The sequence below is a fragment of the Pseudomonas sp. GW822-FHT02G04 genome (assembly GCF_058802085.1).
This window is the reverse complement of sequence record NZ_JBXANU010000001.1, coordinates 454914-512584: the sequence shown is the minus strand read 5'-3', so window position 1 is coordinate 512584 and position 57671 is coordinate 454914. Positions and strand designations below refer to the sequence as shown.

At 57.7% G+C, this 57671-nt stretch carries 46 protein-coding genes and 5 pseudogenes (2 of these 51 cut by a window edge); 17 read left to right on the top strand and 34 right to left on the bottom strand.

Annotation, left to right across the window (positions count from 1 at the left end):
* Positions 1-758, bottom strand: the 5' portion of a protein-coding gene (locus tag AC1RO5_RS02345) for a LysR family transcriptional regulator (protein ID WP_493172372.1). 139 nt of this gene lie to the left of the window's left edge; 758 of the gene's 897 nt are visible here — the first part of the coding sequence; the start codon lies at positions 756-758; the stop codon falls past the left edge of the window.
* Positions 759-861: 103 nt separating this feature from the next.
* Between AC1RO5_RS02345 and AC1RO5_RS02340 the strand changes: the two genes are divergently transcribed.
* Entirely contained in the window at positions 862-2223 is a 1362-nt protein-coding gene (locus AC1RO5_RS02340) for an MFS transporter (RefSeq protein ID WP_493172370.1), read from the top strand.
* Here the strand turns inward: AC1RO5_RS02340 and AC1RO5_RS02335 are convergent.
* Positions 2186-3061 (bottom strand): LysR family transcriptional regulator, encoded by an 876-nt coding sequence (locus tag AC1RO5_RS02335; protein WP_493172368.1) that lies wholly within the window; start codon positions 3059-3061, stop codon positions 2186-2188. The genes AC1RO5_RS02340 and AC1RO5_RS02335 overlap by 38 nt on opposite strands.
* Positions 3062-3195: 134 nt before the next feature.
* Here AC1RO5_RS02335 and AC1RO5_RS02330 point away from each other — a divergent pair, with 134 nt between their 5' ends.
* Complete coding sequence (locus AC1RO5_RS02330; protein WP_008157133.1) at positions 3196-4134, top strand: LysR family transcriptional regulator; 939 nt, start codon at positions 3196-3198, stop codon at positions 4132-4134.
* Between the two features lie 70 nt (positions 4135-4204).
* Here AC1RO5_RS02330 and AC1RO5_RS02325 read toward each other — a convergent pair whose 3' ends face one another.
* The 23 genes and pseudogenes from AC1RO5_RS02325 to AC1RO5_RS02215 form a co-directional block, all read right to left on the bottom strand.
* Complete coding sequence (locus tag AC1RO5_RS02325) at positions 4205-5113, bottom strand: LysR family transcriptional regulator (protein ID WP_007970773.1); 909 nt, start codon at positions 5111-5113, stop codon at positions 4205-4207.
* A 103-nt stretch (positions 5114-5216) separates the two neighbouring features.
* On the bottom strand, positions 5217-5609 hold the full coding sequence (locus AC1RO5_RS02320) for a nuclear transport factor 2 family protein (protein ID WP_427624781.1): 393 nt from the start codon (positions 5607-5609) through the stop codon (positions 5217-5219).
* Between the two features lie 54 nt (positions 5610-5663).
* Complete coding sequence (locus tag AC1RO5_RS02315; RefSeq protein WP_008049901.1) at positions 5664-6128, bottom strand: SRPBCC family protein; 465 nt, start codon at positions 6126-6128, stop codon at positions 5664-5666.
* Positions 6129-6202: 74 nt separating this feature from the next.
* On the bottom strand, positions 6203-6967 hold the full coding sequence (locus tag AC1RO5_RS02310; protein WP_007985675.1) for an SDR family oxidoreductase: 765 nt from the start codon (positions 6965-6967) through the stop codon (positions 6203-6205).
* 98 nt (positions 6968-7065) lie between these two features.
* Positions 7066-7713: pseudogene (gene dmpG / locus AC1RO5_RS02305) on the bottom strand (4-hydroxy-2-oxovalerate aldolase); the annotation flags it as partial.
* 141 nt (positions 7714-7854) lie between these two features.
* A complete protein-coding gene (gabD, locus tag AC1RO5_RS02300; RefSeq protein WP_493172364.1) occupies positions 7855-9297 on the bottom strand; it encodes an NADP-dependent succinate-semialdehyde dehydrogenase in 1443 nt (480 codons plus the stop codon).
* A gap of 39 nt (positions 9298-9336) precedes the next feature.
* Positions 9337-10980 (bottom strand): acetolactate synthase large subunit, encoded by a 1644-nt coding sequence (locus AC1RO5_RS02295; RefSeq protein ID WP_007938271.1) that lies wholly within the window; start codon positions 10978-10980, stop codon positions 9337-9339.
* A 7-nt stretch (positions 10981-10987) separates the two neighbouring features.
* Positions 10988-11339 (bottom strand): annotated as a pseudogene (locus AC1RO5_RS02290) (LysR family transcriptional regulator); the annotation flags it as partial.
* Positions 11340-11462: 123 nt separating this feature from the next.
* Complete coding sequence (dmpG, locus tag AC1RO5_RS02285) at positions 11463-12482, bottom strand: 4-hydroxy-2-oxovalerate aldolase (protein WP_310058277.1); 1020 nt, start codon at positions 12480-12482, stop codon at positions 11463-11465.
* Between the two features lie 10 nt (positions 12483-12492).
* A complete protein-coding gene (locus AC1RO5_RS02280; protein ID WP_095966100.1) occupies positions 12493-13431 on the bottom strand; it encodes an acetaldehyde dehydrogenase (acetylating) in 939 nt (312 codons plus the stop codon).
* A gap of 35 nt (positions 13432-13466) precedes the next feature.
* Complete coding sequence (locus AC1RO5_RS02275; protein ID WP_007971593.1) at positions 13467-13667, bottom strand: 2-hydroxymuconate tautomerase family protein; 201 nt, start codon at positions 13665-13667, stop codon at positions 13467-13469.
* A gap of 16 nt (positions 13668-13683) precedes the next feature.
* Positions 13684-14487 (bottom strand): 2-oxo-3-hexenedioate decarboxylase, encoded by an 804-nt coding sequence (gene dmpH / locus AC1RO5_RS02270; RefSeq protein ID WP_493172360.1) that lies wholly within the window; start codon positions 14485-14487, stop codon positions 13684-13686.
* Positions 14488-14498: 11 nt separating this feature from the next.
* Positions 14499-15281, bottom strand: coding sequence for a 2-oxopent-4-enoate hydratase (dmpE, locus tag AC1RO5_RS02265; protein ID WP_493172358.1), 783 nt, complete (start codon positions 15279-15281; stop codon positions 14499-14501).
* A 10-nt stretch (positions 15282-15291) separates the two neighbouring features.
* On the bottom strand, positions 15292-16752 hold the full coding sequence (locus AC1RO5_RS02260; RefSeq protein ID WP_493172356.1) for a 2-hydroxymuconic semialdehyde dehydrogenase: 1461 nt from the start codon (positions 16750-16752) through the stop codon (positions 15292-15294).
* Positions 16753-16770: 18 nt separating this feature from the next.
* Positions 16771-17475: a class II aldolase/adducin family protein gene (locus AC1RO5_RS02255; protein WP_493172354.1), complete on the bottom strand. Its 705-nt coding sequence runs from the start codon at positions 17473-17475 to the stop codon at positions 16771-16773.
* Entirely contained in the window at positions 17472-18335 is an 864-nt protein-coding gene (locus AC1RO5_RS02250; RefSeq protein ID WP_192408447.1) for a VOC family protein, read from the bottom strand. Before AC1RO5_RS02250 ends, AC1RO5_RS02255 begins: the two co-directional genes overlap by 4 nt.
* Positions 18336-18515: 180 nt before the next feature.
* A complete protein-coding gene (locus AC1RO5_RS02245; RefSeq protein WP_493172352.1) occupies positions 18516-19751 on the bottom strand; it encodes an MFS transporter in 1236 nt (411 codons plus the stop codon).
* An 86-nt stretch (positions 19752-19837) separates the two neighbouring features.
* The gene (locus AC1RO5_RS02240; RefSeq protein WP_493172432.1) at positions 19838-20785 is read right to left on the bottom strand and encodes a SphA family protein; all 948 of its coding nucleotides are present in this window, start codon (positions 20783-20785) and stop codon (positions 19838-19840) included.
* A 184-nt stretch (positions 20786-20969) separates the two neighbouring features.
* A complete protein-coding gene (locus AC1RO5_RS02235; RefSeq protein WP_008157157.1) occupies positions 20970-21923 on the bottom strand; it encodes a fumarylacetoacetate hydrolase family protein in 954 nt (317 codons plus the stop codon).
* 10 nt (positions 21924-21933) lie between these two features.
* Positions 21934-22311: a YciI family protein gene (locus tag AC1RO5_RS02230; RefSeq protein WP_493172350.1), complete on the bottom strand. Its 378-nt coding sequence runs from the start codon at positions 22309-22311 to the stop codon at positions 21934-21936.
* A complete protein-coding gene (locus AC1RO5_RS02225; protein ID WP_493172348.1) occupies positions 22304-23236 on the bottom strand; it encodes a VOC family protein in 933 nt (310 codons plus the stop codon). The genes AC1RO5_RS02230 and AC1RO5_RS02225 overlap by 8 nt, the downstream gene beginning before the upstream one ends.
* A 14-nt stretch (positions 23237-23250) precedes the next feature.
* The gene (locus AC1RO5_RS02220; RefSeq protein WP_007938251.1) at positions 23251-23565 is read right to left on the bottom strand and encodes an NIPSNAP family protein; all 315 of its coding nucleotides are present in this window, start codon (positions 23563-23565) and stop codon (positions 23251-23253) included.
* Positions 23559-24482, bottom strand: a pseudogene (locus tag AC1RO5_RS02215) (NAD(P)-dependent oxidoreductase); the annotation flags it as partial. The pseudogene AC1RO5_RS02215 and the gene AC1RO5_RS02220, both read right to left, overlap by 7 nt.
* Positions 24483-25420: 938 nt before the next feature.
* Here AC1RO5_RS02215 and AC1RO5_RS02210 point away from each other — a divergent pair.
* From AC1RO5_RS02210 to AC1RO5_RS02190, 5 genes are all read left to right on the top strand, one after another.
* Positions 25421-26833 (top strand): TolC family outer membrane protein, encoded by a 1413-nt coding sequence (locus AC1RO5_RS02210; protein WP_493172346.1) that lies wholly within the window; start codon positions 25421-25423, stop codon positions 26831-26833.
* Between the two features lie 139 nt (positions 26834-26972).
* Positions 26973-29108, top strand: a complete 2136-nt coding sequence (locus AC1RO5_RS02205) for a type I secretion system permease/ATPase (RefSeq protein WP_493172344.1) — start codon at positions 26973-26975, stop codon at positions 29106-29108.
* A 23-nt stretch (positions 29109-29131) separates the two neighbouring features.
* Positions 29132-30541, top strand: a complete 1410-nt coding sequence (locus AC1RO5_RS02200) for an HlyD family type I secretion periplasmic adaptor subunit (RefSeq protein ID WP_493172342.1) — start codon at positions 29132-29134, stop codon at positions 30539-30541.
* Positions 30542-31112: 571 nt separating this feature from the next.
* The gene (locus AC1RO5_RS02195) at positions 31113-31547 is read left to right on the top strand and encodes a hypothetical protein (protein ID WP_493172340.1); all 435 of its coding nucleotides are present in this window, start codon (positions 31113-31115) and stop codon (positions 31545-31547) included.
* 55 nt (positions 31548-31602) lie between these two features.
* A complete protein-coding gene (locus tag AC1RO5_RS02190) occupies positions 31603-37689 on the top strand; it encodes a beta strand repeat-containing protein (RefSeq protein WP_493172338.1) in 6087 nt (2028 codons plus the stop codon).
* Between the two features lie 423 nt (positions 37690-38112).
* Here the strand turns inward: AC1RO5_RS02190 and AC1RO5_RS02185 are convergent.
* The 4 genes and pseudogenes from AC1RO5_RS02185 to AC1RO5_RS02170 form a co-directional block, all read right to left on the bottom strand.
* Positions 38113-38334: pseudogene (locus tag AC1RO5_RS02185) on the bottom strand (transposase domain-containing protein); the annotation flags it as partial.
* Positions 38335-38573: 239 nt separating this feature from the next.
* Positions 38574-38661, bottom strand: a pseudogene (locus tag AC1RO5_RS02180) (hypothetical protein); the annotation flags it as partial.
* Between the two features lie 99 nt (positions 38662-38760).
* The gene (locus AC1RO5_RS02175) at positions 38761-39729 is read right to left on the bottom strand and encodes an ABC transporter substrate-binding protein (RefSeq protein ID WP_493172336.1); all 969 of its coding nucleotides are present in this window, start codon (positions 39727-39729) and stop codon (positions 38761-38763) included.
* An 87-nt stretch (positions 39730-39816) separates the two neighbouring features.
* Positions 39817-40629 carry a phytanoyl-CoA dioxygenase family protein gene (locus AC1RO5_RS02170; protein ID WP_493172334.1) on the bottom strand — a complete coding sequence of 271 codons (813 nt, stop codon included), beginning with the start codon at positions 40627-40629 and terminating at the stop codon, positions 39817-39819.
* A gap of 109 nt (positions 40630-40738) precedes the next feature.
* Between AC1RO5_RS02170 and AC1RO5_RS02165 the strand changes: the two genes are divergently transcribed.
* Positions 40739-41653: a LysR family transcriptional regulator gene (locus tag AC1RO5_RS02165; protein WP_493172332.1), complete on the top strand. Its 915-nt coding sequence runs from the start codon at positions 40739-40741 to the stop codon at positions 41651-41653.
* A gap of 75 nt (positions 41654-41728) precedes the next feature.
* On the opposite strand, the gene AC1RO5_RS02160 is transcribed toward AC1RO5_RS02165, so the two are convergent.
* From AC1RO5_RS02160 to AC1RO5_RS02150, 3 genes are read right to left on the bottom strand one after another with little or no spacing between them, the layout of a single operon-like run.
* A complete protein-coding gene (locus AC1RO5_RS02160) occupies positions 41729-42490 on the bottom strand; it encodes a PAS domain-containing protein (RefSeq protein WP_493172330.1) in 762 nt (253 codons plus the stop codon).
* Positions 42491-43162, bottom strand: a complete 672-nt coding sequence (locus AC1RO5_RS02155; RefSeq protein ID WP_493172328.1) for a response regulator — start codon at positions 43160-43162, stop codon at positions 42491-42493.
* The gene (locus AC1RO5_RS02150) at positions 43131-44276 is read right to left on the bottom strand and encodes an ATP-binding protein (protein WP_493172325.1); all 1146 of its coding nucleotides are present in this window, start codon (positions 44274-44276) and stop codon (positions 43131-43133) included. The genes AC1RO5_RS02155 and AC1RO5_RS02150 overlap by 32 nt, the downstream gene beginning before the upstream one ends.
* Positions 44277-44465: 189 nt before the next feature.
* Between AC1RO5_RS02150 and AC1RO5_RS02145 the strand changes: the two genes are divergently transcribed.
* The 9 genes from AC1RO5_RS02145 to AC1RO5_RS02105 all read left to right on the top strand — a co-directional run bounded on the left by AC1RO5_RS02145 (position 44466) and on the right by AC1RO5_RS02105 (position 55545).
* Positions 44466-44978 (top strand): dimethylamine monooxygenase subunit DmmA family protein, encoded by a 513-nt coding sequence (locus tag AC1RO5_RS02145; RefSeq protein ID WP_454247714.1) that lies wholly within the window; start codon positions 44466-44468, stop codon positions 44976-44978.
* Complete coding sequence (locus AC1RO5_RS02140; protein WP_493172323.1) at positions 44975-45904, top strand: PDR/VanB family oxidoreductase; 930 nt, start codon at positions 44975-44977, stop codon at positions 45902-45904. Before AC1RO5_RS02145 ends, AC1RO5_RS02140 begins: the two co-directional genes overlap by 4 nt.
* A gap of 9 nt (positions 45905-45913) precedes the next feature.
* On the top strand, positions 45914-46930 hold the full coding sequence (locus AC1RO5_RS02135) for a heme-dependent oxidative N-demethylase family protein (RefSeq protein WP_493172321.1): 1017 nt from the start codon (positions 45914-45916) through the stop codon (positions 46928-46930).
* A 34-nt stretch (positions 46931-46964) separates the two neighbouring features.
* Positions 46965-48095 carry an aminomethyl transferase family protein gene (locus AC1RO5_RS02130; protein ID WP_493172319.1) on the top strand — a complete coding sequence of 377 codons (1131 nt, stop codon included), beginning with the start codon at positions 46965-46967 and terminating at the stop codon, positions 48093-48095.
* Positions 48096-48126: 31 nt separating this feature from the next.
* The gene (gene purU / locus AC1RO5_RS02125; RefSeq protein WP_493172317.1) at positions 48127-48993 is read left to right on the top strand and encodes a formyltetrahydrofolate deformylase; all 867 of its coding nucleotides are present in this window, start codon (positions 48127-48129) and stop codon (positions 48991-48993) included.
* Between the two features lie 51 nt (positions 48994-49044).
* Entirely contained in the window at positions 49045-50412 is a 1368-nt protein-coding gene (locus tag AC1RO5_RS02120; protein WP_493172315.1) for a trimethylamine monooxygenase, read from the top strand.
* A 15-nt stretch (positions 50413-50427) separates the two neighbouring features.
* Positions 50428-52770, top strand: a complete 2343-nt coding sequence (locus AC1RO5_RS02115; RefSeq protein WP_493172313.1) for a trimethylamine N-oxide demethylase — start codon at positions 50428-50430, stop codon at positions 52768-52770.
* A 75-nt stretch (positions 52771-52845) separates the two neighbouring features.
* Entirely contained in the window at positions 52846-54525 is a 1680-nt protein-coding gene (locus AC1RO5_RS02110) for an APC family permease (protein WP_414883651.1), read from the top strand.
* A gap of 96 nt (positions 54526-54621) precedes the next feature.
* Positions 54622-55545 carry a bifunctional 5,10-methylenetetrahydrofolate dehydrogenase/5,10-methenyltetrahydrofolate cyclohydrolase gene (locus AC1RO5_RS02105; protein ID WP_493172310.1) on the top strand — a complete coding sequence of 308 codons (924 nt, stop codon included), beginning with the start codon at positions 54622-54624 and terminating at the stop codon, positions 55543-55545.
* 53 nt (positions 55546-55598) lie between these two features.
* Here AC1RO5_RS02105 and AC1RO5_RS02100 read toward each other — a convergent pair whose 3' ends face one another.
* A complete protein-coding gene (locus tag AC1RO5_RS02100) occupies positions 55599-56924 on the bottom strand; it encodes an ammonium transporter (protein ID WP_151213099.1) in 1326 nt (441 codons plus the stop codon).
* A 186-nt stretch (positions 56925-57110) separates the two neighbouring features.
* Positions 57111-57671, bottom strand: the final stretch of a protein-coding gene (locus AC1RO5_RS02095) for an FMN-binding glutamate synthase family protein (protein WP_493172308.1). The gene runs 780 nt beyond the window's last position; the window shows 561 of its 1341 coding nt (coding positions 781-1341); the start codon falls outside the window, past its right edge; the stop codon is at positions 57111-57113.

Genomic DNA, 57671 nt, shown 5'->3' with positions numbered 1-57671 from the left:
TGCGTGTACATGTTGGCAACGGTCCGGGGCAACACCACGATCAAATCAGAGCGTTCGATGATCGATGGCACACTCATGTAGTGAGACGTCTGCAGCACGATGTTGCGGTGGATACCTGCTTTGGTCAGGTGGGCTTCGAACATTTCCTGGCGACGACTGCCATCACGGACCTGCAGATGCTCCAGCCTGCTGAAATCCTCCAGGGACAGGCGCTCCCCTGCCAGAGGGTGATTGAGGCGGATCAGACAGACCAGGTCATGAGAGAACAACCGCTGCTGATAGATGTTGGGGGTTGTGAGGTCGGGAAAATAGCCAAGCACCGCATCGACCCGGCCTTCATGCAGGTTCTCCACAAGCTCATCAGGTGCCAGACTGACAGTTCGAATGCGCGTATTCGGCGCCGCGCTGCGCAGGCTCTGGAATAGCGCAGGTAGAAAGACCACTTCACCCACTTCGCTCAGGCAAAAGACGAACTCCTGGTCGCTGGTAGCAGGGTCGAAGGTCGGGCCGCTGAGGATGTCCCGGTCGATGATTTCGATCACTTCGCGGGTGCGCTCAATGATGCCTTGCGCCCGTGGCGTCGCCTCCATCACGTTACCCGAGCGAATGAACAGTGGGTCTCCCAGCGAGTGGCGCAAGCGGGCCAGTGCAGCACTGGTTGCGGGTTGGCTCATGCCTAACCGCTTTGCCGCCGCGGTGACATTGCCGGTTTCATAAACGGCTAGCAGGACGCGGAGCAAGTTGAGGTCGGTGCGCATAGGTATAACAAAACCAGATAGTTTGAATAATTAGAATTGGCTTCCTTTATTTAAAGCGCTTGGCGACGATCACGTCCAGATAAAAAAAATAAAAGGTAGCCGCATGAACCCTGACAACGCCCGAATTGGCGAGATCATCGACAGCGCGAAGATCTCGCCCTACCAGATCGTCATCCTTGCCTTGTGCTTCCTCATCGTCCTGGTGGATGGTTTCGATACCGCAGCCATTGGTTACATCGCCCCGTCGCTGCGCGAAGAATGGGGTCTGTTGCCTGCCCAGTTGTCACCGGTTTTCGGGACTGGATTATTCGGCCTGATGGTCGGCAGCCTGATACTGGGGCCAGTCGCCGATGCCATCGGGCGCAAAAGCGTTTTACTGATTTCAGTGCTGGTGTTTGGTCTCGCCACCCTGGCCAGCGCCTACACCCAATCGATCGAGTCGCTTACGATTCTGCGCTTCATCACCGGCATCGGCCTGGGTGGTGCGATGCCGGCGTGCATTGCCTTGAGCGCCGAATACTCCCCCGCCCGCCGGCGCATGATCATGGTGACCTTGAGTTGGAGTGGCTTCACCGCTGGCCTGGCCTTGGGCGGCATGCTCGCCGCGCACATGATTCCTGCATTCGGCTGGCGTTCTGTGCTCGTACTGGGTGGCGTCATGCCGCTGGCGCTACTGCCACTGTTGGCTTGGTTAATGCCCGAGTCGGTTCGGTTCATGGCGTCCTCGGGCAAGCACGCCGACGCCTTGCGCCGGGTGGTCGAACGCATCACCCGAAAAAGCTGGAGCGGTGTAACGATCCTCGATAACGAACGCCCGGCCCACGTCAGGTCGCCGATCTCTCATTTGTTCATCAACGGTCGGTTGGTCCGCACACTGCTGCTGTGGGTGACCTTCTTCTGCTCGCTCTTTGTGTTTTATCTGCTGACCAGTTGGCTGCCTACCCTGCTCAAAGAGGCCGGCTACGATATCGCTTACGCTTCGCGTATTGGCGCCATGGTGCCGCTGGGCGGTACCGTCGGCGCCATTCTCATGGCCCTGCTGATGGATCGCGTCGGTCCCTACCCTGTGCTGACCCTCTCGTACTCGGTGACGGCTGTGGTCATTGCTGTCACGGGCTATCTGATGGGTGATCCCTATCAGCTGGCCGCCATGGTATTTCTCATCGGATTCGGTGTAGCCGGTGCTCAAAACGGACTCAACCTGGTGTCAGCCACCTTGTACCCCACCGCCGCCCGAGTGACCGGGGTGAGTTGGGCAATGGCCGTTGGCCGCTGCGGTTCAATTGTCGGCTCGATGCTGGGCGCCTGGTTTATCTCCACGGCGGGCACATCACAGGTCTTCTTCCATTGGCTGGCGCTTCCCGTGCTGATCGGCGCAACAGCCATTGGTGGTCTTTATTGGCTGAGCACTCGACGGAACCCGACAGTCAAGCCTGCTCAAGTTGCTCACGCAGAAACTCAATGAAACGTTGAGTTTTTGCGGGCAAAAGGCGGGTTTCAGTGAGGGCATACACCGGGATCGGATTGGCGTGCCATTGGGGCAGTACCGGTTGCAGCAAGCCAGTGCGCAGATCGTCCGCGGCAATGCCTTCAGGCAGCAGCGCTATCCCCAGATCCAGTGTCGCCAATCGCCGAAGCATCCCGACGCTATTGAGTTGAAACCGTCCACCCACCTCGATTTCCACCACTTCGCCTGCATGGGAGAGCTGCCACTTGCCAGCCTTTCTCAGTCGCAGGCATTCGTGGTTTATCAGCTCAGCCGGATGGCTGGGCTCTCCATTGAGTTCCAGATAGCGAGGCGAGGCATATAAACGACGAGAGAGGGTCGCCAGCCTGCGTGCAATCAGATTCGAATCTGCCGGCTCGCCCATGCGGATAACCACATCGACGGGTTCGCTGACCAGGTCGACCTGGCGCGGCGTGAGGTCGAATTCAAAGCTGATGCCGGGGTACCGTCGGGCGAATTCAGCAATGAGCGGTGCCAGGTAAATGTTGGCGAAATCCACCGGCAGTGACGCGCGCAAAAGGCCGCTTGGATGCGCGAGCATTTCACCCAGCTGCTCGTGCGCCAGCCGCGCCTCGTCAACGATTCGCTTGCACCGGTCAAAGTACAACTGCCCCGCCTCGGTCAATTCGATCTTGCGCGTGGTGCGATTTAACAGTCTCAAGCCAATGGCCTTTTCAAGCCCGCTGATGCGTCGCGACAAGGTCGAATTCGGCATCGCCATCGCTTCTGCGGCTTTGCGAAAACTGTGGGCTTTGACGACCTCGACGAACAACGCCATGTCGTTCAGAAGTTCCATGTTGATTGCTCCATCAGTGGATCAGTCATTTCAATTGTAGCTAGTTTATCCCGCATCCAGTTTGATCAATGATGGTTACATCAGCCTTTGCCGTTAACGGTTGCTCAACGGCCCCCGCAGGAGAGCGTCACTGCATGAAAGACCTTAATGACCTTTATTACTTCGTACTGGTGGTCAAACATGGAGGTTTCTCGGCAGCGGCACGGGCAACGGGCATTGAAAAAACGTTGCTCAGTCGTCATATCGCGGATCTTGAATTGCGAATGGGGGCCAGGCTGTTACATCGCACAACGCGCCAGGTTTCGCTGACCGAAGCCGGCCATCATTTCTTTACGCTCAGCCAACCCGTTGTCGAGGGTGCGCATACCGCCTATGAAAGCGTGGAGCATCTTCGACGGGAACCCGTCGGGTTGGTACGGTTGAGCTGTCCTCAGGTGATGGCGCAGAGTTATTTAGCTCCCCTGCTGCCTGGGTACATGGAAAAGTATCCGAAGGTGCGGCTTGAGTTGAATGCTGTAGATCGAGAGGTCGACCTCTTTGAAGAGCGCTTTGACGTGGCCTTGCGATCGCGTGCCCGGATTGAAGAAACGGCCGGGTTGGTCGCAAAGGAATTAGGGGCAACCAGGCAGATTCTGGTCGCAAGCCCGCGCTTTCTCGATCGTGTCGGGCGACCTGCCACGATCCAGGCCCTGTCGGACATCGAGACGCTTTCTCGTCCTGGTGACATCCATGACGGCGTCGGCCGATGGTTCCTCAGCAGTTCGTCAGGTGAGGAGCTGCTGGTCAGCCATCAGCCACGTCTGATCTTCGATGATCTACGCATGCAACTGGAGGCCGCCGTCAATGGATTGGGCGTCGCGTTGTTGCCGGAACCCATAGCTGCAGCCTCTGTTCGCGCGAAGGCCCTGGAAGTCGTTATCCCCTCCTGGACCGGTGCAACGCATATCATCCATCTGCTCTACCCCAAACCGAAAGGGATGTTGCCATCCGTTCGCAGCTTGATCGATTACCTGAGCCTCCATTTACCCCAAAGCATCCAGGAACGAAGCATCACCATTGAGCGAGTCGCTTGATAAAGGGACAAGCGCCCCGCGCGTTCATGTTTTGAGGTCAGGGAAGATGGCTGCGGCTTGGTGAGAACGACTATTGCCAGGCTGATTGTTGGCTGCGCAGTACCTGACCGACCATTTCTCTCAACCACTTGTTCTGAGGGTCTCGGTGAAATCGGTCATGCCAGTACAGATCAATCTCGAACGAGGGTATTTGCAGGGGCAGAGGGTGTATGACGAGAGGATAAAAGCGCGCCAGGGTTTTACCCAGGGAAATGGGCAGCGTCCATATCATGTCGGTATCCAGCAGCAAGTGCGGAGCGGACAAGAACTGAGGGGTGCGCATTTTAATGCAGTCTCTGCCGCCCGCATCGACCAAAGCACGCTCCAGTGCCTGGTGACCGCCACCACCTGACTCCACCAACAAATGCTCACTGGCGACAAAGGCTTCGAGGCTCAAGCCGCGATGTGCCAAGGGGTGGTCTTTGCGCATGGCGCAGACGTAATACTGAGAAATAACAGGCGTACGGTGAATGTCAGTCTGAAGGGTCGGCAAAAAGCCGAGCGCCAGGTCGATTCTGCCAGTGGACAGGCCATTGAGCGTCTCATCCATCCCACCCACGACGGTGTGTATTCGAGCTTGAGGTGCAACCCTGGACAATTCGCTCAAGATGGGCGGCAAACAAACGACCTCGCCAATGTCGCGCATTCTAAAGACGAATGATTTTTCACAATTTTTCGGATCGAACACCGGCATTTGGCTTCCTGCCTCCCTGACCATCGCAAGGGAGGCCAACAGTCGCGGCGCGATATGGACACAAAACGGCGTCGGCTCCATTCGGCGACCGACCAGCGTAAACAACCTGTCTCCATAATCGTTTCGCAACCGCTTGAGCGAACCGCTGACGGCAGCCTGCGTAACACCCAGATTCTGCGCCGCAATGGAGGCTGAGTGGTCTCGCCACAACGCCTCAAAGGTATAGAGCAGATTCAAATCCTTCATCGAAATGCCTTGACTGAAATTCGCAAACCAAAACACTGCACTCGCCAGCAAAGCGGCGTGGGCTTCGACCGGCGAGTGCAGCTCAACTGGCACTCATGTATGGTTATGCAGACGCTTGGATAACATTACCAGCAGATACGCTGCTGAACAGGGGCGAAATATCAATGTGAATTCGATAATCATTGATCAATCGGGAAGCATTGAAGTGAACAACGACACAACAAGGAACATTGATAATCGTGCCGTCATGCTGGGTGTAATAGGTATCAAAACGCATGATTGTCGTGTTGCCCTCGCTCCACACGCCTTGAAGAATGTGTTCCAGCGAGGCTATTTGGGTAAAAAATGACTCAATCGCCGCCCTGACACCCTCTTTCCCCACTACTTCCGGGGAATTGCCAAACCGAAACACGACGTCATCGGTCAGATAACTCAAAAAACCTTCGACCGACATCCGATCGACACTTTCAAACATACCTGTCAATTCATGGTTCATTGCACGCCTCATTTCTTGTTTTTGTTTTTTCATTTCTGGTCGCTGCGGTGAATCTTATGCCGCTTTGCTGACCTTGTTACGGATGGCTTGCAGGGTGGATCGTACGGCGCTCAGGTAGGACGTCTGCATGCCGGTTGAGAACTCGACTTCCTTCTCGCTGCCCGCCGGTACGCCCGGCAGGGAGAAATCGAAGGAGAAGCGCAGGAACAGTTCGCCATCCTCTTCCTCGATGACGTTCTTGATCAGACCACGGGCATTACCGGAGAGGCGCACGAACTCGACTTGCTGCTCTTCAGTAAGAAGGACCATTTCCTGAAGGCGCTCACCGTAAAGCACCACTTCGCGGATAAAGGTATTGCCCTGGTCCTCAACGACATTACATTCGGTAATGGCATCAACGAACGGCACCGCATTGCGAGCCTTGCTCACCAACCCTTCCCATACCTGGCTGCGGTTCAGGTTCACACCGCCCGACTCCTCAGGGGCATTGACTTTCAAGCGACGACTTACATTGATCATGGGGTACTCCGGGGTTTCAGGTTCAAAAGTGACCGACTCCCTGTCGAGCGTCAGGGACAGTCTGTCAGGGGGTCTCAAACGGTGAGATAACCACCGTCTACGGCCATTGCCGTACCGGTCACAAAACTGGCGTCATCGGACAGCAGCCATAGCGCAGCCTTGGCGATTTCTTCCGGTTTTCCGAAACGACCGATAGGGTGTCGTTCGCGCAATGCAGCGAACTGTTTGGCAAAATTGGGCTCTTCGCTCGCACGCACGATCATTGGCGTTTCGATGATCCCTGGCATGATTGCGTTGACCCGGATGTTGAGGGTGCCATAGTCGACGGCCGCAGCCTTGGTCAAACCGACCACTCCATGCTTGGCAGCGATATAGTCCGAGGCAGCGGCAATCGCTACCGAGCCCAGGGATGAAGCGGTGTTCACGATGGCGCCACCGCCACTGTTCAACATGGCCCGGATCTGATGCTTCATGCAGTAGAAAACACCGGTCAGGTCGATGCGGATAATGCGATCCCACGCCGCAGACGAAATTTCATGCAGAGGCAAATTGCTTTGCTCGACCCCTGCATTGTTGAACGCGCCATGCAGACGGCCAAATCGAGTGACGACATCATCGACTGCTGCGGCCACAGCGTCTTCGTCGGTAACGTCGCAGATGATTGAATAAGCCTTGCCACCGGCAGCCGTGACAGCGCTGGCGGTTTCTTCGATGCCTAGGGCATCGCGATCAAGCAGCACAACTCTGGCGCCCGCTTTGGCAAAAGCCAGTGCGGAAGCACGGCCAATACCGCCTGAGGCGCCAGTGACAATGATGTTCCGGTCGTCAAGGTTGCTCATATCCACACTCTCGTTTTGTAATGCCACTTACTGTATTTACCGGGGCAACGATCGGGAATCCCGTAAAACCACCAAAGACTGTTGCGTTGTTGCACCAATTAGCGGCGGGTCAAATCCAGCGCCACATCGACGATCATGTCCTCTTGCCCACCGACCATTTTTCGCCGACCCAATTCGACCAGGATGTCGACGGTACGCAACCCGTAGCGCTGGGCAGCCGCTTCGGCATGGCGAAGAAAGCTGGAGTAAACGCCTGCATAACCCAGCGCCAGCGTCTCGCGATCAACACCCACTGGACGGTCCTGAAGGGGGGCGATGTCATCGGCGACATCCATCAGGGTGTAAAGATCGGTGCCATGGTTCCAGCCCATTTGCTCGGCAGCGGCGATGAACACCTCCAATGGTGTGTTGCCTGCACCGGCCCCCATTCCAGCCAGACTGGCGTCAACGCGATCACAACCCTGACCACCGCGACGATGGAGTTGGCAACGGCCAAGCTCAGGTTGTGGTGGGCATGGATACCCGTCTTCGCATGGAGGGCGAGAACATTTTTCAACGCCCGGAATCAGTCGCGCACGTCGCCCATATTCAGCCCCCCCGGAGTCGACCACATAGATGCAGTTAGCACCGTAGCTTTCCATCAGCTTGCCCTGCTGCCCCACCCCTTGGGAGGGCTACATATGGCTCATCATCAAGAAGCCAACCACATCCATGTCCAGCTTTCGTGCGTATCCGTTGGTCCTACGCCCACTTCCATTGAAAATCGGGGTGGCTTGTAGCCGCAGAGCGATAGCTTCAGTGATATGAAAGGACAGAAGAAAAAATCGGAGCCGGACTCGCCGGCCCCATTCCTTTCAGTCAATCAGACTAATAAGGTTGAAAACCTATTACACGCTCAAACACAGATACTTGATTTCCAGATAGTCTTCGATGCCGTACTTGGAGCCTTCACGGCCCAGGCCCGAGGCCTTGATGCCGCCGAACGGCGCGACTTCGTTGGAGATCAACCCCGTGTTGACGCCGACCATGCCGTATTCCAGGGCTTCCGCCACGCGGAATACACGGCCCAGGTCGCGAGCATAGAAGTACGAAGCCAGACCGAACTCGGTGTCGTTGGACATCGCGATCACCTCGGCTTCGTCTTTGAAGCGGAACAGTGGAGCCAGTGGGCCGAAGGTTTCTTCCTTGGCCACGGCAGCGTTGTTCGGCACGTTGGTCAGGATGGTCGGTTCGAAGAAGTTACCTTCCATCGACTTGCCGCCGGACAGCACGGTGGCGCCTTTGGAAACGGCGTCAGCAATGTGCTCTTGCACCTTGGCCACGGCTTTTTCGTCGATCAGCGGGCCAGTGGTGGTGCCTGCTTCCAGACCGTTACCGATCTTGAGCTTGGCCACGGCCACTTTCAGCTTCTCGGCGAACGCATCGTAGACCGAATCCTGAATGTACAGGCGGTTGGCGCAGACGCAGGTCTGACCGTTGTTGCGGTATTTGGAAATGATCGCGCCTTCGACGGCCTTATCCAGGTCCGCGTCGTCGAACACGATGAACGGCGCGTTGCCGCCCAATTCCAGCGAGACTTTCTTGATGTCCTTGGCGCACTCGGTCATCAATTGACGACCGATTTCGGTCGAACCGGTGAAGGACAGTTTGCGCACGATCGGGTTGCCGGTCAGCTCGCTGCCGATATCGCCGGCGCTGCCAGTCACCACACTGAACACACCGTTTGGAATACCGGCACGCTGGGCCAGTTCAGCCAGGGCGAACGCCGAAAACGGGGTTTGCGAAGCCGGCTTGAGCACCATGGTGCAACCAGCGGCCAGGGCCGGGCCGGCTTTACGGGTGATCATCGCGGCCGGGAAGTTCCACGGAGTAATCGCAGCTGTCACGCCGATCGGCTGCTTGATCACGATCAGGCGCTTGTCTGGCTGGTGACCCGGAATCACGTCACCGTAGACGCGCTTGGCCTCTTCGGCGAACCACTCGATAAAGGAAGCGGCATAAACGATCTCGCCCTTGGCTTCAGCCAATGGCTTGCCCTGCTCCAGGGTCATCAGGCGAGCCAGGTCGTCCTGGCTTTCGATGATCAGTTCGAACCATCGACGCAGCTTGTTCGCGCGCTCCTTGGCGGTCAGGCCACGCCAGGCCGGCAGCGCTTTGTCAGCGGCTTCGATTGCACGGCGGGTTTCGGCAGCGCCCATTTTCGGCACGGTGCCCAGAATTTCGCCCGTTGCCGGGTTGTTGACCTTGATCGTCTGACCATTGTCCGCATCGACCCACGCGCCATCGATGAAGGCTTGCTGGCGGAACAACTGGGTGTCTTTAAGCTGCATCACGCTTCCTTTTCTGAATGGGGGTTGGCGAGCGTTGGTTTAAACCAACGCGCTACGTCTTTTAAGCTCATGGTTCAGAATGAAATCGTTCTCGGAATAATCCACCGGGCAATCGATAACGTGAACACCCGGCTCACTGATGCAGCGCTGCAGTAGCGGCAAGAAGCCTTCGGCGCTTTCCACCCGGTGGCCCTTGGCACCATAGCTTCGCGCATACATGACGAAATCCGGGTTGCCGTAGTCCAGACCAAAATCAGTGAACCCCATGTTGGACTGCTTCCAACGGATCATGCCGTAGCCATCATCGCGTAGGATGATGACCGTCAGGTTCATCTTCAAACGTACGGCGGTTTCCAGCTCCTGGCTGTTCATCATGAAGCCGCCGTCACCGCACACAGCGACCACAGGACGATCCGGATAGACCAAATGTGAAGCCATCGCCGAAGGCAGGCCCGCACCCATCGTTGCCAAGGCATTGTCTAACAGTACGGTGTTGGGTTTATGTGCCTTGTAGTTGCGCGCGAACCAGATTTTGTAGATGCCGTTATCCAGAGCCACGATGCCTTCGGAGGGCATGGCACGACGCACGTCGGCGACAAAGCGCTGCGGGTAGATCGGGAAACGGTTGTCGTCCGCGCCCTCAATCACTTGGGCCTCGTTGGATTCACGGATCGTCATAAGGCGGGTGAAGTCCCAGTGTGAAGTGTCATTCAAGGATTCGCCGATCTGCCAAACAGCATTGGCGATATCGCCGATCACTTCGACCTGTGGGAAGTACACCGGATCGACCTCGGCGGAGCGGAAGTTGATGTGGATGACTTCGGTGCCGCCACGGACCATGAAAAATGGCGGTTTCTCAATCACGTCGTGGCCAATGTTTACGATCAGATCAGCCGCCTCGACAGCACGGTGCACGAAGTCGCCGGAAGACAGTGCGGCATTGCCAAGGAAGCGTGGATGACGCTCATCTACCACACCTTTGCCCATCTGAGTGGTGACAAAAGGGATGCCGGTCTTGTCGATCAGTTGCTTGAGTACCTTGGCAGTCATCTTGCGATTGGCGCCGGCACCAATCACCAGGATCGGGCTACGGGCTGTCTGCAATTTCTCGACTGCGGCCTCGATGGCCTTGTGTTCGGCCAGCGGGCGACGATGCAGGCTCGGAGGAATTGGCCGGCTTTCGGTCTGCTCCGCGGCGATGTCCTCGGGAAGTTCAAGATGAACCGCTCCGGGCTTCTCTTCCTCAGCAAGGCGGAAGGCTTCACGCACACGCGAGGGAATGTTGTCAGCGGACGCCAACTGGTGGGTGTACTTGGTCAGCGGTTGCATCATCCCAACAACATCAAGAATCTGGAAACGGCCCTGCTTGGACTTTTTGATTGGCTTCTGCCCGGTAATCATGAGCATTGGCATTCCACCCAAGTAGGCATAGGCGCCAGCAGTGACCAGGTTCGTAGCGCCAGGGCCAAGGGTCGATAAGCTGACTCCCGTTTTGCCGGTTAACCGGCCATAGGTTGCCGCCATGAAACCAGCCGATTGCTCATGTCGAGTGAGAACGAGCCGGATGTTGGAGCGCCTGAGTGATTCAAGTAAATCCAGGTTCTCTTCACCAGGAATCCCGAACACGAACTCTACGCCCTCATTCTCGAGGCACTGCACTACGACGTCTGAAGCCTTGAGCATTTCACTCTCCTCTAAAATCATGTGTCCGCGCTTGAGGTGCAACTTTGGACAATTCGCTTACGATGGCGGGGAACCTAACGACTTCGCCAACGTTTCGGATCAAACACCGGCATTTGGCTTCCAGCCTCCCTGACCATCGCAAGGGAGGCCAACAGTCGCGGCGCGATGTGGACACAAAACGGTGTGGTTTCCATTCGGCGACCTACCAGAGTAAACAACCTGTCACCTTAGTCGTTTCGTAACCGCTTGGGCGCCCCGCTGACGGCTGCCTGCGTAACACCCAGATTCTGCGCCGCTATTGAAGCGGAGTGGTCTCGCCACAACGCTTCAAAGGTATAGAGCAGATTTAGATCTTTCATCACAGCGCCCTGACTGACATTCAGAAACCAAAACACTGCACTTGCCAGCAAAGCGACGTGGGCTTCGACCGGCAGGTGCAGTAAAACTGGAATTCTTTAGTGTTATGCGGACGCGTGGATAACTCAACGTCGTGTCAGGTCCAGTGCCACATCGACGATCATGTCCTCTTGCCCACCGACCATTTTTCGCCGTCCCAATTCGACCAGGATGTCGACGGTACGCAACCCGTAGCGCTGGGCCGCCGCTTCGGCATGACGCAGGAAGCTGGAGTAAACGCCTGCATAACCCAGCGCCAGCGTCTCGCGATCTACCCGCACCGGACGGTCCTGCAGCGGACGGATGATGTCATCGGCGGCATCCATCAAGGTGTAGAGGTCGGTGCCATGATTCCAGCCCAGTCGCTCGGCGGCAGCGATGAACACCTCCAATGGCGCGTTGCCCGCCCCCGCCCCCATGCCAGCCAGGCTGGCGTCAATGCGGTCACAGCCCTCTTCCACCGCGACGATGGAGTTAGCCACGCCCAGGCTTAAGTTGTGGTGGGCGTGCATGCCGGTTTCGGTTTCCGGCTTGAGCACCGCCTTGAACGCACGGAAACGCTCGCGGACGTCCTGCATGTTCATCGCCCCACCGGAGTCGGCCATGTACACGCAGGTCGCGCCGTAGCTCTCCATCAACTTGGCTTGGGCGGCCAACTGCTCGGCCGGAATCATGTGGCTCATCATCAGGAAACCGACGGTGTCCATGCCCAGCTCGCGGGCATATTCGATGTGCTGTTTCGACACATCGGCCTCGGTGCAATGAGTGGCGATGCGCACCACCCGGGCACCGGCGTTGTAGGCTGCTTTCAGGTCATGCACGGTGCCGATGCCGGGCAACAACAAGGTAGTGATCTTGGCGTGGTTGATCACGTCGGCGGCGGCTTCGATCCATTCCAGATCGGTGTGGGCGGCGAAGCCGTAGTTGAAGCTCGACCCTTGCAGGCCATCACCGTGCGCCACTTCGATCGAATCGACCTTGGCTTTGTCCAAGGCGCGGGCGATGTCCTGCACGTTCTGCAGCGAATACTGGTGACGAATCGCGTGGCTGCCGTCGCGCAGGGTGACGTCGGAGATGTAGAGTTTTTTGCCGGGATTGAAAGTCATGTCGGTCTCCTCAGGCGTTGAGCATCGACTGCGCCATGCGCTCGGCGGTGGCCAAGGCAGCGGAAGTCATGATGTCGAGGTTGCCGGCATAGGCTGGCAGGTAGTGGGCGGCACCTTCGACTTCGAGGAACACTGAGGTTTTGAGACCGGAGAACTTGCCAAGACCCGGTATGTTCAGTGGTGCGTCTTCAGGGATGACGTCGAACTGGACTTTTTGCTTGAGGCGATAGCCCGGCACATAGGCCTGTACGGCGGCCGCCATCTCTTCGATGGAGGCCTCGACCAGTGTCTGATCAGCGGCTTCGGACAGCACAAACACCGTGTCACGCATCATCAGCGGCGGTTCGGCCGGGTTCATCACGATGATCGCCTTGCCCTTGGCTGCGCCGCCGATCGCTTCGATAGCCTTGGAGGTGGTTTCGGTGAATTCGTCGATGTTGGCACGAGTGCCGGGACCCGCGGACTTGCTGGCGATCGAGGCAACGATTTCGGCGTAGTGCACCTTGGCCACGCGTGATACCGCTGCGACCATGGGGATGGTCGCCTGGCCACCGCAGGTGACCATGTTGACGTTGAGTTGGCCGAGATTCTGTTCCAGATTGACCACCGGCACGCAATACGGGCCGATGGCTGCAGGTGTCAGGTCGATCAGACGGATGCCGGGTTTGATCGAGCGCAGGAAGGCGTCGTTCTTCACGTGGGCGCCAGCCGAGGTGGCATCGAAGACGAAATCGATGTCCTTGAATTCGTCCATGCGGGTCAGGCCTTCAACACCTTCATGGGTCACCGCCACGCCCATGCGTTGGGCGCGGGCCAAACCATCAGAGGTCGGGTCGATGCCGACCATAGCGGCCATTTTCAGGTGCTTGCCGTGACGCAAAATCTTGATCATCAGGTCAGTGCCGATGTTGCCCGAGCCGATGATTGCGACGCTGATTGGATTGCTCATTGTTATTGTGTCCTGTCGTTGCACACAGCCTGGGATCAGGCGTTACCACGCCGGCGTTCGGCAAGGGTCTTGCCACCCGCAGCCCACTGGGTTTCGGGAATCTCTTGAAGCAGCACGCGTACGCTATCTACGGGCACATCGAGGCTTTGCGCGATGGCCTGGGTGACGTTGAGCAACAGTGCATGCTTCTTCTCTTCACTGCGTCCTTCGGCGAGGTGGATCATGGCGATAGGCATGGTCGATAGCTCCGGATCAACGCTGGCTGGACGAAGTGAAGCGCATGGAGACGCTGCCCAAATGCTGGTAGCGGACGGTGATGTTGTCCCCGGCAGCAACGGCAATGGCCTCGGTGATGCCACCGGTCATGATGAAGCAGCCCGCCGGCAGTTCACGCCCCTTGGCACCGAGCATGTTGGCCAGCATTGCGACGCTCTGCGCCGGATGCCCGAGCACCGCGGCGCCGGCACCGGTGGCGACTACTTCGCCGTTCTTTTCCAGCACCACACCCAGGCATTTAAGGTCAATGCCCTGCACGCCACTCATTTGTCCGCCGGTGACGAAGCGTGCCGAAGAGGTGTTATCGGCAATCACGCTCTTGAGATCGAAGCGGAAGTTCTCGTAGCGCGAGTCGATCACTTCGACCGCCGGCAGGATGAAATCGGTGGCAGCCAATACGTCGCCAACATGGATGCCCGGGCCCTTGAGCGGATACTTGAGGACGAAGGCGATCTCGGCCTCGACCTTGGGATGGATCAAGCCGTCAACATCGATAGCCGCGCCGTCCAGGCAAGAACCGTAGTCCGTGAGGAAGCCGTGGATCGGGTCAGTGACCCCCATTTGCTTCATCTTCGCGAAAGAAGTCAGGCCCATTTTCAGGCCGGCAATTCGTACACCGCGGGACTCCTTGCGCTGGCGAATGGCGTCCTGAATCGCATAGGCGTCTTCCCAGTCCATGTCCGGGTGGGCGTCGGTGATCTTGGCCACCGGCTCACGGTTGAGCTCGGCGTTTTCCAGGTGTTCGGCCAGTTGGGCGATAGTGCTTGCAGAGAGATTCATAAGGGTTTCCTTCAAACGAAACGAACGGAGGCCGAGCCGATACCGCCCAGGCTGATGCGCAATTGATCACCCGCCTTAACCGGCACCATGGCGGCCAGTGAACCGGAGAGGATGACTTCGCCCTTGTTGAGGCCGATGCCCAGTTGGCCGAGTTTGTTGGCCAGCCAGGCCACGGCATTCGCCGGATGGCCGAGGGCTGCGGCGCCCGCGCCGGTCGCGACCACTTCACCATTCTTTTCCAGGGTCATGCCGACACAGGCCAGGTCGACGTCACGCGGGGCCACGCCCTGCCCGCCCAGGACGAAAGCCCCGGCCGAGGCGTTGTCGGCAACGGTGTCCTGGATGCGGATTTTCCAGTCACGGATGCGCGAATCGACAATCTCGAAGCACGGCATCACATAGGCGGTAGCGCGCAGCACATCGGCGACGGTAATGCCCGGGCCGCGCAGGTCTTCCTTGAGCACGAAAGCGATCTCGCCTTCGGCCTTGGGTGCGATCAAGCCGTCGATGGCGATAGCGGCGCCGTCGGCGTAAAGCATGTCCGAGAGCAGATGACCGAAGTCCGGTTGATCGACGCCGAGCATGTCCATCACCACTTTGCTGGTGACGCCGATCTTTTTTCCAATGATCCTTTGGCCATCGTCAAGACGTCGCTGAATCATCGACAGCTGCACCTGATAGGCCTGCTCCAGGGTCATGTCCGGATAGGTGTCAGTCAACGGTGCCAGAGCCTCGCAATTGCAGAGGGCCTGGTGCAGTTGGTGGCCGAGAACGTTAATCTCTTGCTTATTCATGAATAGCTCCTTACAGCCGCACACAGACGTTGCGCAGCTCGGTGTAGAACTCAAGCGAATGCACGCCCCCCTCACGGCCGATACCCGACTGCTTGGCGCCGCCGAAGGCGGTACGCAGGTCGCGCAGGAACCACGAGTTGATCCAGCAGACGCCCACGTCCAGCGCGCTGCCCAAACGATGGGCGACCTGCAGGTTGGAGGTCCACACGCTGGCGGCGAGTCCATAGGGGGTATCGTTAGCCAGGCGGACGACTTCTTCTTCGGTATCAAAAGGAGCGATGTGGCAAACCGGGCCGAAGATTTCCTCGCGCACCACGGCCGAGGTTTCCGCAAGGCCGGTCCAGATCGTCGGCTCGAACCAGGCCCCTTCGGCCAGGTGCTCCGGCACCTGTGCAATGCCACCGCCGTGGACCACCGTGGCGCCATCGGCGACAGCCTGACGGCAGTAAGAGAGAATTTTCTCGCGGTGGCCAAGCGAGATCACCGGCCCCATGGTGCTGTCGTGCTGATTGGGATCACCCACTTTGATGCCTTCGGCGTGGGCCTTGAATGCAGCGACGAAGCGCTCGAACAACGGACGTTGCACGTAGATGCGCTCGGTCCCCAGGCACACTTGACCGCTGTTCTCGAACACAGCGCGCCCCAATCCCTTGACCGCCTTTTCCAGGTCCGCATCGGCGAAAACGATGCCGGCGTTTTTGCCGCCCAGCTCCAGCGATACCGGGCGGATACCTTTCGCTGCGGCCTTCATGATGATCTCGCCCGTGCCGGTTTCACCGGTGAAGGTGACACCATTAACCTCTGGGTGAGCGGTGAGGAACGCGCCGGCCGAGTCGCCGCCGAAGCCATGCACCACGTTGTACACACCGGGTGGCACGCCGGCTTCGTTCATGACCTCGGCGAGCAGCGTGGCAGTGGCCGGTGTTTCTTCGGATGGTTTGACCACAACGGTATTGCCACAGGCCAGGGCCGGCCCGACCTTCCAGGTCATCAGCAACAGCGGCAGATTCCAGGGGCAAACAACGGCGATGACGCCACGCGGTGCTCGCACGCTGTAGTTCACGGCTTTGCCACCGTCAGGCGTATCCATCACGAAACTTTCGGTCGGCACATTCTTGATCAGGTCGGCGAACACCTTGAAGTTGGCCGCACCACGGGGAATGTCCAAATGTCCGGCGAGGGCGCGGGGTTTGCCGGTATCGGCCACTTCCGCAGCCACAAACTCTTCATGGCGACGTTCGATGCCATCGGCCACCTTGTGCAACAAGGCCGTTCTCTGGGCCACAGTCATGCTGCCCCACGGGCCTTTCAATGCCGCTTGCGCAGCTCGCACGGCGGCGTCGACTTCAGTCTTGCCGGCCTCGTGCACCAAGCCGATCAGGCTGTTATCGGCCGGGTTCCGGTTCTCGAAGGTACGGGCGCTACTCACCCATTCACCATTGATGAAATGGCGGAATTCTTTCGCAGGCATAAGGTATTCCTTCTTGTTTTAGAGTGTTGGAACGCTGGCTTCGGGATCGCCCGCCGTCAGGTATTCCCACATGCGTTCGTAGATTCGGCCGCTGGTGACAGCCCGTTGCGCGCAGCTTTGCGCGTCGAGTACCGGCCCTTGAGCGGCAAGACCTGCGCTGTGCAGTTGCAATTCAATCCGCGCGGCGTCTTCCAGGTACCAGGTCAGCGTCAACGCTTCGATCAGTGACGCGCCAACGACGATGGCGCCATTGCCACGCATGACCAGCGCATTGCCCTGCCCTAATTGATTGGCCAAGGCGCTGGCTTGGTCGTCGCTGCGCAGCAGCTGCGGGTCGTCCCACAGCGGGATTGGCTGCTGAAAATAGCTGCCCATGCCATGGCGCGGACTGGGAGTCAGCCTTGCGCAAGACAGCGTCATGACCTGGGCAGGCATGCTTCGAATCACTGCGTGGACATCCGGGCGGCGACGGTATATTTGCTGGTGGATGCGGACCTCACCCAGCACACCCTCGGGCAACTCACCTTTGATCGGGACCACAACGCCTGGCTCGCCCGGCCGGATCAAACCCATCGGTTGCGCTGCGCAAACCAAAAAATGCTCCTCATCCAGCCGCAGGCTGCAGTGTCCGTAGGCGTGCACCAGACCGGCGCGGGACAAGGCGCGCGCGGCCACGCGTACCTGCGATTGCTGTTCGCGGCTGGGTGTTGGCACGCGACTCACGATTTGAATTCCGGAATGTCAGGCTTCGCACCCCAGGCGCAGAATCCCGCGCCCTCCGCCGGAAACTGCCGAGGCTGATGGCTTGCATCATTCTCTGGAGAGATCAGGCTGACCCCTGTCGAGTATTCGTAGGTCATGCCGTCAGGTCCCTCGAAGTAGAGGAACATCGCGCCCGAGGTGGGGTGGCGGCCCGGACCAAAGAGGATGCGTATGCCCCGCTCAACCAGGAAGTAGTAGGCGCGCATCAAGTCATCGACGGATTCCACTTGGTGGTTGATGTGTTGCACACCGGGATGGGACGAAGGGAACAACGCGATCTTGTGATGGACCTCGTCGATGCGCAGTAGCGGCGCCTCGCCAATTCGGTCACTGACCCTGGCGTTTGCCAGCTGAGTCCAGAACAGTTCGTCACGCCGGGCATTCAGGGTGCGCAAGCCAATGTGGCTGAAACCGGTGATGCCGGCATCGCGACTCGGGAAATAGCGTCGCCCGCTGGCATGGGGACGCAAGACCAGTTCGATGTTGTTGCCGCTGGGATCCTTGAAGCGAATGAAGTCGTCGACATAGCGCACTTCAGCGTCTGCACGCGAGCCATGCTGTACGTCGAATTCATGACGCTCCAGCAACACCGCGGCGTCTTCCAGGTCTTGCGCTGTCCTGACCTCGAACGCCGTCGTGGTTTCCTGCGGATCGCCCTCGTAATAGCAGAGCGTGTGGTCGCGACTGTCCGATCGGAAGTACACCGCGCCGTTGGCTTCTCGGGCGACCTGCAGTCCGAGCACCTGCGTGGCGTAGCGACGCGCTTCGTCCAGATTCGCGGTACCCAACCGTATGTATCGAATGTCATGCAGGTTGATCATGAGGGATGTCCTCTTATTTATTGTTGTCTGGGTTTCATCTTCCCGTTGCCCAATAAATAAAAGAAGCAAATATTAGTTATTCGCGCTATCTGAAATTTTTATAGAGATATCTGCCTTTTTTGGAGCCAAAAAAAATGCCCCGCATCCGTAGATACGAGGCATTGGCACCCACGAATCAGGTCAACCGATTGCCTCCTTGGCAATGTCTGAAGCGGCAGCCTGAGTACTCACCTCGCTCACTGTGTTATTCCTTGGCATGGAAATCACGAACACTGCGGAGATGACGTAGAAGCCGGCGCAGACGATCAATCCCGCTGCCAGGCTATAAAAGCTGGCGATGCCACTGAGCAGCACGGGTGCAAAAGCCGCCAGCCCTCGGCCCACATTGAAACAGAAGCCCGCCCCAAGCGTTCGCACCCGGATGGGGTACATCTCGCTGAAGTAAGAACCGAACAACCCGGCGAACACCATGAAAAATGCGTACCCCGCCCCTATCCAGATCAGCGACTGGGTGTGGAGGGTATAGACATAGACCAGCGCCATCATGGATGTCAGCAACAACGATATGACAATCGTAAGCCGCTTGCCAATGCGGTCGGCGATGAAGCCGAATACGTTCAGGCCAAAGAAATTCCCGAGATGGAGTACCGCCATAAAGCTGGTCATCGACGCCACAGTCAAGCCACGGTCCTGTATCAGGTAGGTGGGCAGCCATGTGCTGACGCCCCAGGATCCGAGCAACGCAAAACTGGCTGCAAGAGACCCCAGCAGGGTGTAACGAAGTAGCTCAGGCGAAAAAATCTCCCTGACCGATATCCGCTGCGCAGCAGTGCCCTGTGTATCGCGCTGAGCCTTCCAGGCCGGCGATTCCGGAATCAGAAAATACACATAAATGATCGGCAGGATCACCGCGGCGCCGGACACGAAAAACATAAAACGCCATTCCGGCAGCATGAACTTCGCCGCCAGGGCAGCCGCGATGGCGCCAATCGGGAAGGCACTGATTACGAAGGAGATGGCTCTGGCGCGTTGCTTGGGCGGCCATGTTTCGACGATATAAGCCGAGAGGATCGTCCATACCCCGCCGAGCCCAAGACCTGAGAGAAACCTCAGGCCCGCCATTACGTAGAGATCATGAGCGAATGCAAAGACACAGGTCAGTGCGCCGAAGATCGCCAGCGATGCAATCAATGCCTTGCGCCGGCCGAAGTTGTCGGAGTACCAACCTGTGGCAACGCCGCTCACGCCAATACCCAGCAATGTAGCGCTAGCCAGCGCACCCACCTCATGGAGGCTGAGACCCAGGTCCTGGCGGATAACGGGCAAAGCGAGTGTTAGCAGGATGATCTCCATCGCATCAAAGAGGTAGGCGATAAATCCACCGATCAGTACGTGCCACTTGGATATTCCAGTCATGGTTTCACCTGGTTTTAATTATTGGACAGTGATGTTCGTACTAGGGCCGCCACGTGTTTTATGACTGCCCATGAAGGAGGCGATGTTCAGAATCGGTAAACGGCCTGCAGCCAGATTCGATCACCTTCGGCCCGGTTCTCGACCTTCGTCTCGTGCTGCCATTTCATGACAAACCCGATTGCCGGGGTCTGGTATTTGATCGCGGGGCCGATCGCGGCGACCTGGCCACGGTTGCCATCCAGGTAGGTCTGGCCATTTTTCTCATCATCGCTGACCTGCTTGTACAGGTAGCCGTTCACGCCCACTTGCCATTCGCGGGTGATGTTGTAGCCGATGTTGTAGTCAGCGTTGAACTCACGGCCGGAGCGATAGTTGGTTTCGGAGTTCTCGCCATTGATCATGTAGATGAGCTTGGCGCTGACCTCCAGATTCTCCAGCGGATAGGCGGTAAATGAATACCAGGGCCCGTAAGCCCATGTATTTCGACCCGGGTTGAAAAGGCGGTCCTTGTCATAGGACCCAATGGGCGCAAACACATCCAGACCGAGTAACTGGTGGTACCGTGGAGAGCTCCAACCCAATACAAATGGAACCACCGTCAGATCCCCGACACCTTCTTGATGGTCGCTGCGATGAACGCGACCACGAGGCGTATCGACATCGAAACTGATGTCACCCTTGATCAAGGGCAAGGCAAGGCGACTGGCCAGTTTGGCACCCAGTATCGAGAAGTCCTGATAGACGTAATCCACGCGTATCGACAATGCCTGGACGTTAAGGTCAAAGTTGTGAATACCCTGTTTTTTATCGCCCTCGCCGTCCAGTGTTTTGTTCGCACTGTAGTCGGACAAGTAGAAGAACTCGGTAAAGCCTGGCGGTGGCATCTTTCCCGCGCCGACCGTATTCACACCCAGTGGGTATGAACTGCCGCCGCCCTCTGTTGCCTGGGCAAGCGGAACACAAAGAAGACCGATGCAGAGGGTGCTGATCCAGACGTTTGACGTGCGCAAGGTAGGTGATTTTAGTGCGTTCATCTCATGTTCCATTTTTATTTTTGTATTACGGAGGAGAGTTTTTTTGGAACTTTCAGCATTGGCGTTACTTAAAAACGGCTGGCAAATTTCAGGTGCAGCGATGCACACCGTCATTTGTCAGGACGCTGCAAACAGTTGAGTTATTCAATGGCCGGGCACTGATTGCCCGGCCGTTAGCACGGTATTAGCGAATAGTGGTTTCCAGCTCGCCGAGCCCTTCGATGCAGACTTTCAATACATCGCCGCGGTCCAGGAATGTGTGGCTTTCCATGCCCACGCCTGCCGGTGTTCCCGTCAACAGCACATCACCGGGAAACAGGTCGATGGTCTGGCTCAGATAGGAAATCTGCTCTGCAACGCCGTACATATGGTTGCGGGTATTGGAATCCTGTACCCACGCGCCGTTCCTCGACAGCTTGATATTCAAGTTTTCGGGGTCTTTCACAAATTGTGCTGGCGTCAGGTACGGGCCGAGTGGGCAAGAACCGGTGAAGCATTTGTGTCCAATCCAGTCGAAGCGAAACGGCGAGCTCGGATCGACTTGCTCGCGGCGCAGTCGATCACGCGCGGACAGGTCATTGGCGCAGGTGTAACCCGCCACATAGTCGAGTGCATCTTCAATGGAGACGCGCGATGCTCTCTTGCCGATCACCACCGCCAACTCGGCTTCCCAATCGAGCATGCGGACACCTTCCGGAAAGTCCACCGCTTGCTTGTGTGCGACCAGACTGCCGCGGCCGGGTTTGATGAAATGCCAGGGAGCAATGCCCTCGCTGCGCGGATCCAGCGACAGTTTCATGTTGAACGCACGGGCCATGGCTTCGACATGGTCACGATAGTTTGCTCCCGCGCAATAGATCGTGCCTGGACGTTCCAGAAACGGAGCAAAGTGCAAAGTGGCAAGATCAAGCCGCTGCGACTCATAGAGCGCTGGCGCTTCAAACACCGCCACTGCAAGCTTTTGCAGCTGCGGATTGGACGTCTCCCAACTATCGAGCAATGTATCGATGGAAGCTGTCGGCAACTCAAGGCCTGCCGTGGCCACAAGCTGACCGAGATCATAGGCATATTCGCCAACCAGCAGGCCGGTAGCGTTTGACTGGACATCCGTCCGATAGGTGAAAAGCTGATACTTCATGGGGCCACCATCACAGGAGCGAAAAGCGTTGGTTGGAAAAGCTGACGTGAAGCGTGAGGCCGCCTTCCATGAGCAGCCACTTGCGTACCTCTACGTCATAAATACCCTGGGCAATAAAGGGATCTGACTGGACGATGCGCAGCGCTTCGGCCTGATCCGCCGCACGCAGAATGCTCATGCCGCCCAGTTCACCCGGAAAGGTCTGATCCGAGACAAAGGGGCCGGAAGCAAACAACTCGCCGCGTTGCTGCGCCAGAATCGCCCACTTCAAGTGGGCGTCCAGCAGCTCTGGTACGCGGGTCAGATCCCGTGGCGTACGCATGACCACGAACAGCGGCTTGTTCAACATCCCTGCCAGCAGTTCCTTGGTCGCAGAGCTGTCACTCATCACGCGCCGCCTCGAAGTTCTGAATGAACGTCTCAGGAGGTGGATTGGTTGCCCACACGGCGATCAGGTCTGGTGGTGCCCCGTCGATAGCCAGCCATTCGCTGTCATCTTCGGGAATGACATCGATGTCCCAGAAGTATTCGACCATGCTGTCCCAAGGGTCGCGGATGTAATGAAAGTAGTTGGAACCGGCCACATGTCGGCCCAGGCCAAAAGCGCTTTCGTAGCCCAGGCTCATCAGGTGTTGAGCGCCCAATTCGATCTCATCAATACCCATCACCTCAAAACTCAGATGGTGCAGGCCGCTATGGCTGCTCTTGGCCAGGCCCAGTACATGGTGATCACCGCCACAGCCACACCGCAGAAAGGCGATCTTGTCCCCCGCGCGATCAGAGACTTTCATGCCTAGCACCCGGGTATAGAAGTCAATCGAACGATCCACATCGGGGGTGAATTTGATCAAGTGACCCAAGCGCAACGGTGTCACTCGACGCAACTTCGAGGACGGTGTGCACCCGCGCTGACCGATGCGGCGGTAACGGCCCGGGGTGTTCAACTCTGGCGCCGGTAACGGAGCCATCGACATGGAGTCGGCCTCACTGACGTGTATCCAATCACCGGAGGGGTCACGAAACCACACCCCATCTTGCCCAATATCAAAAGGTGCCGGATGGATGACCACACCGTGATAGCTCAGGTTTTCGCGAATAGTCTGCAACCCCTCAGCATCGGTACCAAACGAGATGTAGCTGAGTTGCTTTGTAGTACCTGGCATCAGCCGCACTTGATCCTGGGCGCGCCCTTTGCAACGCAACACCAAATGCTCACCTGCCATGCGGGCTTCGAGCCCAACAGCTTCGTAGAAGGAACGACCTACTTCCAGGTCTGGAACGGTCACGCCTACGTGTTGTAGAGAACGAATCATTTTGGATGCTCCTCTTAACGGATAGGGGAAAAGGGCGCGGCGCTCAGCAGTTCCACCTGCTGGGCAACCACCAGATGGCCGTTCTTGCCGAGGAACGTGCGCCACCTTGGGTCGCTGGACAGCGCCGCGCGGCGTTGGGCACGGTCCTCATAGCTGGAGTATCCCCACAACTGAATGACCCGATTGATGTCCCCCGTTTCCGGCTTGAAATAACCGATCAGGTTGCCCAGTGCCTCGCCCTGAAGTGGCAGCCCCTCCTCCTCGTAAGCACGCAGGAATTCGTGCAGGGCGCCAGGCTTGAGTTGATAGGTACGTTGTTCAATCAGCATGTTGTTTTCTCTTTTTTGGAAGGTGCCTGGGAGTCGGCCTGGGAGTCGGCTTCGATCAACTTGATCACTGCCGAGATATCTTCTTCACCGATGCCTTCTTCGATAGCCCTTAGAAAGTAGGGCTTGGCGGCATTGAACAAAGGCGCGGCGCTACCGAGTTCCTCGGACAGCTCACTGGCCATGTCGATGTATTTTTCCAGCGTGGCGAAAGGTCCTGGCGCCGGCAGGAAGTGACGATCGGCCATCATCGGTGCTCTTGCACTGAACATCGTTGAGCCACCCGCGCTTTGGCGTATTACCTCAACCACCTGCTGTGCGCTGAACCCTGCTTTCACGCCCAGGTTTAGCGCCTCGGCTGCGGCCAGGGTGTGAATAGTCACCAGATAGTTGGCGATCAATTTCATCGCGACCGCACACCCAAACCCACCGATATGGAACTGGATGTCGGCGATCGCATCGAGCACAGGCTTGCAGTGCTCTACCAGGTCAGGGTCACCGCCCAGAAACAAGGAAGCCTTGCGTAGGGAAACCATGGATGGAGTACCACTAACCTCCGCTTCCAACACCCGCGCACCACATTGTTCGATACGCTGAGCCATTCGTTGCTTGAAGGCTTTGTGATAGGTGCCGATCTCGATGAGCGTGTGCTGCGGTCCTATGGACTGAAGCAGGCCATCAGGCCCCTCCATGATTCCCATGTGGGCCACTTCGCTGGGCAAGCAAGTGAGGATGAAGTTTGATTGCGCCGCTACGGCGGCTGGGCTTTCGAGCGCGATGCCCCCCTGACGGATGAAGGCTTCACGATCTCGACGTCGGTAACCGACAACGCGAAATCCGGCCGCAAGCAGGTTGGTTGCGATAGGAAGGCCAAGCTGGCCGATTCCCACCATACCGATGGTTATCACAGGCATTTTTCGCTTCTCTTGTTGTTGTTCTTTTACGCAAAGCTTGAAGCTCGGCTAGGCGCTAACCTAGGCGCAGCCGGGTTTGGGAGCAAACAGCCCAGGTTATGAATAAGTAGAAGCAAGCGTTATACGAAGGGGTTGGAACGGGCTCGATGCCTCAGCCAGGAGGCTGGAAAGCGACGATCACGATAAGCTTGCACCGAGGGTATCGACGAGCGTCATCCTCCAATCTCAGCCTCGTACGGTTTGAGGAGATTTGTACGCTTTTCAGTGGGGCTTACTGCAAAAAAACGATCTGCCAAGCACCAGATTGATGTACTGAAAAATGTATCCATTGGGCCTGGATTTGAATGTTTTCAGAGGATGTCGCGGAAAGAACCTATGAAAAACTTTTCTTTGGACGAAAAAAAATGGACCTCTTTTCAGAGATCCATTTTTTAATGCTTGGAGCGGGAAACGAGACTCGTATCTGGTGTCCTACTCATTGAAATCTAAGGGGTTTATTTTCTTTCCGGAGCAGGAAAAGACTTAATTCTGGACTCATTTTCGAGGAGTATCAAGGACCAGAAAGGCGTGATTCCGGGCTGTGCCATTTTCTTCTACTCATAGCCAGTCGGACGGAAAGCGTCCGGTCTGGACAGTTACTCACGGATTTCTTGGATAACTAAATGGGGTCGTGAAGCTGCTCCTGCTGTAGCGCCCCCATGAGTTCAATGAACCGTATCCGGGGATTGCAAACTGACCTAAGCCGCACACCGTCATCCAGTCACGGGCGTTGCCATCCAACGCCTGAGTGATCGCTCAGAGAACTGCTTTCGGCCAAGTCACTCATATGGATTGACGTAGGGATATGACCTGAAACGGTAACAATAAGACTCTTAATATTGGGAGCGGCGAAAATCTTTGCCGTGTACAGAATCGGTCAATACTCCCCTACCAAATGGACTTCCATGATTTACTCCGCCAGGATCTGCGGCATTTTGAGTTGCCTGCTGTGCAACTGCTTGTGGGCCGCTGTCAATCCACCTGACAAAACTGCAGATTTGCTAGGCATATATCAGCAAGCGGTTATCAATGATGCGACCTTATCTGCATCCAGACATGCAGTCGCTGCCCAGCGTGAAGCTGTTCCCCAGGCGCGCGCTGGCTTGCTCCCTACTCTCAGCGCGGGCGGTAATATTGAGTCCGTACGACTGGAGCGTGATGCCCCGACATTAACCCGCACTCGCAGTCAATCAGTCTTCCAGGCGAATTTGAATCAACCAATATTTCGCCTCGATCGCTGGTTTGCTCTCGAGGCGGCTCAGGCCAGTACCAATCAGGCGGAGCTGGAGCATTCGGCCAAAGAGCAAGAGCTGATTCTAAAAGCTGCCCAAGCCTATTTTGAGGTGTTGCGCACACGGGATTTACTGGCAGCGTCAAAGGCAGAGGAGTCGGCTCTTAAGCGACAACAGGAGCAAGCTCAGTCTCGTCTGGAAAATGGTGCCGCAAGTCTCACAGACGTGCTAGACGCCCAAGCTGCATTTGATAATGCCCAGGCTAATCGCAAGCTGGCTGAACGCAAGGTTGACGACGCCTTCGAGGCCCTATCGCGTCTAACACGACAAGACTATTCGACGATCGAGGGTATAGAGCATCAGCTCCCTATTGAGACGCCGCAGCCCAATGATGCCAATGCATGGGTAATCACTGCTGTACGGCAAAACCTTTCACTGCAGGCGAGCAGCTTTGCAGTCGCCGCCGCCGAACATGTTCAACGTCAACGTAAAGCAGGTTTCGCACCAACCTTAGATGCGGTGGTTTCATATCGCAGAGGTGACAACGACAGCTTCGGCTATAGCAATCCCACCGATTTCAATCGCTCCGATTATCAAGGTAATGTGGCGCAACGAAGTGTCGGGATTGAGTTGAATATCCCTCTGTACTCGGGCGGCTCAACGCGCTCGCAAGTGCGAGAAACGACTGAGCGCCTATCCCAAAGCGAAGATGAGAGAGAAGATCTGCGCCATGAGGTTGTGCAGAACGTGCGCAACCTGCACCGTGCAGTCAATTCGGATGTTGAACAAGTCATCGCCCGTCGGCAGACAATTCTGTCCACTCAGGCATCGGTAAAGGCCAGCCAGGTAGGTCGGGAGTTGGGAACACGCAATACAGCCGACGTACTCAACGCCCAACGTCAGCTCTATAACGCCGTCAGGGAATACAACAATGCGCGTTATGACTACATCATCGACACGTTAAAACTCAAACAGACGGCCGGCACACTAAGCCCCGCCGACCTGTCGAGCTTGGCCATGTATCTGACCAAAAGCTACAACGCTGATCGCGACTTCCTCCCGCCCGATGCCCGTAAGCCCTTTTAGCCAAAGGCTAGGCCAGCCCCGGCGGACGACCCATCGATAATTCACAGGCGTCATAAAGCCATCATATGTGTGGCGTACACATCTCTTAACGGATGGTTGAGACCCGAGTCATCACAGACTTTGCAGGCATGGACGCGATATGAATGAACAACAAGCAAACGTTGATGCGCCAGTAGATACAGGCCTTATCTGCCTGGTCATGCTTGCTCGGTTGCACAACGTTGCTGTCAGTGCTGAGCAACTGACTCATGAATTTTGCAGCGAGGGCGGCCTTTTTAGCTCACGAGAGATGCTGCTAGCCGCTCAACGAGTAGGTCTTAAAGCCAAGTCCGTACAAACGACTGCAAGCCGTCTGGAACATACCCCCCTTCCCGCGATTGCCACTGATCATAACGGTGATTTTTTCATTATTGCCAAGGTCGACCAAAGCAAAGCGGTTATCCATGACCCCCGTGTGGCACGAGCAGAGGTCATAGCGCTGGAAACGTTGCAGGGACGGTGGTCGGGTACTTTGATCCTGGTACGCTCCGATGCGAACCTACAGCGTGAAAACTCCCGCTTCGACTTTACCTGGTTCATTCCTGCCATCGTCAAATATCGCAAGCTATTAGGCGAAGTACTGCTGGTCTCCTTTGTACTGCAAGTGTTTGCATTGGTCACACCGCTGTTTTTTCAAGTGGTCATGGACAAAGTCCTGGTGCACCACGGGCTGACCACGTTGGACGTTGTCGCCATCGGTCTACTGGGGATCATGGTGTTTGAGTCCGCATTGAGTGGGCTGCGCACTTACCTATTCGCCCATACCGCCAGCCGTATCGACGTAGAACTAGGTTCGCGGTTGTTTCGTCATTTGTTGAACCTGCCCTTGGCGTATTTTCAGGCTCGACGTGTAGGGGATTCAGTAGCGCGTGTTCGCGAACTGGAAAACATCCGCAGCTTTCTTACCGGGAACGCCATCACCGTCGTTCTTGATGTGTTGTTCTCGGTAGTGTTCATCGTCGTGATGTTCTATTACAGCGCCTGGTTAACATTGATCGTCCTACTATCCCTGCCCCTGTATTTCCTGGTGTCTCTTATTGTGACCCCTCTGCTACGAGCTCGATTACAGGACAGTTTCAATCGTGGAGCCCAGAATCAGGCTTTTCTGGTGGAGACCGTGAATGGTATCGACACGCTAAAGTCCATGGCGGTTGAGCCTCAAGTGGCACGCAAATGGGAAGACCAGATTGCGGGATACGTTGCAGCGGGGTTCAAGACACAAAACCTATCGGCGATTGCCAATGAAAGCGTGTCTTTCATTGGCAAGCTAGTGACCGTCGCGACACTCTGGATGGGCGCGCGGTTGGTGATTGAGGGCCAATTGACGGTAGGTGCGCTAATTGCCTTCAACATGATGGCCGGTCGAGTATCCCAACCAATTATGCGTCTTGCTCAGCTATGGACCAGCTTCCAGCAAACGGGGGTGTCAGTGCAGCGTCTGGGGGACATCCTCAATACCCCCACAGAGCTGTCTCAAACGGCGCGCAGCGCATTACCCTCACTTCAGGGTCACATCGAATTTGATCAAGTGCATTTCCGTTACCGCCTCGATGGATCAGAGGTTTTGCGAGGCGTCAGTGTGCAGATCCAGGCTGGCCAAGTAATTGGTGTCGTAGGTCGTTCAGGTTCAGGAAAAAGCACTCTGACACGCCTGTTACAGAGGCTTTATGTCCCGGAGCGTGGACGCGTGCTAGTTGATGGCATGGATCTGGCGCTGGCCGACGTGTCGTCATTACGCCGACAGATCGGCGTAGTGCTTCAGGACAACATGCTGTTCAACCGCAGCATCCGTGAAAACATCGCATTGACTGACCCTGGCTGCCCACTAGAGAACGTCATGCATGCCGCCAAAATGGCCGGCGCGCACGAATTTATCCTCGAGTTACCGGAAGGCTACGACACTGGAGTTGGTGAACATGGTGCTTCGCTCTCCGGCGGCCAGCGGCAACGGATCGCTATTGCTCGGGCGTTGATCGGCAATCCCAGCATTCTGATTTTCGACGAAGCCACCAGTGCTCTGGATTATGAATCAGAGCGGGTCATTCAACAGAACATGCAAAGTATTTGTGCTGGTCGCACGGTGATCATCATTGCCCACCGGCTGTCAGCAGTACGCGACGCCCACCGTATTCTTGTAGTGGATCGCGGGCAGATCGTTGAGCAAGGTACCCATCTCGAGTTGCTGGCCCACCAAGCGGGGCATTATTCACGCTTACACCGCATGCAGCAGAGTTGAGTGCAGGCAAGGAGTCGGTAGAAATGGACTTGGCACTATTACAACGGTATCGACAAGTCTGGGGTGAATCCTGGCGACAACGCAAACGTATGGAACCCCCAAAGCGTTTGCCCCATGAGTTGCAGTTTTTGCCGGCGGCTTTGACGCTGCAAGAAAGCCCCTCCCACCCAGCACCCAGAATCTTAGTCTGGACCATCATTGTGTTTGCTGTTCTAGCACTGTCTTGGGCGTATTTTGGAAAGATCGAGGTGGTGGCCGTCGCCCCAGGAAAAATTGTTCCTAGTGGGAAAACCAAGCTCGTCCAGTCCAGTGAAACAGCCGTGGTCAAAGCGATTCATGTCAGCGACGGCCAGCTTGTCAGTGTTGGTGAGGTATTGATTGAACTGGACCCCACTTCGGCGGATGCAGAGGTTCGGCGCCTTCAAAGCGACTTGCTGGCCGCGCGCATTGATCAGGCTCGCAGTACCGCCATGTTAGAAGCCATTAACCATCCGCAGGAACCAAGGCTTCCGCATGAAAGCCTGCAAGACGCAAATGCTGATCAGCTCCTTGCCACTCAGCGATGGTTACAGGGGCAATATCAGGAGTACAGAAGTCAGCTCGAACTGGCAGACGCCGAGATTCTTCAACGCAGTGCAGATATCCAGGCGGCCCAGGTTCAGGTGTCGAATTTACGCACTACCCTGCCGATCGCCACTCGACTGGCTGAGGACTATGAACGCTTGCTCACCCAGCAGTACGTGGCGCGTCACGAATATCTGCAAAAAGAGCAGGCTCGTCTGGATGTATTACGACAACTCAGCGTGCAACAGGCAAGCGTGGCGCAGTCCACTGCGGCACAAAATGAAGCCCGGCGCCGCCGCGAAGGTGTGGTGGCCCAAACCCGGCGAGCCATGCTTGATTTGCAACAGGAGGCTAGCCAAAAAGAAGCAAGCCTGATTCAGCAGCTAGCGAAGGCGCATTACCAAGAGACCTTGACCCAGCTTAAAGCTTCAGTGGCGGGCACCGTACAACAACTGGCCATACATACGGTGGGCGGTGTCGTCACTCCCGCGCAAGCCCTGATGGTCATCGTTCCCATGGATCAGCCCGTGGAAGTAGAGGCGATGCTGGAGAACAAAGACGTTGGTTTTGTTCGCGCCGGCCAAGCAGTCACCGTAAAAGTAGAAACCTTTACGTTTACTCGCTACGGAACCGTCGAGGGTGAGGTACTCAGCGTCTCCAATGACGCTATCGAGGACGAAAAACGCGGACCTATCTACAGCAGCCGTATTCGCCTCAAAACCAACAGCCTCATCATCAACGGGCAAAGCGTAGCGTTGTCGCCCGGGATGTCTGTCACGGCCGAAGTAAAAACCGATCAGCGTCGAGTGCTCGATTACTTTTTGAGCCCGTTGCAGCAGCATATCGATGAGAGCTTGAGAGAGCGTTAAGGAGCCAGCATGAGCTTTTCTCCACGAACGGGTTCGGTCTTCGGCTTCGAAAACAGTCTTCTGTGTGCGCTCACAAAAATAGGTCTGTCTATGAGAGTTTCTTTTTTCCCTATGGCAAGTGTTTGGCTGACATATGGACTGACGCTAAGCGGTTGCAGCCTAATCGAGCCACATTCACGGACAAGCTGGGAGACAGATTCGCGGGTGTCGGCTCAGGAAGTTATTTCATGCGCACAAAAAACCGTTCAAGAACTATCCGTTAAAAACCCCAAATGGGACACAACCATTACTAGATCAGAGGCTCACAACGGAATACTAGAGACGGGCAATTATCCAGACACCAACGCCACTGGACTAAGAACTCGCGTCACTTTCCAATCCGAAACGCACCAACTTACGGTGGACATTAAAGCTAGCGGCCCCTACTACATTGATCTGGGAGCTAAGGAAGGAGCAACCAACTTCAGGCACAACATGGAAAACTGCCTTCCCAGACAAAGCCAAAATATTTACGCCAGAACATCTACTGCCGCCCCATACAGCCCCGCCTCTAGAATACGAGATTACAAAAATGGATGAAGCACACAAACCCTCTGCAGCGAGAGCCAGCACACATTATTTATTAATTGCATTTTTTATTCTTTCAGGGTTTTCCACTGGCGTTTTCTCTCGAGAAGTCGAGTGGAAGGGAAACGAGTCAATCGTGAGAACGATAGAAGACCCAAAAACGATTATTAAACGCACAAAGTCATTCAATGAAAGTTTGAAACGCAAAGGCTACGCGGGAGCTATAAAAAATTGCTCTGACATCTATGATTTCCCTGTTGGAGTTACAAATGGAAACCATAGCTTTGGCAGTATCTGCACTTATAAACACAATCAAACCGCAGAAAGAGTTTTCGTTTGCAACGATATAATGGTCGGACATTTTTCGATGCTAAATGAGTTCACTGATACGGATCAGTGGAAGGTTAAAGCCATTTACGAGAACTGCTACGGCGGATAGGCTTGCATTCAAACTACCATCCTAACCAAATCGATATACATTTGAGGGGGGTCTTATGCTCGACAATCAACAGTTACGAGATTTCATTAAGAAATCAGTATCCAGTTCAGAGATTGGTAACACTAGCCCCTATGTGTCCGTACTATCCACTGGAAATAGCGGACTATCCTTCGGCGCCCTTCAAAATGATGTAGGTAATAACTCTATAGCTAGAACTGCCTTCCGAAACATCTTGGACGCGGAAGTTAGCTTGGGTGCTCTAACTTCGGCACAGGCGGACAGTCTATATTCAAAAGCCAGCCAAAATTTGCAGCTAAGTAGCACTGAGCGGGCCATGGTGGACAAAGCATTATCGGCACATACCAGCTTAGTCGACGCTGCGGATGAGCAGCAACTTACTATTATTGAACGCTATGTAAATCTTGCCCTAGACGCCGCCAGTAAGAACCCAAATGGTCCTGGCGGTTTGGATCGAAACCGCTTGGATTTGCAATTTGTTGCCGAATTGGCGATGTGGGGCAATCGAACTGGCGGACTGAGTAGCTCCGCTCAATTTCTTGAAACTGCCACAGAAGTCAGCCGGCAAAACTACGATTCAGAATATCTTTCAAAACAAGCTCAGTTTACAAACACCTCTGAAGTTTTTTCCCGCTGGCAGGAAAGAGTAGATGAAGCCACGCTGTCAGGGTTATTAAAAATCACAATAGACGCATCCAACAAGGGTCTGTTCACTCCGCTTGGCTTGGATGCCACCCTTGGTTATTTTGGCATAAAACTATCGACCCTATCAGACATCATTGATAAAAACGCTTTTAACGTTCTGCTTGATGACATGACCAATATCTCAATTGACAACATTGGTAACGTTGAGCTAGATGCAGACGGAAATATTAAACTAAATCTTTCATCAACCGAGTTTGGCAGTGCAACATCTGTTTTATACAGAAGTAACGGTACTCAAGTGAGTATTGCAGGGATCACCTTGATCGATGTTCCCAAAGAGGCCCAACTAACTATCGGCCAACAAAACGTCTCTGTATTAAATCGCTATGGCGACTTATCTGCGACATATCGCTTAAGTAGCGAAGGTGTCGTTGTCATCTGGAAAAATGCCAATGGCGGATTGACTGTAGAGCAGACCTACGGTTTTGATGGGGTGCCAGTCAAGACCACTTGGAAACAAAACGGCACCACGTTCACCGGCGCAGAATCGGACTTGGCTGCGTTTATTTCCAAGTCCTCCATCCAAGCAAACGACTCAGCTCTGGCTGGAGCACTTCAGGCCAAACAAGCTGCAACCACAGATACCCTCGGAACAGCTGCCGACGGGGTGGCAGCGGGGACAGACAATGCGGCATCCTTGAGGTATTTGCAAAGGCGCCTAGGATTGGAGGGCGTTTCTGATCGCTGGGCACCGATTGCGTTGAGCGGGGCTATCCCCGCTTCCTTGGCGTTGTCGAATAGCTTGGCGGCGGCGATCCAGCAAGCAATCAATAATGCCCAGCAACGCTGGAGTACCCCGCTCGCCTCCATTTTCAATGTCCAAGTGTTGGGTTTCGGCAACCAACCATTGCACCGTTTACCTTTAGTGCTGGATTTATCCGGCAATGGAATAAAACTGGTTGCCCCCTCCCAAAGTAACGCGGTATTCGACCTCCACGCAGATGGGATAAAACGCCCCGTCGGTTGGGTGGGCGCGGACAATGGCATCCTGGTTTTTGATACAAACCGCAACGGTGTTATCGATAGCGCTGCCGAATGGTTTGGTGAAGCTTTTGTCGTGTCAGGTAGTACGGGACCGGCCGGAAAAAATGGCTTCGAAGCATTGGCTAAGCTGACGAAGCCAGGGAGTACGGTGTTCTCCCGGGAGACAGCACTGGTCAATCCGCTTACTGGTACCAGTTATTTTGACGCACTGAATGTATGGGTGGACGCTGATCAAAACGGCGTTTCGACCGCCGGCGAGCTAAGAACTTTGGCGGCCCTGAACATCAAGTCCATTGATTTGACATCGGTTCATGATGGCCGACAGATCGCAGGCGGGCTGATCGACTCTACCGCCGGTTTCACACTCAACAACGGGGCGCGCCTGGACATCGTAGATATCGGTTTGAGCGCGCAGACCTCAAGCAGCCCCGCGACCTCACCCATCAATCCGGGAACTCTGATTTTTGCTGAGTACGCCTCCAAGGACTTCGCCGCTATGGCGGCGGGTCAGGCACGAGGGGTTGATGCTGCGTTAGCGACTCATGCGCCAAATTTTACTGGGTTAATGAGCGCGTTACGCACCTGGATGGCGAGCGCACGTTCACATACTTATCAAGGTTATGCGAACCCGCTCATCCAGACGAAGGATCCGGCGCTCATTACGACTTACGAAGGCAGCAACCCCGCCACTCAGCGTGGAAATACTGCCGGGAAGGATGTCCTGACGTTGATGCAACAGGGCACCGCCTACTACACGACGGTGCGCTCGACCTTGCAAGCAGTCGACGCTGGGGCCAGCGCGCTCGCTCGGGCGCAAAGTGCCGCTCAGGTAGCCAACGCGGTATCAACAGTTGACAGTCGCGCCACGGCTCAGGCCCAAGCTCAGACAGCCGCAACGGCATGGGGTGCAGCCGCAACATCCTATTTGAATACCGTGGGCGCTTGGGCGACCTATGCTGCGCAGTTAGAGGCACTGCGTGGCGGACTGAACAACCTGGTTCCGGTCAATCAGTCCTACACCGGACATTTGCCTGGTGGTTATACATTCTTTTCTCCTCAGGACTCCGGTTTTGCGGCGGACACCTTCACTGCTTATACCGCAGTGCTGCAGTTGTTCAGGGATCTAAAAATCGGTGTAGATGCGTCCTTGGGGGCTTTTGCCCAATCGGCCGGTTACGCCAAAGCCTACACCGGTATTACCGGTGGAACGGTTTCATTAGACAATGGCTACAACCTGGTCCTTGCAGGCCAGGGAGCACAACGATTTGTGCTCAACAGCAAGGTCGACAATGTGCTGCTCAGTCAGGCCAGCGGCCAGGTCACCCTGCAGGGGTTCCAAGCCGGTAGTGCCGGCGACCAAATTCAGCTTCTGGGACTGGGAAATGCGGCTGCAATTACCAGTATTCAGGGCGGCCTTCGGGTTAGCGCAGCCGACGGGCAACGCTATGTTGATTTGTTGGGTGTCACGGCCCAAAGCCTCAACCTATTTGCCAACTTCAGCGGCGTTCGCGCCCTCTCCTTTGCCAGTTTCAATCAGGCCGGCGTGCGTAGTTTGCAAGGTAATTCACTCAACGACGGCCAAGTGCATGTAAATGAGATCACGGCTTCAAACCTCGGCGATACATTGATCGGCGGTGACTGGGCGTCGGTGCTCAGAGGGGGCACCGCAAACGATACGTTGGTGATTAAAGGTCAAGGCTACTGGCTTGATGGCGGCGGCGGTGTTGATCAAGTTAGTTACGCCGACGCTACAGGTAGCGTCACCGCGGACCTTTCCACTGGTAAGGACAGCTTCGGCAGCACGTTATACAACATTGAAAATATCGCTGGATCTGCCTGGCGCGACATACTGACAGGTTCCTCGACGAACAACGTACTGACAGGTGGCCGTGGCAATGATCGCCTTGAAGGCGCTGGTGGTAATGACGTTTTTGTCTTCGACCGCGGCGATGGTCAGGATACGGTATTCAACGGCGTCTCGGGCAATGCTAGCCCCAGCTCGATCTTAAAATTGCGCGCGGGCATCAAGGCCAGCGATCTATGGTTATCGCGTGAAGGCAATAATCTGGTGCTGACGGTACTCGGCAGCCATGATCGGGTTACAGTCCAAGACTGGTTTGCCGCGGACTATCGCAAGTTGGCGGCCATCGAACTGAATAGTGGTCTCAGGCTGGGCAGCAATGGGGTGGAACTTGCCATTGCGACGCAACAAGCCTGGGAACAGGCCAATCCCACCTTCGATCCGCTAAATCCGAGTACTGCGGGCCGGGCCCCCTCGTTGGCTGGGTACTTCACCACTCAGGTAGAAATCCCCCTGGTGCCTTCGGTGTCCAGCGTAGCCTTGGAAACAAAGCGAATTTTTGAATCGGGAAGCGTCACTCAAGGCAAGGGGCTGGCCGGCACAGCTGTTAACACAGCGACGACGGCGGTGACTGCTCTGAGTACCAAGATCACCTCAATCCGCAGTTTAGCGGCCCAGGTTTCCTCGGTTTTCCTGAACCCGAATCAAAACACCTACCGCTATCAGACCAGCCAGGATGCTCAGACATACATCGTTTCCACGCCAAGAGATTGGAACTCTACAAACCCGCTATTGGGACGGCCAAGCTATGTCACAAGCTTTCAGAGAATAACGGCCCTGAACGCCGATGCTTTCTATATTCAAAAAACGATAGATATTTCGTCACCGTCATCGACTTCCACTCCTGCTGAAAAGCTTGAGCGAGGTGTTGGCGCGGTGGGTGCTTCCATCACAGACCTGACCGCTATTACCAGCTCACTTTCTACGGCAGTTACCGCGGGGCAGGCCGTCGCCTCAAGCGCAGCAGCTCGGCAATCGGCACTGGAACAAGCGGTAAAGGCCAACGACACGAAAAACCTGTCAACAGCCCAGTTGGCCGGGACTGCAGCGAGCGCCTTTGAACAAGGTTTGGGGCGTACGGTGGTTCTTTATCAGGATGCACTTTCCCGATTATCCGAAGCATCGTTGCTCATCACTCGGAACCGTGATCGTTTGGGCAGTATCTTGCCGGCTAACAGTACGACGACCACAAAACGATTCATTCCGACCAATGTTTTTAACCCCAACGTTGGGACCTGGGTGGATGTCATCACCACCACCCGCTATGACTGGGCTTCGGCCACTGATAAGAACAAGGCAGCCGCCATCCTGTTTGCGCAGGCAGCAGCGCAGGACGCCTATGCGGCAGCCAATACCAGTATGCAAACCTACAAAACAGCGCTGGGATCGGTACTGGGGTATGCCAATGTCCAGTTTTTGTCCGGCACCAATGCCGTCGCTACGGCTTCTGCGACAGGAAGTCTGTTGATTTCTGGAGCTGGTAGTAACCAAGGTCTAACGGGCGGCACGGGTCGTGACATTTTTTTGTTCACCGATATAGCTGGAGCGAAAGGTCACCTCGTTAAAAACTTCCAAGCCGGGCTTGGAGGCGACAGGTTGCTGCTCAGCACTGGCTTAACAACCGTATATCTGGACCAAGATGCCTCCGCACAGGCACGTGTTTCCTACGCGACAGCGGGGCCACTGCTAACGTTGACCGGCCTGAACCTGAACAACCTATCGCTGTATGACAATCTGCTCGGGGTCAGCACTGCGGATTATTCAAAATTGGTGCGAGGGATCGATGTATCGCTGGACTCACTAACACCACGTGATTTCGACGGATTTACCCATGTGCAAAACCTGATGGGAAGTGCCTTCGCCGATCGTCTGAGCGGTGACAGCCAGGACAACGTACTCAATGGTGGCGCCGGTGCGGATGTGTTGTCTGGTAAAGGTGGAAAAAACACGCTGAACGGCGGTGAAGGCGTAGATACCGTCAGCTATGACGGCGCACCTTCAGGCGTTCTTGTTGACCTGTCGAAAGGCACCGCGAGTAATGGTTATGGTGGGGTTGATCGCCTGACGGGAATCGAGAATGTCCTGGGCTCGGCGTATGACGACATCTTGTCCGGTGATGCAGGCGCAAATCGTCTTCAAGGTGGCGCAGGTAACGATCTTCTGAGCGGTGGTGGTGGCTATGACCGTTATGTCACTGCCAGAGGCAAGGGGCATGACACTGTCGTCAATGGTATTGGCGGAGTACGGGGCGAGCTTCAGGTCGACAATGAAACTCGGCAATCATTGTGGTTCGCTCGATCTGGCAATGATCTGCGTGTCCAATTGCTTGGCAGCGATACCGATATCACCGTTCAGGGTTGGTACGACGCTTCCGTTAGCAAACTTGAAAAAATTTCGCTGGGGGGAAGTAGTTCTGGCTATGTGCTGGGTGCTCAAGTGGATCAATTGGTTCAAGCCATGGCTGGATTTAGCGCTAGCCATCCTGGATTCGATCCGAAAACCTCCGGTGTGATCTCGGATGCGTCTTTACTGGCAACCGTGAACAGTAGTTGGTTGACCGCCCCTGCTACATGAAAGATACAAATACCCAGGGTTGTTACAGATACCTGTAACAACCCTATTTAGCCGACCAAGCTGAAAAGCCGCATCGTCCTCACACGGTTAACTCACAAAGCGGTGACTCTCCAATGCGGTTTCAACCCAAACCGTAGCTTCCGCCTGTCCAACACTAGAGCAGTGAATCGCTGGCTGCCAACTCATCCAGCAACACGCCCAAGTAGTCCTGGTCCTGAAGGCTACGACGCAGCTTAGCTACGTTGACCGACACCACATTCGCTTAGCATCCATTCAGCGAATAGCCATCGCTCCCCGATGGTGGATGCCACCTCTCTTTCGGCTCTGCTTGAGCCGGCCTACATCACCATTCCCTTGGGGGTTCCTCCCTCGGGATGGGAACCTCCTTTTTCGGTAAGCGTCCGCCCAACACACCTTGTGTGATTAAACGGGCGCCCACCTGTGCGGTAGTAGTTCGGTAATCTCACTCGCACGCTGCGTCGGCAGGCGTGTAAGAACATCCTTCAAGTAAGCATACGGATCATGCCCGTTGAGCCGCGCCGACTGGATCAAACTCATGATCGCCGCAGCACGTTTACCGCTTCGTAACGAGCCAGCGAACAGCCAGTTCGAGCGCCCAAGAGCCCACGGCCGGATTTGATTGTCGGGTAGTCAGACGCGGTTACCCGCGTCCACCCCCCTAAGAACCGTGCATGCGAGTTTCCCAGCACACGGCTCAAGCCTCTGCTAAGGCGCCTCTAGGCACCCGGTGGCACATCATCGGCATAGGCAAATTGCACATCCCTCGGGCAGCGCAGGTGGTAGATCTCAAGATTAGCGGCTGCGTCCGTACCGCCATGACCTAGCTTCACAATATGGCGACTGTGCCACGGTGTGTCTTTGGTCCCCGGCTTGCGGTGCAGCCACATCGACTTCAACAATTTGCAGCGGCTGGTTCGCCGCGAAGGCGACGGCAGCTCGTGATTTGATCATGTTCATAATTCCTGGGCGTAAAGGGGCGCTTCGTCAACGGGGCGAAGAAAAAAGCGAGGGATAGGTGTCAGAGAAAGGGCATCCATGCCCTATGTTGCGCTAGAGCGTCGCGTCGATTTTTTTCGCAGCCGCTTCACTGACCCAGGTGTGCCAGATTTCCGGGTGTTCCTTGAAGAAAATTTTTGCCAGTTTGGGAGAATCAATGTGCTCCTTGCTCATGCGAGCCAAGTTCTGGTTTAACAGGTCAATCGGCAGATTGACCTTCTCCAGCACTGTCACCAGCTCGGGAGCTTGAGCATGGAAGACGCTAGACAGACCCACTTTGATGCTGATCTTTTTGTCGACGCCCGGTTTCTCTTCCAGCTTGATCAGGTCGACCTGCCCCATCAACGGCGTCGGTGACCAGTAGTAGAACAGAATGGGCTCGCCACGTTTGTAGCTCGACAAGACCGCGGCATCCAGAGCCGGGCCGGTACCTGGGCGGAAGTTGGTGTAGCTCCCCTGGAGGCCGTAACTTTTCAGCATTTCGCTGTTTTCCAGTTCGCAGGTCCAGCCGGCCGGGCAGTTGTAAAAACGGCCCTTGCTCGGCTCTTCCTGATCCTTGAAGAGTCCGGCGTACTGGGTCAGATCGGCAATTTTTTTCAGGTCTGGTGCCTTGGGTTTAAGGTTGCGTTTGGTGTCGCCCTCGACCACATAACGCGGTACGTACCAGCCTTCGGTTGCGCCAATGATCGGTGCGCCGACACCCACTACCTTCCCGGTGTCCGCAGCCTTGTTCCAGACTTCACTTCGACCGACCCATTCTTCCGCCAACACTTGAATGTCATTGCTGCTCAGGGCGTTCTCCATGGTGATGGAGTTGCCCGGTAACGTGTCGATCTCACAGCCGTATCCGTCCTTGAGCACTATCTGCAACACATCGGTGAGCAACATGCCGCTCTCCCAATTGAGCCCGGCGAACTTCACCGGTTTACCCGACTCGCACCAACTGGCGGCCTGACTCGAAGCACTGCCCGCCAACAGGCCGAGGGAAAGCAGTGGGGCTATCAGGCTATTTTTGATTTTCACAATCGCACGCTCCAACACAGTGAACAGGGTTATGGCAGTGCAAGTGTTCGCCACGTCAGTGGCGAACATCTGTCATCAACTTAAAACTCAAGCTCCTTGATGTATCGTCGGGAACCAATCTTCGCGCAGTCTCTGACCGGTCTGCATCGCATGCCCTGGATACGGTGGAGAGGTCCGTCCTGGACGCTCGAAATAACGTATGTCGTCGCCGAGCCAGCGAAGCGACAACACACGTCGACGCTGCGCCGACGCATTGCCCCTGGCACCATGTACCGTCCGAAAATCGAACAGCACTGCATCGCCCGGCTGCATTTCCCACTCAAGCACTTGCATGCCCTCTTCCGTATCCGGATCAGGAGCATCGCGGTACCCGTCAGCGTCCCTGTAAAAATCGCTTTGATCGGCCCAGTGGACAGGTTTTATCCCTTTCTCCCACCGATGTGAGCCTGCAAGCAGCCGCAGCGTCGACTCGCGTACCGGGTCCACGGGGATCCAGAAACTGACGTTCTGATTGCCTTCGACAAAGTAGTAGGGAATGTCTTGATGCCAAGGTGTGGCTTTCTGCGCCCCCGGCTCTTTCACCAGCACATGATCATGGAAGAACTGTGCCGATTTCGAACGCATGACGGCGGCCGCGACGGACGCTGCAGGTGACTGCTCCACCATTGCGCGAAACTCTGGAATCCGCTGCCAGTTGCAATAGTCATCGAAAAAGCCACCCGGCTTGTCATCCTTCTCGACGTATCGGCTGGCGTATGTACCCGGCTCGGCCAAATTGCGCTCAATACCGGCGGCGATGGTTTCGATCCAGTCACTGAAAATGCCGCGCAGGCAAACCGCCCCATCGCGCTGAAAGGCCTCGATGTCTTTTTCATTGATGGTGTATGAACTGCGTGTCATGACCTGAAACTCCCTCAAGCAAGAAATAAAGGTGGGCGCAGGACAAATATTTCATGACACTCAACGAAGATAAAATAATATGTATTGATTTATCACCTACGAAAATCTTATGAAGTTCAGTCTGCGACAACTCCGTTACGCACTCGCTGCCGCCAAACACAGCAACCTCACGCTGGCGGCCGAGGAACTGCACGTTTCCCAACCCTCGATCTCCACGGCCATCACCGAATTGGAACAGCTTTTCGGCCAGCCGCTGTTTGTTCGCCAACGCGGGCTCGGCGTGTCCCTGACGCCTTTTGGCCGTACGGTGATGGCCCAGGCGAAACGCGTCTTGGCCGAGGCTCGGACCTTTTCGGATATCGGGACTGACAGCAGCGACTTTTCCGGGGAACTGGTGCTGGGCTGCTACGAGGATCTGGCGCCATATTGCCTGCCGCAGATTCTCAGACGTCTGCAGCAGGACCATCCTCAGGTCACTGTCGATATGCGCGAAGGTGGGTTCGAATATCTGGGCAAGCGTCTCGCCGAAGGCACTTTGGAGTTGGCGCTTACGTACGATTTGGGTTTGCCGGAAAACACGGGATGCACGGAGCTGTGCCAGCTGACGGCCCACGCCCTGCTGGCGGCTGATCACCCGTTGGCAAACGAGACCCATGTCAGTCTGCAAGCACTCAGCGAATGCAATCTGGTGGTGACTGACCAAATCCACAGCTGGCAGCACGTGCTGGACCTGTTCAATTTCTATGGGTTCTCGCCCGCCAGCGTCCAGCGCACACACAGCTTCGAGTTTCAGCGCAGCCTGGTTGCCAATGGATTCGGCGTGGCGCTGACCTATACCAGACCCTTCGGCGATCATAGCTACGATGGTCAACCCCTGGTCTGTCGTCCCATACGCGAAGAGCTGCCCGCTCAACGCATCGTATTGGCCTATGACCAGCGCTACCCGTTAACGCCACCTGCCGAGGCGTTCAAAATGCAAGCCGTGGCCTGGTTCAAGGAACGACTGCCGTTTGTGTCAAATTGAATATTGCGCCGGGACCATCCGCATCAAGCGCTGCTCGCCCATGCCCGGCGCTGTGCTTCCCCTAAAATCCTGCATTCAGCGCGCCGGACTCTGGCCAGCGTTGCGCTCGAAAATCGCCCCCTCGATACCCAACACCTCACGCGTGTCGGCATAGATCCCGACGCCCTTTTCCCAGACCTGCTTGATCGACTGATCGGCGCAGCGAATCCGGTAGTTGAGCTCGAACGGCTCCTGGCGCGACAGCGCATATTGCACCTCACGCCAGACGTAATCGGCATCCTGTGCCAGGATCAGACTGTTGTAAGTGAACTCATGGTTGTCCACCAGCCGCTCCGGTGGATACCCAGTCAGTTGCAAGCAACCGGCACTGACGAACTCCATGGTCCAGTCACGGTTGTTGCGGCCGCGATAGATCAGCCCCGGCATGCTGTCGAGCAAGCTCATGCTGCTGCGCTGACTGGCTTGCAAAGCAATCTCGCGGCGTTTGTGCGCAGTGATATCCCCGGCCACCAGATAGAAACCCTGCGGCCCGCGCTTCAGGCTGACGTCGAACCAGCGCAGTTCCCCCGAAGGGTGAACAAAACGCAGCCGCTGGTTGAAGGAGGTTTCGGGGTGCCGACGCAGTTCATGCAGGGCCTGACGCCACAACGAACGGTCTTCGTGGTGCACATAGTCGATGAGGTTGCGTTCCGTACCCGGCAGATCCATCAGTTCGACCCAGGCCAGGTTGAAGTGGGCGATCTGACCGCTATCGCGCAGTTCAAGCAACGCCGCCGGAAAGCGATCCATCAGGTGCAAGGGCGGTGTCTGCACGAATGCCTCTGGTCGTTCCATCATCTAATGACGTTCCTCGTGTCTCACCGACGCGCCGTTGTGCACCCACGCCGCCAGCTCCAGGCGCGAGTGCAGGCTGAGCTTCTGCAACAGATTCCTCACATAGATTTTGACCGTGCCATCGCTGATCCCCAGTTCACGGCCGATCTGTTTATTGCTCATGCCCGCAGCGATCAGGGCCAGGGTCTGCCCCTCGCGCTCGGTCAGGTTGCCGGTTTCGAGCGGATCCGAATCGTGCGCGGGCCGGGTCACTGACTCGCCCTGATCGGCCAGCAGCGCAATCAGGGTTGAATCCAGAACAATCGCGCCCTTGTGGCAATTGCGCATGTAGGCCAACAACGCATCGGGCTCGGTTTCCTTGAGCACATAACCACTGGCCCCCAGGCGCAGGGCCGTCAACAGCTCGGCGCGATCCATCGATGCGGTGAGCACCACCACCTGACAGTCGAGGCGCAACTGACGCAGTTCATCGAGCACCTGCAAACCGCTCAAGCCGGGCATGTGCAGATCCAGCAAGACCTGCCGCGGCGCCAGGCTCACCGCCAGGTTGATGCCTTCGCGGCCGCTGGCGGCCTGCCCCACCACTTCGAAGTCGTCGCTGGCGCTGAACAGCTGTGCCAGGCCTTTGCGAAACAACGGGTGATCATCGATCAGTAATAAGGTCGTGCAGTCCATCGAAACTCCCCTGTGGCAGCTCTTGGTGGCGGCGAAGGCCAAGGTGTACGCGGACCCCGTGCGGGCGGATCGCCTCAATGGTCAGTCGGGCGCCAATGCTCGCGGCGCGCTCGCGGATAATCGCCAGGCCAAAATGGTTTTCTTCTCCTGACGCCGGACTGAGTCCAATGCCGTCATCCTCCACCGAGACGGAGGCTTCACCGTCCTGGTTTTGCCGCAACTCGATGCGCACATGCCGTGCATGGGAATGGCGTACCGCGTTGGCGAGTGCCTCGCGAATGATCTGTAGAATCTGCAGTTCGGTTTCCGGGCTCAAAGCATCATCAGCCAGGCGATTGTCCAGTTCAAAAACGATGATGCAGCGCCGCGAGAACTCAGCGACAGAGTCGGCCAGAGCCTGACGCAGCGAGCGCCCGTCCATGGTCAGACGAGCGCTGGTGATCAGCTCCCGCACCTGACGCTGCAACTGACTCAAGCCGCCGCACAGTTCCTGCAACGCGGCGTTGGCGTGCGCAGGCTCGCCCAACTGCGACTGCAGCAAACGCGCCTGGAACGACAGATAACCCAACTGCTGAGCCACCGAATCGTGCAACTCACGAGCCAGGGCGCCGTGCCGGGAGGTCGCCTGTTTGCGCTGTTGCTCACGGGTGTAGCAGCGCAAGCGCACGGTGACGCCGACCGCCTGCGCCGCCTCTTCCAACAACTGGCGCCAGCTTGCGTGGACCGGTTGAGGGGTATCCAGCAACAACACCCCTTTGTTCGAATCATCACTTTGCGGTAAGGCACACACCAGGCGATGAACGCCCCGTTGCCGACAAGGGCCACAGACCTGAGCCGCATCATCCAGTGTCGAATCACGCCAAGGGCAGCGTTTCACGTCCTGGCAGCCCTCGATCAATCCGCGCCGCGCCGGCCCCAGGTCTTCGCCGCCCAGGATCAGATTCAGTTTGCAGCTCGGCAACACTGCTTCGAAACGGTCCAGAAAACCCGACAAGGCACCGTCAGCGTGCACCTGACACAAGGGCAATCCGGTGAGTAGTTTGCGCACGCTGCGTGCCTGTTCGGGGCGGATACGCCCCAACCAGAGCGGCCACCACTGCGGTCGTGTTCGCACTATCGATAACTCCCCGTCCGGTTGCTCAGCCTTGAGCAAAGACCAGCAACTTCCATGCCCCGGACGGGCGTTGTTCAGGGCTTATCTCCAAAGGCATAGCCCTTTTTCCGGATTGAGAAGATTTTCCCCATAGGAAAGTATCTTCCCCAACAGGAAACAAATTCCCAGTTCAACGCCAGGAAAGCCCACATGACGGATAGACACAGCGCCGCCCCGGACCGACTTCACAGCCTCCCGTGCTATCGCCAACCGCTGCCTCGTGAAAGCGTCACCCGGCACATCGTGGTCATGCAATCGGCGGCCGTCTGCACGCCCTTTGTCGGGGAACTGGAACAGCCCTTGGTGCTGAATGGCGAGAGCGCCGACTTTTCCCGCCGCCTGCATCAGGTGCTGGTTAGCGCCACCGTCGGCAGCCATCTCTACATCATGGGCGACGAGGCCTTTATCTGGCGTATCCACGGCGAGGCCCGCAGCGCCGGACTGGAAGATGACGAGATCGACATCACCCGTACGATTGCCGGCCAGCGCCAGGTGTATTGCGTGCACTGCGGCCTGACTCAGGCCGCCGGGCCGGAGCCGCTGCTGAGCTGCATCGGTTGCGCAGTCGGACTGGAAGTCCGGGAGCACTTTTCCCGCCGCCTCGGGGCATACCTCGGTGTCTGCACCAACCCCGACCAGCCTTACGCCGGAGTTCGGTCATGAGCGCCGTCATCGAAGTGCGGGTCAGTGCGGCAAGGATGCTTACCCCAGTGGTGCGCGAATTCACCCTGCAGACGTGCGCCGGGCCCCTGCCGGCTTTCTCCCCCGGCAGTCATGTGCAGGTTCACCTGCCGCTGGCCGAGGGCAAGGTGCGCAATGCCTATTCACTGACCGGCGACCCGGCGGACAACCAGCATTACCGCATCGCCGTACGCCTGCAGGAGGCCTCCCGCGGCGGCTCTCACTACTTGCATCGGCAGGTCCGGATCGGCGACAGGCTGCAGATTTCGCCACCGGCCAATCTGTTCGCCCTGCACTCGACCGCCAGCCTGCACATCCTGATCGCCGGAGGCATCGGCATCACGCCGTTCATGGCCTACATCGCGGCCCTGGAACAACGCCAGGCTCACTTCGAATTGCACTACCTCTGTCGTCCGGGCCTGAGCGATGCCTATGTCGAGGCGTTGCAACAGCGGCTGGGATCGCGCCTGCACATCTACGCCAGCCGCCCGGACCTGAGCTACATCCTGCGTGATCGACCGCTGGGCAGCCACGTTTACACCTGCGGCCCGCAACCGTTGCTCGACGCGGTTCGGCAACAGGCCAAGGCACTCGGCTGGCCGTCCAGCCGTGTGCACTGGGAAGCGTTCAATGCCGCACAACCGGGCCGGCCCTTCGAGCTGGAACTGCTGCGCAGCGGCCGGCGCCTGCGGGTCGGCCCCGATCAGAGCCTGCTCGAAGCCCTGGAGTCCGCCGGGCTGCAGATCCCCAACCTGTGCCGTGGAGGGGCCTGCGGCCAATGCATGACCCGCCACGTGGGCGGCGATATCGAACACCGCGACAGTTTCCTGAGCCCCGCCGAGCAGGCCGACTTTCTCATGCCCTGTGTCTCCCGCGGCTGCGGCCCTACCGTTTCGCTGGATCTTTAGGAGTCGACCATGACCATTCAACCAAGCCCCGTGCAGAGCTATCGAGACGATTTCAGCTTTCGCAACAGCCCAGCTGCCATCAGTCGTTTCCCCTTCCCCTTCACCGAGGACAGCTACCTGTATTCGGTGAACATCGAACCGGCGACCTCGCGGGATCCCGGCTCGATCTACCAGCACGGGTTCGACATCGACGAACACTACCGCTCGGAAATGGCCGAACGCGCCTTGGTGCTGGACAAGGATCCACGCCGCTACCTGGTGCTGCCGCACATGCAAGTGGCGGCCTGGGATGCGCTGCAGATGCTCATGGAGCACCTGGCCGCCGACTATCCGCAGTGGTTCACCCTTGAGCGTGACGCTGAGCACTGGCATTGGCGCAACACCCTGCTGGATATCGATCAGCGCTTTGTGTTCGGTGATGCCGCGACCCTGCCTTGCGAACCGCTGGAGTTCATTGGCCGACAGGTGCAGGGGGATTTCGCCCTGCTCGATCAACGAGACGGCGATCTGTACATGGACGCCGGCCTGGTCACCAGCCCGGCCGACTGGTCCCTGGCCTTCGACGCCGGCATGAGTTTCAAGCAGTGGCATTCTCCGGTGCCCATGGCCCACCAGATGGGCATCTTCGACCGCGCGCTGAAGTACCTGCTCAACCTGCAGGTGGGGCAGCCGGTGCGACGCCTGAACTGGACGCTGACCATCAACCCGCGCCTGGACTCCTCCCCTGAGACTTTCCATGAATGGGGCGCCGACCGCGGCCGCATCACCGCCGAGAACGTCGGGCAACAGGTTCACCTGCGCGTCGAGCTGCAAGTGATGGCCCGTCTGCCGCGCAGCAACGCGGTGATGTTCAGCATCCGCACCTACCTGATCAGCATGCAAGAGCTGGTCACTCAGCCCGGCTGGGGCTGCCGCCTGCACCGTGTGCTGCGCGACCTGCCCGAGCCGATCGCCGACTACAAGGGCATGAGCCGCTACCGACAGACCCTGGTCGAGTGGCTTAGCCGCTTCGACCCGCAAGCCTGAACCCTGACCTACTTTCACCGACAAGGATCTTCACATGGCGCATTCATGGCGTATTTCTGCACTGGCCGAACGGCACCGCGCACTCGGCTCGAACCTCGAAGACTGGAACGGCATGGGCACTGCCTGGACCTACGACAGCGACCTCGCCGATCACCATCAGGCGATCCGCACACGGGCCGGGCTGATGGACGTGTCCGGGCTGAAAAAAGTCCACTACGTAGGCCCCCACGCCGAGAGCCTGCTGCAATGGGCAACCACCCGCGACATCGCCAAGCTCTACCCCGGCAAGTCGGTGTACGCCTCGATGCTCGACGAGGACGGCAAGTTCGTCGATGACTGCATCGTCTACCGCACCGGACCTAACGCGTTCATGGTGGTGCACGGTGCCGGCAACGGCCACGAAATGCTGGTGCGCTCATCCCAGGGCCGGCAAGTGGCGGTACTGTTCGATGACGACCTGCACGACCTGTCCCTACAAGGGCCGCTGGCGGTGGACTTTCTCGCCGAGCACGTGCCCGGGATCCGTCAACTGCCTTACTTCCATCACCTGCAAACCCGCCTGTTCGACCGCCCGGTGATGATCTCTCGCACCGGTTACACCGGCGAGCGCGGCTACGAGATTTTCTGCAAGGCCGCCGATGCCCCGGCGCTGTGGGACACGATCCTCGAACAAGGCGCGGGCCTGGGCATCATCCCGTGCGCCTTCACAGCCCTGGACTGGTTGCGGGTGGAAAGCTCGCTGATGTTTTTCCCCTACGACAACTCGCAGATGTACCCCTTCGCCGATCAGAAGGCTGGCGACACCCTGTGGGAAATGGGCCTGGATTTCACCGTCTCCCCTGACAAGCGCGAATTCCGCGGCGCCGAAGAGCACTTTCGCCTGCGTGGCCAGGAGCGCTTCAAAATCACCGGCGTGTTGCTCGAAGGTGTGCGCGCCGCCGAAGCCGGCGACACCCTGTGGCAAGGCAACCAGCAAGTCGGAGTGATCACCTGCGGCATGTATTCGCGCTTGAGCAAACGCTCCATGGCCATCGCCCGCATGAGCGTCACCTGCTCGGTTCCAGGCATTGCCCTGCAGGTGCGCGGCAGTCAGGAAAGCGCCGCCGTGACCCACGCCCTGCCCTTCGACGATCCGGAAAAAACCAAGCGCACGGCCAAGGGCTGAGCCTCCAACCACTTTATCCAAGGGACCTTCGATGGACACTTCCAACGAACATTACATTCTCAAGATCAATTGCCCGGCAGCGTCCGGCATCGTTGCCGCGATCACCACCTGTCTGGCCGCACAGCAGTGCTACATCAGCGAGCTGGCGCAATTCGACGACGAGTTCACCGGGCAGTTTTTCATGCGCGCGGTGTTCCGCTTCAACACCGGCGTGACCGGCGATGTCGGTGCTCTGCGCGAAGGTCTGGGCGACTTGGCCGGCGGCTTCGACATGCAGTGGCAGCTGTTCTGCAGCAGTCAGCCGACCCGCGTGCTGCTGATGGTCAGCAAGTTCGACCACTGCCTGACCGACCTGCTTTACCGCCACCGCAAGGGCGAGATGGACATGCAAATCACCGCAGTGGTCTCCAACCACCTGGACCTGCGGGCCATGGCTGAACGCGAAGGCATTCGCTTCATCTACCTGCCGGTCACCAAGGACAGCAAGGCCAGCCAGGAAGCCGAGTTGATGCGCATCGTCGAGGACACCCAGACCGACCTGGTGGTACTCGCCCGCTACATGCAAATTCTGTCTGACGGTCTGTGCCAGCAGCTGTCCGGTCGAGCCATCAATATCCATCACTCGTTCCTACCCGGCTTCAAGGGTGCCAAACCCTATCACCAGGCCTACGACCGTGGCGTGAAGCTGATCGGCGCCACCGCCCACTACGTCACCAGCGACCTCGACGAAGGCCCGATCATCGAGCAGGAAATCCAGCGAGTCGATCACACCTACCTCCCCGATGCGCTGGTCGCCATCGGCCGCGACACCGAAACCGTAGCGCTTTCCAAAGCCCTGAAATACCACCTGGAACACCGGGTGTTCATCAACCAGGACAAGACGGTGATTTTTCGCTGAGCGAGCCCTTTTCCGATCCATAGCCACGAGACACAGCCACGAGAGACGACCATGACCACACGCGTAGCAATCATCGGCGCCGGCCCTTGCGGCATGGCTCAACTGCGGGCATTTCAATCGGCCAGGGACCAGGGAACGCCCATCCCGGAACTGGTCTGCTACGAAAAACAGCAAGACTGGGGCGGCATGTGGAATTACACATGGCGTACCGGTCTGGACGAGAACGGCGAACCGGTCCACGGCAGCATGTACCGCTATTTGTGGTCCAACGGACCGAAAGAGTGCCTCGAGTTCGCCGACTACAGCTTCGAGGAACATTTTGGACGCCCTATCGGCTCGTATCCGCCACGGGAAGTGCTGTGGGACTACATCAAGGGTCGCGTCGAAAAAGCCGGGGTTCGCGACTACATCCGTTTCAACAATGTGGTGCGCCAAGTCACCTTTAGCGAAGAGACTCGCCGCTTCAAGGTGGTCGCACACGACCATGGCAGCGATACCCGGACCTCGGAAGAGTTCGACTATGTGATCAACGCCTGCGGGCATTTTTCGACGCCGAAGATGCCGCACTTCCCCGGGTTCGAGCAGTTCGGCGGGCGTATCCTGCACGCCCATGATTTCCGCGAGGCGCTGGAGTTCAAGGGCAAGGATCTGCTGATTGTCGGCAGTAGCTATTCCGCCGAAGACATCGGTTCCCAGTGCTACAAATACGGTGCCCGCAGCATCACCAGCTGCTACCGCACCGCGCCCATGGGCTATGACTGGCCCGCCAACTGGGAAGAAAAGCCGCTATTGCAACGCCTGGAAAAAAACCGCGCGTACTTTATCGACGGCACCCACAAGCACATCGACGCGGTGATCCTCTGCACCGGCTACAAACATCACTTCCCCTTCCTGCCGGACGAGCTGTGCCTCAAGACCGATAACCGACTGTGGCCGATGAACCTGTACAAAGGCATTTTCTGGCAGCCCAACCCGCAACTGATCTACCTCGGCATGCAGGACCAGTGGTACTCGTTCAACATGTTCGACGCCCAGGCCTGGTACGCCCGCGACGTGATCCTGCAACGCATCGCTCTACCCGACCAGACACGAAGGGCCGCCGATATCCAGGAATGGCATGCCCGCGAACAGCAGCTTGAAACCAACCAGCAGATGTTCGAATACCAGGGCGCCTATATCCAGCAACTGGTGGACGCCACCGATTACCCGAACTTCGATATCGCCGGGGTCAACGACACCTTCCTGCACTGGAAGCACGACAAGGCCCACAACATCATGGGTTACCGCGACAAATCCTACCGATCGCTGATGACCGGCACCCAGTCGCCACCCCACCACACGCCTTGGCTGCATGCCCTGGACGATTCCATGGCGGCGTACCTCGGTGAACCGCCGATGTCCGTCAAGTCGATCGGTTGACCCGGGGGCCCCACCATGAATGCACCTCGTGTTTCCCGCCCGCGGGAGCCCGGACTCTTTGCCCGGGCCCCGGCCCTGGAGCGCTATCGGGTGGCCGCCGGCGGCCTGACCCTTGTCGCGTTGCAGCCCGGCGACAGCCTTCAGGTGATCGACCTCGAAGGCCGGCAACCCTGCGAATTGCTGGCCGTCGATACGCTGGGTCGCAGCGCTCTGGCGGCCTGGGCGCTGAGCGGTTCGACGGCCTGCGGGTTCATCGGCGCACGGCTCGCCGAGCCGACCTTGCAATCGCGTCGCATTGGCCAGGCGCTGAGCCGACGTGCGATTGACCCACACCACCTGCCCAGCGCCGCCTCACTTTGGGACGAGGACAGCCCTGCCGACTTCAGCCGCCGCTTCGTCGCCAACGATGAGCTGCTAGTGATCGTCGCGGCACCCGCCGGGCCAACGGCCGTCGACCGCCAGTATCGGCCCAGCGAGCTGCGACTGCTGGTGACACGGGCCAATCCCTCACCCCTGCTGCTGCCACACTTGCCCGAGCCGCTGGGTGAGCTGCTGGACGAGTTCACCCTCAGCGCCGGCACCGCCCACAGCTACACCGTCGGCAAAGGTCAGTATGTGCAAGTGCTGGATGTCGCCGGTCGCCAGTGCTCGGACTTCGTCGCTCTGGATCGACGGGCACTGGATCGCGGCCTGGAACTGGACCTGGACCAGACCGTGACCCGCACCCTCAACGGCAGCGCCTATCCGGCACCGGGACTGTTCTCAAAGTTTTTCGACCGGCAGATGCAGCCGATGCTGGAGGTGGTGCGTGACACCGTCGGCCGCCACGACTCCTTCGCCCTGGCCTGCGCCGCACGCTACTACGAGAGCCATGGCTACTTCGGGCACGACAACTGCAGCGACAACCTCAGCCGAGTGCTCGCGTCCCATGGGGTCCAGGCCCGCAATGGCTGGCCTGCGATCAATTTCTTCTTCAATACCGGGATCGACGCGCATCAGCAGATGACCCTGGATGAACCCTGGTCGCGCCCCGGCGATTACGTGCTGCTGCGCGCCATGACCGATCTGCTGTGCGGCAGTACCTCGTGCCCGGATGACATCGACCCGGCCAATGGCTGGAACCCGACCGATATCCATGTCCGCATTTACAGCGAAAAGGAGCGTTTTTCCATCGCCATGAGCACTCGAACCACGGCCGATGCCGACCCGATTCTTACCCGTGAGTCCGCGTTCCACTCACGCACCAGCGCCTTGACCGGCAGCTTCGTCGACTACCGCAACTGGTGGCTGCCGCTGCGCTATGACGGCTATGGCGCGATCGAGGAATACCTCGGTTGCCGCGAGCGGGTGGCGGTGATGGACCTGACCGCCCTGCGCAAATTCGAAATCATCGGCCCCGACGCGGAAGCCTTGTTGCAGTACTGCCTGACCCGCGATGTGCGGCGCCTGGCGGTGGGTCAAGTGGTGTATTCGGCGATGTGTCACGAGCACGGCGGCATGCTCGACGACGGCACCCTGCTGCGCCTGGGCCCAGAAAACTTCCGCTGGATCTGCGGCGAGGATTACGCCGGAGTCTGGCTGCGCGAACAGGCGCAAAAGCTCGGCATGAAGGTCTGGATCAAGTCCGCCAGCGAGCAGATTCACAACCTGGCGGTGCAAGGCCCGATGAGCCGCGATTTACTCAAGCAAATGGTCTGGACCGCGCCTAACCAGCCGAGTCTGGAAACCCTTGGCTGGTTCCGTTTTCTGGTGGGACGCCTGGACGGTTACGACGGCTGCCCGCTGATGATCTCGCGCACCGGCTACACCGGCGAATTGGGCTACGAAGTCTGGTGCCAGCCTGAGGATGCCGAACGGGTCTGGGACCGAATCTGGGCGCTGGGCCAACCCTTGGGCCTGGTGCCGCTGGGCCTGGAAGCACTGGACATGCTGCGCATCGAAGCCGGACTGATTTTTGCCGGCTACGAGTTCAGCGACCAGACCGATCCGTTCGAGGCCGGTATCGGCTTTTGCGTACCGCTGAAAAGCAAAACCGATGACTTCATAGGCCGCGACGCCCTGTTGCGGCGCAGCGCCCATCCCGCTCACAAACTGGTGGGCTTGCAACTGAGCGGCAACGAAGGCGCCCACCACGGCGACCCGGTGTACCGCGGCCGGGCTCAGGTCGGGGTCATCACCAGTGCCTGCCGCTCGCCGCTGCTGGCCAGCAATATCGCGCTGTGCCGGGTCGACGTGGCCTGCGCCGACGTCGGCACAGCGTTGGAGATCGGCAAAGTCGATGGCCTGCAGAAGCGCATCAGCGCCACGGTCACCGCAGCGATTTTCTACGACCCCGACAAGAGCCGGGTACGCAGTTGATCGATCACATGAACTTAAGCGCCACCCGACTTTGACTGCCCCACTACCACTCTACTCAGACATGGGAATACGAAGATGGAAGCGACTACGTTCGAGGCCGTACCGCAGGCCGCCAGCTCAGTGGGCAGCCTGCACCGCAAGATCGATTGGCGCGGGGCTTTCTGGGTCGCCAGTGGCGTGCCCGCCCTGGTCCTGTTCTCTATCGGCGCGATTGCCGCCACGGTAGGCAAACCGGCCTGGATCGTCTGGATTGTGTCGATCCTGTTCGGCTTCATCCAGGCCTTCACCTATGCCGAAATCGCCGGGTTGTTCCCACACAAATCCGGTGGCGCGTCGGTCTACGGTGCAGTCGCCTGGGTGCGCTACAGCAAGCTGATCGCACCGGTCTCGGTGTGGTGCAACTGGCTGGCCTGGTCCCCGGTTTTGTCCATTGGCTCGGGGCTGGCAGCCGGTTACATCCTCACCGCATTGTTCCCCGCTGATGCGTTGATCAATACCTGGCAACTGACCCTGCTTGACCTGGGCTGGGTCAAAAGCGGCCTGTCGCTACGGATCAACGCGACGTTCGCCATCGGCCTGCTGATTTTACTGACGGTGTTCGCCGTGCAGCATGGCGGCATCTTGCGCTCGGCACGCCTGACCCTGGTGCTTGGCGTGACCTCGCTGATTCCTTTGTTGCTGGTGGGCGTGGTGCCGTTGTTCACCGGGGACGCGGCCCAGGCCAACTTCCTGCCGTTGTACCCGCTGGCCCATGACGCGGCCGGGCAAGTGATCGACGGGCCTTGGGATATTTCCGGGTGGTCATTGATGGCTGGCGGCCTGTTCATGGCCGCATGGTCCACTTACGGTTTCGAAACCGCGGTGTGCTACACCCGGGAATTCAAGGACCCCAAGCGTGACACGTTCAAGGCCATTTTTTACGCCGGCCTGCTGTGCATTCTGGTGTTCACCCTGGTGCCCCTGGCGTTTCAGGGCAGCCTCGGACTCGGCCAACTGGTGACACCGGCGGTGCTCGATGCCAGCGGCGCGGTGGTCACACCGGCGGTCTATAGCGGTCTGTTGTCACCCGCGATCTACAGCGGCATGGGCGTGGGCCAGGTCATGGCGGACAGCATCGGCGGCGGTAAGCTGGTGGCCAACATCGTGCTGATCATGTTGGTCCTGGCCACGTTGCTGGCGATCATGACCTCGATGTCCGGCTCCTCGCGCACCCTGTATCAGGCATCGGTGGATGGCTGGTTGCCGAAATACCTGGGGCGCACCAACGAACATGGCGCGCCTACCGCAGCGATGTGGACCGACTTGTCGTTCAACCTGCTGCTGTTGCTGATGTCCGATTATGTGTTCGTGCTGGCCGCGTCCAACGTCAGCTACATCATCTTCAATTTTCTAAACCTCAATGCCGGCTGGATCCATCGCCTGGACCGTCCCGACTGGATACGCCCGTACAAGGCCCCGACCGTGCTGTTGGTCGCGGGTGGCGTACTGAGCTTCGTTAACCTGGCGTGCATGGGGCTGGGAGCCGATATCTGGGGCGCCGGGACCCTGGTGACCGGCCTGTTGCTGGCGCTGTTGATTCTTCCGGTGTTCTGCTACCGCCACTATGTGCAGGACAAGGGGCGCTTCCCGGAAGCGATGCTCAGCGACCTGTACATTCAGACCGATGCCGGACAAAAACGCGCCGGTTGGCTGCCTTATGCAACGCTGATCGCGGGTGTACTGGTGGTGTACGGTTGCCATCAACTGGTAGCCTGAGCGTCCTTGCCTGCTGGTCTCTGATGGATCATCGGGGCGCAACGACGCCTCGATGATCACTTCGCCCCCCTATCAATCAAAACGACGGTGACTCTTTTGATCAGCACCACCCCTGGACTTGCCCGCGTTATCGACGGCAAAGCCATCTCTGCCCAGGTTCTCGACGAAGTTCGAGAAGAAGTTCTGGTCTTGGCCGGACAGCAGATTTACCCGGCCCTGGCCGTGCTGCTCGTCGGTGAAGACCCGGCCAGCGAGGTCTATGTGCGCAACAAACTGCTGCGGGCCAAGGAAGTCGGCATTCGCTCCCTTGAATACCGTCTGCCGGACGACGCCAGCCAGGCGCAAGTACTGGAACTGATTGCCCAACTGAATGCCGATGCCACGGTGAACGGCATTTTGGTGCAGTTGCCCCTGCCAGGACATATCGACGAGGCGGCAGTGATTCACGCCATCGACCCGATCAAAGACGTGGACGGATTTCATCGGGAAAACGTCGGCGGCCTGGTGCAAGGCATCGAAGTCCTGACACCCTGCACACCCAGCGGCTGCATGCGCCTGCTGCACGAAACCTGCGGTGACTTGAGCGGCTTGCACGCGGTGGTCATCGGACGCTCGAACATTGTCGGCAAACCCATGGCAACCTTATTGTTGCAGGCCAACTGCTCGGTCAGCGTGGTGCACTCGCGCAGCGTCGATGCACCGGCGTTGTGCAGGTTGGCGGACATCGTGGTTGCGGCGGTGGGTCGTCCTGAGATGATCGATGCCAGCTGGCTCAAAGCCGGGGCGGTGGTGATCGATGTCGGCATCAATCGCATTGCCAGTGAGTCCGGCAACCGGCTGGTAGGCGATGTCGATTACGCCAGTGCGCGTACCGTCGCCCGTGCGATCACGCCGGTTCCGGGAGGCGTGGGGCCGATGACCATTGCGTATCTGCTGAAGAACACCCTGATCGCCAGTCAATTGCAGCGTGCCGCCGCAGCGCGCGAGCGAAAGTCGATCAGTGAAGCAACGTTGATCTGAGCACCACAAAAACGGCCCACTCGAAAGTGGGCCGTATCGTTCAATAGTAACGATCAGTGGTTGTAGGCACTCTCGTTGTGTTCAGCCAGATCCAGCCCCATGTCCTCCACCGATTCATCGGCCCGCAAGCCGATGACGGCGTTGATCACTTTGAGAATGATCCAGCTGATGGCGAAGCAGTACACCGTCGTCAGCAACACGCCCTTGATCTGCGCCACGACCTGAGCGCCCATGCTCACGCCTTCCACCAACCCGCCCAGGGACGGCACGCAGAACACGCCGGTCAATACCGCGCCAATCATTCCGCCGATGCCGTGCAAGCCAAACACGTCGAGGCTGTCGTCATAACCGAAGCGGCGTTTCAGCACAGTGACGCTCAAGTAGCAGAACACCCCGCACAGCAGACCGATGGCCAACGCGCCGCCTACGCCGACATACGCACACGCCGGAGTAATGCCGACCAAACCGGCCAAAGCACCGCTGGCCAAGCCCAAAGCACTCGGCTTGCCGACCTTGAACCACTCGGTGAACATCCAGCCGAGAATCCCCGCGCAAGCACCTAGTTGGGTGTTGAGCATGACAATGCCCGAAGTGCCATTGAGACCGCCGCCGGAACCGATATTGAAGCCGAACCAGCCAACCCAGAGCATCGCCGCACCGGCCATGGTCAGGCTCAGGTTGTGAGCCGGCATCGGCGTATTCTGGTAGCCCTTGCGCTTGCCGAGAATCAGGCACGCCGCCAAAGCAGCGACGCCGGCATTGATATGCACCGCAGTGCCACCGGCGAAATCGAGAACGCCCCAGTTATGCATCAAAGCGCCCGAACCTCCCCAGACCATATGGGCGACAGGCGCATAAACCAGGGTAAACCACAGCGCCATGAACCACAGCGCTGCCGAGAACTTCATGCGCTCGGCGAATGCACCGGCAATCAGCGCCGGGGTAATGATCGCGAAGGTCATCTGGAAGGTGACAAACACGCCTTCCGGGATGTCACCGACCAGGCTATCCGGGGTCATGCCGGCCAGAAAGGCCCGGCTCAAACCACCGACGAAACTGTTGAACGTCACCTGCCCCTCAACCATGCCAGTGCTGTCGACCACCATGCTGTAGCCATAGATCACCCACAGCACGCCGACCAGACCGGCGATGCCGAAGCACTGGGTAAACAGCGAGAGCATGTTTTTCGCCCGCACCAGACCGCCGTAAAACAAGGCGAGGCCCGGCAGACACATGAACAGCACCAGCACCGCGGCGGTCACCATCCAGGCGGTGCTGCCGGTGTTCAATGTGGGTGCGTCGGCCGCTTGGGCGAGCGGCGCGAGGGCGCCGGCCGCCAATAAGACAAGGAGGGATTTGCCGAGAAGACGATTGACCATGTTCAAAGCTCCTGCAAAGGAATGGTAGGTGTCTGGCAGCGAGCAGTTGTTATCTCATGGGCCTCTTGTCGGGCTCCTTGATCTGTGGCGAGCGAGCTTGCTCGCGCTCGAGTGCGTAGCACTCGCAAAGATTCTTGGGGCCGCTTCGCAGCCCAGCGCGAGTAAGCTCGCTCGCCACAGGGTTTGTCAGTAACCGATACCGGATCCTGGAATCCAGTTGGTCCCCGCCAGCGGCACCCGCGCCATGGCAGCCGACTCCACCGTCAGTGCTACCAAATCCTCGGGATCGAGGTTGTGCAGGTGCGACTTGCCGCAAGCCCGGGCCATGGTCTGGGCTTCCAGCACCAGCACGCGCAGGTAGTTGGCCAGACGCCGACCACCTTCCACAGGGTCCAGTCGCTTGGACAGCTCAGGGTCCTGCGTGGTGATACCGGCCGGGTCCCGGCCGTTCTGCCAGTCATCGTAGAAACCAGCGGCCGAGCCGATTTTCTTCAGTTCCTCGTCCAGGCGTGGATGGTTATCGCCCAAGGCAATCAGCGCCGCCGTCCCGATAGCTACCGCATCCGCACCCAGCGCCATCGCCTTGGCGACGTCGGCACCGTTGCGAATCCCTCCCGAAACAATCAACTGAACCTTGCGATGCATGCCCATCTCTTGCAAAGCCTGTACCGCTTGTGGAATGGCCGACAAAATCGGGATCCCGACGTGTTCGATGAACACTTCCTGAGTCGCTGCAGTTCCGCCTTG

Coding starts and splice junctions, on each gene's coding strand:
- AC1RO5_RS02340 (WP_493172370.1), top strand. CDS start 862: ATGAACCCTGACAACGCCCGAATTGGCGAGATCATCGACAGCGCGAAG.
- AC1RO5_RS02335 (WP_493172368.1), bottom strand. CDS start 3,061: ATGGAACTTCTGAACGACATGGCGTTGTTCGTCGAGGTCGTCAAAGCC.
- AC1RO5_RS02330 (WP_008157133.1), top strand. CDS start 3,196: ATGAAAGACCTTAATGACCTTTATTACTTCGTACTGGTGGTCAAACAT.
- AC1RO5_RS02325 (WP_007970773.1), bottom strand. CDS start 5,113: ATGAAGGATTTGAATCTGCTCTATACCTTTGAGGCGTTGTGGCGAGAC.
- AC1RO5_RS02320 (WP_427624781.1), bottom strand. CDS start 5,609: ATGAACCATGAATTGACAGGTATGTTTGAAAGTGTCGATCGGATGTCG.
- AC1RO5_RS02315 (WP_008049901.1), bottom strand. CDS start 6,128: ATGATCAATGTAAGTCGTCGCTTGAAAGTCAATGCCCCTGAGGAGTCG.
- AC1RO5_RS02310 (WP_007985675.1), bottom strand. CDS start 6,967: ATGAGCAACCTTGACGACCGGAACATCATTGTCACTGGCGCCTCAGGC.
- gabD (WP_493172364.1), bottom strand. CDS start 9,297: ATGCAGCTTAAAGACACCCAGTTGTTCCGCCAGCAAGCCTTCATCGAT.
- AC1RO5_RS02295 (WP_007938271.1), bottom strand. CDS start 10,980: ATGCTCAAGGCTTCAGACGTCGTAGTGCAGTGCCTCGAGAATGAGGGC.
- dmpG (WP_310058277.1), bottom strand. CDS start 12,482: ATGACTTTCAATCCCGGCAAAAAACTCTACATCTCCGACGTCACCCTG.
- AC1RO5_RS02280 (WP_095966100.1), bottom strand. CDS start 13,431: ATGAGCAATCCAATCAGCGTCGCAATCATCGGCTCGGGCAACATCGGC.
- AC1RO5_RS02275 (WP_007971593.1), bottom strand. CDS start 13,667: ATGCCTATCGCCATGATCCACCTCGCCGAAGGACGCAGTGAAGAGAAG.
- dmpH (WP_493172360.1), bottom strand. CDS start 14,487: ATGAATCTCTCTGCAAGCACTATCGCCCAACTGGCCGAACACCTGGAA.
- dmpE (WP_493172358.1), bottom strand. CDS start 15,281: ATGAATAAGCAAGAGATTAACGTTCTCGGCCACCAACTGCACCAGGCC.
- AC1RO5_RS02260 (WP_493172356.1), bottom strand. CDS start 16,752: ATGCCTGCGAAAGAATTCCGCCATTTCATCAATGGTGAATGGGTGAGT.
- AC1RO5_RS02250 (WP_192408447.1), bottom strand. CDS start 18,335: ATGATCAACCTGCATGACATTCGATACATACGGTTGGGTACCGCGAAT.
- AC1RO5_RS02245 (WP_493172352.1), bottom strand. CDS start 19,751: ATGACTGGAATATCCAAGTGGCACGTACTGATCGGTGGATTTATCGCC.
- AC1RO5_RS02240 (WP_493172432.1), bottom strand. CDS start 20,785: ATGAACGCACTAAAATCACCTACCTTGCGCACGTCAAACGTCTGGATC.
- AC1RO5_RS02235 (WP_008157157.1), bottom strand. CDS start 21,923: ATGAAGTATCAGCTTTTCACCTATCGGACGGATGTCCAGTCAAACGCT.
- AC1RO5_RS02230 (WP_493172350.1), bottom strand. CDS start 22,311: ATGAGTGACAGCTCTGCGACCAAGGAACTGCTGGCAGGGATGTTGAAC.
- AC1RO5_RS02225 (WP_493172348.1), bottom strand. CDS start 23,236: ATGATTCGTTCTCTACAACACGTAGGCGTGACCGTTCCAGACCTGGAA.
- AC1RO5_RS02220 (WP_007938251.1), bottom strand. CDS start 23,565: ATGCTGATTGAACAACGTACCTATCAACTCAAGCCTGGCGCCCTGCAC.
- AC1RO5_RS02210 (WP_493172346.1), top strand. CDS start 25,421: ATGATTTACTCCGCCAGGATCTGCGGCATTTTGAGTTGCCTGCTGTGC.
- AC1RO5_RS02205 (WP_493172344.1), top strand. CDS start 26,973: ATGAATGAACAACAAGCAAACGTTGATGCGCCAGTAGATACAGGCCTT.
- AC1RO5_RS02200 (WP_493172342.1), top strand. CDS start 29,132: ATGGACTTGGCACTATTACAACGGTATCGACAAGTCTGGGGTGAATCC.
- AC1RO5_RS02195 (WP_493172340.1), top strand. CDS start 31,113: ATGGATGAAGCACACAAACCCTCTGCAGCGAGAGCCAGCACACATTAT.
- AC1RO5_RS02190 (WP_493172338.1), top strand. CDS start 31,603: ATGCTCGACAATCAACAGTTACGAGATTTCATTAAGAAATCAGTATCC.
- AC1RO5_RS02170 (WP_493172334.1), bottom strand. CDS start 40,629: ATGACACGCAGTTCATACACCATCAATGAAAAAGACATCGAGGCCTTT.
- AC1RO5_RS02165 (WP_493172332.1), top strand. CDS start 40,739: ATGAAGTTCAGTCTGCGACAACTCCGTTACGCACTCGCTGCCGCCAAA.
- AC1RO5_RS02160 (WP_493172330.1), bottom strand. CDS start 42,490: ATGATGGAACGACCAGAGGCATTCGTGCAGACACCGCCCTTGCACCTG.
- AC1RO5_RS02155 (WP_493172328.1), bottom strand. CDS start 43,162: ATGGACTGCACGACCTTATTACTGATCGATGATCACCCGTTGTTTCGC.
- AC1RO5_RS02145 (WP_454247714.1), top strand. CDS start 44,466: ATGACGGATAGACACAGCGCCGCCCCGGACCGACTTCACAGCCTCCCG.
- AC1RO5_RS02140 (WP_493172323.1), top strand. CDS start 44,975: ATGAGCGCCGTCATCGAAGTGCGGGTCAGTGCGGCAAGGATGCTTACC.
- AC1RO5_RS02135 (WP_493172321.1), top strand. CDS start 45,914: ATGACCATTCAACCAAGCCCCGTGCAGAGCTATCGAGACGATTTCAGC.
- AC1RO5_RS02130 (WP_493172319.1), top strand. CDS start 46,965: ATGGCGCATTCATGGCGTATTTCTGCACTGGCCGAACGGCACCGCGCA.
- purU (WP_493172317.1), top strand. CDS start 48,127: ATGGACACTTCCAACGAACATTACATTCTCAAGATCAATTGCCCGGCA.
- AC1RO5_RS02120 (WP_493172315.1), top strand. CDS start 49,045: ATGACCACACGCGTAGCAATCATCGGCGCCGGCCCTTGCGGCATGGCT.
- AC1RO5_RS02115 (WP_493172313.1), top strand. CDS start 50,428: ATGAATGCACCTCGTGTTTCCCGCCCGCGGGAGCCCGGACTCTTTGCC.
- AC1RO5_RS02110 (WP_414883651.1), top strand. CDS start 52,846: ATGGAAGCGACTACGTTCGAGGCCGTACCGCAGGCCGCCAGCTCAGTG.
- AC1RO5_RS02100 (WP_151213099.1), bottom strand. CDS start 56,924: ATGGTCAATCGTCTTCTCGGCAAATCCCTCCTTGTCTTATTGGCGGCC.